Annotated in this window: 56 protein-coding genes and 1 pseudogene (1 of these 57 running past the window's edge); 19 read left to right on the top strand and 38 right to left on the bottom strand. The window is 73.7% G+C overall.

What is annotated here, in order from left to right:
* From HF577_RS10040 to HF577_RS10010, 7 genes are all read right to left on the bottom strand, one after another.
* On the bottom strand, window positions 1-728 hold the 5' portion of the coding sequence (locus tag HF577_RS10040) for a S8 family peptidase (protein ID WP_312859045.1). The gene continues 445 nt to the left of window position 1, outside the view; the window shows 728 of its 1,173 coding nt (coding positions 1-728); its start codon is at window positions 726-728; the stop codon falls past the left edge of the window.
* A gap of 103 nt (window positions 729-831) precedes the next feature.
* Entirely contained in the window at window positions 832-1,194 is a 363-nt protein-coding gene (locus tag HF577_RS10035; protein WP_169395488.1) for a GntR family transcriptional regulator, read from the bottom strand.
* Window positions 1,188-2,177 carry a hypothetical protein gene (locus HF577_RS10030; RefSeq protein ID WP_169395487.1) on the bottom strand — a complete coding sequence of 330 codons (990 nt, stop codon included), beginning with the start codon at window positions 2,175-2,177 and terminating at the stop codon, window positions 1,188-1,190. The genes HF577_RS10035 and HF577_RS10030 overlap by 7 nt, the downstream gene beginning before the upstream one ends.
* 83 nt (window positions 2,178-2,260) lie before the next feature.
* The gene (locus HF577_RS10025; protein ID WP_169395486.1) at window positions 2,261-3,376 is read right to left on the bottom strand and encodes a sulfate/molybdate ABC transporter ATP-binding protein; all 1,116 of its coding nucleotides are present in this window, start codon (window positions 3,374-3,376) and stop codon (window positions 2,261-2,263) included.
* Window positions 3,377-3,386: 10 nt separating this feature from the next.
* Window positions 3,387-4,163, bottom strand: coding sequence for an ABC transporter permease (locus HF577_RS10020; RefSeq protein ID WP_169395501.1), 777 nt, complete (start codon window positions 4,161-4,163; stop codon window positions 3,387-3,389).
* A gap of 62 nt (window positions 4,164-4,225) precedes the next feature.
* Window positions 4,226-5,008, bottom strand: a complete 783-nt coding sequence (gene modA, locus HF577_RS10015) for a molybdate ABC transporter substrate-binding protein (protein WP_169395485.1) — start codon at window positions 5,006-5,008, stop codon at window positions 4,226-4,228.
* Window positions 5,005-5,409 carry a TOBE domain-containing protein gene (locus HF577_RS10010; RefSeq protein ID WP_169395484.1) on the bottom strand — a complete coding sequence of 135 codons (405 nt, stop codon included), beginning with the start codon at window positions 5,407-5,409 and terminating at the stop codon, window positions 5,005-5,007. The genes modA and HF577_RS10010 overlap by 4 nt, the downstream gene beginning before the upstream one ends.
* Before the next feature lie 69 nt (window positions 5,410-5,478).
* On the opposite strand from HF577_RS10010, the gene HF577_RS10005 reads away from it, so the two are divergent.
* From HF577_RS10005 to HF577_RS09990, 4 genes are all read left to right on the top strand, one after another.
* Window positions 5,479-6,684 carry an acyl-CoA dehydrogenase family protein gene (locus HF577_RS10005; protein WP_169395483.1) on the top strand — a complete coding sequence of 402 codons (1,206 nt, stop codon included), beginning with the start codon at window positions 5,479-5,481 and terminating at the stop codon, window positions 6,682-6,684.
* A 164-nt stretch (window positions 6,685-6,848) separates the two neighbouring features.
* Window positions 6,849-7,910 (top strand): GTP 3',8-cyclase MoaA, encoded by a 1,062-nt coding sequence (gene moaA / locus HF577_RS10000; RefSeq protein ID WP_169395482.1) that lies wholly within the window; start codon window positions 6,849-6,851, stop codon window positions 7,908-7,910.
* A 5-nt stretch (window positions 7,911-7,915) separates the two neighbouring features.
* Window positions 7,916-8,200, top strand: coding sequence for a MoaD/ThiS family protein (locus HF577_RS09995; protein WP_169395481.1), 285 nt, complete (start codon window positions 7,916-7,918; stop codon window positions 8,198-8,200).
* A 116-nt stretch (window positions 8,201-8,316) separates the two neighbouring features.
* Entirely contained in the window at window positions 8,317-8,865 is a 549-nt protein-coding gene (locus HF577_RS09990; RefSeq protein WP_169395480.1) for a L,D-transpeptidase, read from the top strand.
* A gap of 21 nt (window positions 8,866-8,886) precedes the next feature.
* Here HF577_RS09990 and HF577_RS09985 read toward each other — a convergent pair whose 3' ends face one another.
* Together HF577_RS09985 and HF577_RS09980 are read right to left on the bottom strand one after the other, a co-directional pair.
* The gene (locus HF577_RS09985) at window positions 8,887-9,936 is read right to left on the bottom strand and encodes a zinc-binding dehydrogenase (RefSeq protein WP_169395479.1); all 1,050 of its coding nucleotides are present in this window, start codon (window positions 9,934-9,936) and stop codon (window positions 8,887-8,889) included.
* Between the two features lie 84 nt (window positions 9,937-10,020).
* Entirely contained in the window at window positions 10,021-10,983 is a 963-nt protein-coding gene (locus tag HF577_RS09980; protein ID WP_169395478.1) for a P1 family peptidase, read from the bottom strand.
* Window positions 10,984-11,053: 70 nt separating this feature from the next.
* Between HF577_RS09980 and HF577_RS09975 the strand changes: the two genes are divergently transcribed.
* Window positions 11,054-11,776, top strand: coding sequence for a 2OG-Fe(II) oxygenase (locus HF577_RS09975; RefSeq protein ID WP_169395477.1), 723 nt, complete (start codon window positions 11,054-11,056; stop codon window positions 11,774-11,776).
* 22 nt (window positions 11,777-11,798) lie between these two features.
* Entirely contained in the window at window positions 11,799-12,470 is a 672-nt protein-coding gene (locus tag HF577_RS09970; protein WP_312859044.1) for an alpha-ketoglutarate-dependent dioxygenase AlkB family protein, read from the top strand.
* Window positions 12,471-12,473: 3 nt separating this feature from the next.
* Here HF577_RS09970 and HF577_RS09965 read toward each other — a convergent pair whose 3' ends face one another.
* A complete protein-coding gene (locus tag HF577_RS09965) occupies window positions 12,474-13,232 on the bottom strand; it encodes a phytanoyl-CoA dioxygenase family protein (protein ID WP_312859043.1) in 759 nt (252 codons plus the stop codon).
* A gap of 50 nt (window positions 13,233-13,282) precedes the next feature.
* The gene (locus HF577_RS09960) at window positions 13,283-13,777 is read right to left on the bottom strand and encodes a hypothetical protein (RefSeq protein ID WP_169395476.1); all 495 of its coding nucleotides are present in this window, start codon (window positions 13,775-13,777) and stop codon (window positions 13,283-13,285) included.
* 113 nt (window positions 13,778-13,890) lie between these two features.
* On the opposite strand from HF577_RS09960, the gene HF577_RS09955 reads away from it, so the two are divergent.
* The 3 genes from HF577_RS09955 to HF577_RS37400 all read left to right on the top strand — a co-directional run bounded on the left by HF577_RS09955 (window position 13,891) and on the right by HF577_RS37400 (window position 16,333).
* A complete protein-coding gene (locus HF577_RS09955) occupies window positions 13,891-14,574 on the top strand; it encodes a response regulator transcription factor (protein WP_169395475.1) in 684 nt (227 codons plus the stop codon).
* 5 nt (window positions 14,575-14,579) lie between these two features.
* Window positions 14,580-15,875, top strand: a complete 1,296-nt coding sequence (locus HF577_RS09950) for a sensor histidine kinase (RefSeq protein WP_169395474.1) — start codon at window positions 14,580-14,582, stop codon at window positions 15,873-15,875.
* 86 nt (window positions 15,876-15,961) lie between these two features.
* Complete coding sequence (locus HF577_RS37400) at window positions 15,962-16,333, top strand: hypothetical protein (protein WP_211174032.1); 372 nt, start codon at window positions 15,962-15,964, stop codon at window positions 16,331-16,333.
* A gap of 87 nt (window positions 16,334-16,420) precedes the next feature.
* Here the strand turns inward: HF577_RS37400 and HF577_RS09940 are convergent, their stop codons facing one another.
* The 12 genes from HF577_RS09940 to mftA all read right to left on the bottom strand — a co-directional run bounded on the left by HF577_RS09940 (window position 16,421) and on the right by mftA (window position 30,606).
* Window positions 16,421-17,185, bottom strand: a complete 765-nt coding sequence (locus tag HF577_RS09940; protein ID WP_169395473.1) for an SRPBCC family protein — start codon at window positions 17,183-17,185, stop codon at window positions 16,421-16,423.
* Between the two features lie 109 nt (window positions 17,186-17,294).
* Window positions 17,295-18,146: an FAD binding domain-containing protein gene (locus HF577_RS09935; RefSeq protein ID WP_169395472.1), complete on the bottom strand. Its 852-nt coding sequence runs from the start codon at window positions 18,144-18,146 to the stop codon at window positions 17,295-17,297.
* On the bottom strand, window positions 18,143-20,620 hold the full coding sequence (locus HF577_RS09930) for a xanthine dehydrogenase family protein molybdopterin-binding subunit (protein WP_169395471.1): 2,478 nt from the start codon (window positions 20,618-20,620) through the stop codon (window positions 18,143-18,145). The genes HF577_RS09935 and HF577_RS09930 overlap by 4 nt, the downstream gene beginning before the upstream one ends.
* Entirely contained in the window at window positions 20,621-21,139 is a 519-nt protein-coding gene (locus HF577_RS09925) for a (2Fe-2S)-binding protein (RefSeq protein WP_169395470.1), read from the bottom strand. It abuts the gene before it with no gap.
* Between the two features lie 356 nt (window positions 21,140-21,495).
* Window positions 21,496-22,947 (bottom strand): mycofactocin biosynthesis glycosyltransferase MftF, encoded by a 1,452-nt coding sequence (mftF, locus tag HF577_RS09920; protein WP_312859042.1) that lies wholly within the window; start codon window positions 22,945-22,947, stop codon window positions 21,496-21,498.
* 45 nt (window positions 22,948-22,992) lie between these two features.
* Window positions 22,993-24,159 (bottom strand): alkaline phosphatase family protein, encoded by a 1,167-nt coding sequence (locus HF577_RS09915; RefSeq protein WP_169395469.1) that lies wholly within the window; start codon window positions 24,157-24,159, stop codon window positions 22,993-22,995.
* Between the two features lie 101 nt (window positions 24,160-24,260).
* Complete coding sequence (gene mftE, locus HF577_RS09910) at window positions 24,261-24,965, bottom strand: mycofactocin biosynthesis peptidyl-dipeptidase MftE (RefSeq protein ID WP_312859040.1); 705 nt, start codon at window positions 24,963-24,965, stop codon at window positions 24,261-24,263.
* Entirely contained in the window at window positions 24,962-26,956 is a 1,995-nt protein-coding gene (locus HF577_RS09905) for a mycofactocin system FadH/OYE family oxidoreductase 2 (protein WP_169395468.1), read from the bottom strand. Before HF577_RS09905 ends, mftE begins: the two co-directional genes overlap by 4 nt.
* Entirely contained in the window at window positions 26,953-28,917 is a 1,965-nt protein-coding gene (locus HF577_RS09900) for a mycofactocin system FadH/OYE family oxidoreductase 1 (RefSeq protein WP_169395467.1), read from the bottom strand. Before HF577_RS09900 ends, HF577_RS09905 begins: the two co-directional genes overlap by 4 nt.
* 29 nt (window positions 28,918-28,946) lie before the next feature.
* Window positions 28,947-30,206 carry a mycofactocin radical SAM maturase gene (gene mftC / locus HF577_RS09895; RefSeq protein ID WP_169395466.1) on the bottom strand — a complete coding sequence of 420 codons (1,260 nt, stop codon included), beginning with the start codon at window positions 30,204-30,206 and terminating at the stop codon, window positions 28,947-28,949.
* Between the two features lie 15 nt (window positions 30,207-30,221).
* Entirely contained in the window at window positions 30,222-30,515 is a 294-nt protein-coding gene (gene mftB / locus HF577_RS09890; protein ID WP_169395465.1) for a mycofactocin biosynthesis chaperone MftB, read from the bottom strand.
* Window positions 30,505-30,606, bottom strand: coding sequence for a mycofactocin precursor MftA (gene mftA / locus HF577_RS09885; RefSeq protein ID WP_169395464.1), 102 nt, complete (start codon window positions 30,604-30,606; stop codon window positions 30,505-30,507). Before mftA ends, mftB begins: the two co-directional genes overlap by 11 nt.
* Before the next feature lie 142 nt (window positions 30,607-30,748).
* Between mftA and HF577_RS09880 the strand changes: the two genes are divergently transcribed.
* Window positions 30,749-31,846, top strand: coding sequence for a GNAT family N-acetyltransferase (locus HF577_RS09880; protein ID WP_312859039.1), 1,098 nt, complete (start codon window positions 30,749-30,751; stop codon window positions 31,844-31,846).
* Between the two features lie 24 nt (window positions 31,847-31,870).
* On the opposite strand, the gene HF577_RS09875 is transcribed toward HF577_RS09880, so the two are convergent.
* Together HF577_RS09875 and HF577_RS09870 are read right to left on the bottom strand one after the other, a co-directional pair.
* The gene (locus HF577_RS09875; RefSeq protein ID WP_169395462.1) at window positions 31,871-33,388 is read right to left on the bottom strand and encodes a GMC family oxidoreductase; all 1,518 of its coding nucleotides are present in this window, start codon (window positions 33,386-33,388) and stop codon (window positions 31,871-31,873) included.
* A gap of 97 nt (window positions 33,389-33,485) precedes the next feature.
* On the bottom strand, window positions 33,486-34,154 hold the full coding sequence (locus tag HF577_RS09870) for a helix-turn-helix domain-containing protein (RefSeq protein WP_169395461.1): 669 nt from the start codon (window positions 34,152-34,154) through the stop codon (window positions 33,486-33,488).
* A 240-nt stretch (window positions 34,155-34,394) separates the two neighbouring features.
* Here HF577_RS09870 and HF577_RS39185 point away from each other — a divergent pair, with 240 nt between their 5' ends.
* Window positions 34,395-35,714: a DUF4232 domain-containing protein gene (locus HF577_RS39185; RefSeq protein WP_169395460.1), complete on the top strand. Its 1,320-nt coding sequence runs from the start codon at window positions 34,395-34,397 to the stop codon at window positions 35,712-35,714.
* A 10-nt stretch (window positions 35,715-35,724) separates the two neighbouring features.
* Here HF577_RS39185 and HF577_RS09860 read toward each other — a convergent pair whose 3' ends face one another.
* A complete protein-coding gene (locus HF577_RS09860) occupies window positions 35,725-36,894 on the bottom strand; it encodes a DUF418 domain-containing protein (protein WP_169395459.1) in 1,170 nt (389 codons plus the stop codon).
* A complete protein-coding gene (locus tag HF577_RS09855; protein WP_169395458.1) occupies window positions 36,881-37,480 on the bottom strand; it encodes a hypothetical protein in 600 nt (199 codons plus the stop codon). Before HF577_RS09855 ends, HF577_RS09860 begins: the two co-directional genes overlap by 14 nt.
* A 121-nt stretch (window positions 37,481-37,601) precedes the next feature.
* Between HF577_RS09855 and HF577_RS09850 the strand changes: the two genes are divergently transcribed.
* From HF577_RS09850 to HF577_RS09840, 3 genes are all read left to right on the top strand, one after another.
* Window positions 37,602-38,801 (top strand): sensor histidine kinase, encoded by a 1,200-nt coding sequence (locus HF577_RS09850; protein ID WP_169395457.1) that lies wholly within the window; start codon window positions 37,602-37,604, stop codon window positions 38,799-38,801.
* Entirely contained in the window at window positions 38,798-39,457 is a 660-nt protein-coding gene (locus tag HF577_RS09845; RefSeq protein ID WP_169395456.1) for a response regulator transcription factor, read from the top strand. Before HF577_RS09850 ends, HF577_RS09845 begins: the two co-directional genes overlap by 4 nt.
* 136 nt (window positions 39,458-39,593) lie before the next feature.
* A complete protein-coding gene (locus HF577_RS09840) occupies window positions 39,594-41,108 on the top strand; it encodes a GMC family oxidoreductase (protein ID WP_169395455.1) in 1,515 nt (504 codons plus the stop codon).
* 10 nt (window positions 41,109-41,118) lie between these two features.
* On the opposite strand, the gene HF577_RS09835 is transcribed toward HF577_RS09840, so the two are convergent.
* The 6 genes from HF577_RS09835 to thiD form a co-directional block, all read right to left on the bottom strand.
* On the bottom strand, window positions 41,119-42,237 hold the full coding sequence (locus HF577_RS09835; protein WP_169395454.1) for a serine/threonine-protein kinase: 1,119 nt from the start codon (window positions 42,235-42,237) through the stop codon (window positions 41,119-41,121).
* Window positions 42,238-42,267: 30 nt separating this feature from the next.
* Window positions 42,268-43,080, bottom strand: a complete 813-nt coding sequence (locus HF577_RS09830; protein ID WP_169395453.1) for an FAD binding domain-containing protein — start codon at window positions 43,078-43,080, stop codon at window positions 42,268-42,270.
* Window positions 43,077-43,649: a (2Fe-2S)-binding protein gene (locus HF577_RS09825; protein ID WP_312859049.1), complete on the bottom strand. Its 573-nt coding sequence runs from the start codon at window positions 43,647-43,649 to the stop codon at window positions 43,077-43,079. The genes HF577_RS09830 and HF577_RS09825 overlap by 4 nt, the downstream gene beginning before the upstream one ends.
* An 8-nt stretch (window positions 43,650-43,657) precedes the next feature.
* Window positions 43,658-45,952 carry a xanthine dehydrogenase family protein molybdopterin-binding subunit gene (locus HF577_RS09820; protein WP_169395452.1) on the bottom strand — a complete coding sequence of 765 codons (2,295 nt, stop codon included), beginning with the start codon at window positions 45,950-45,952 and terminating at the stop codon, window positions 43,658-43,660.
* Window positions 45,953-46,030: 78 nt separating this feature from the next.
* Complete coding sequence (thiC, locus tag HF577_RS09815) at window positions 46,031-47,683, bottom strand: phosphomethylpyrimidine synthase ThiC (protein WP_169395451.1); 1,653 nt, start codon at window positions 47,681-47,683, stop codon at window positions 46,031-46,033.
* Between the two features lie 139 nt (window positions 47,684-47,822).
* The gene (thiD, locus tag HF577_RS09810; protein WP_169395450.1) at window positions 47,823-48,680 is read right to left on the bottom strand and encodes a bifunctional hydroxymethylpyrimidine kinase/phosphomethylpyrimidine kinase; all 858 of its coding nucleotides are present in this window, start codon (window positions 48,678-48,680) and stop codon (window positions 47,823-47,825) included.
* A 172-nt stretch (window positions 48,681-48,852) separates the two neighbouring features.
* On the opposite strand from thiD, the gene HF577_RS09805 reads away from it, so the two are divergent.
* Window positions 48,853-49,293, top strand: a complete 441-nt coding sequence (locus HF577_RS09805; RefSeq protein WP_169395449.1) for a nitroreductase family deazaflavin-dependent oxidoreductase — start codon at window positions 48,853-48,855, stop codon at window positions 49,291-49,293.
* Between the two features lie 96 nt (window positions 49,294-49,389).
* Here HF577_RS09805 and HF577_RS09800 read toward each other — a convergent pair whose 3' ends face one another.
* Genes HF577_RS09800 through HF577_RS39180 form a run of 3 tightly spaced genes read right to left on the bottom strand, consistent with a single transcriptional unit; the run spans window position 49,390 to window position 52,480 of the window.
* A complete protein-coding gene (locus HF577_RS09800) occupies window positions 49,390-51,570 on the bottom strand; it encodes an FtsX-like permease family protein (protein ID WP_169395448.1) in 2,181 nt (726 codons plus the stop codon).
* The gene (locus HF577_RS09795) at window positions 51,570-52,361 is read right to left on the bottom strand and encodes an ABC transporter ATP-binding protein (protein ID WP_407692197.1); all 792 of its coding nucleotides are present in this window, start codon (window positions 52,359-52,361) and stop codon (window positions 51,570-51,572) included. The genes HF577_RS09800 and HF577_RS09795 overlap by 1 nt, the downstream gene beginning before the upstream one ends.
* Window positions 52,358-52,480 (bottom strand): hypothetical protein, encoded by a 123-nt coding sequence (locus HF577_RS39180; protein WP_281359713.1) that lies wholly within the window; start codon window positions 52,478-52,480, stop codon window positions 52,358-52,360. Before HF577_RS39180 ends, HF577_RS09795 begins: the two co-directional genes overlap by 4 nt.
* A gap of 118 nt (window positions 52,481-52,598) precedes the next feature.
* On the opposite strand from HF577_RS39180, the gene HF577_RS09790 reads away from it, so the two are divergent.
* Window positions 52,599-53,777 (top strand): sensor histidine kinase, encoded by a 1,179-nt coding sequence (locus tag HF577_RS09790; RefSeq protein ID WP_169395446.1) that lies wholly within the window; start codon window positions 52,599-52,601, stop codon window positions 53,775-53,777.
* A complete protein-coding gene (locus HF577_RS09785; RefSeq protein WP_312859038.1) occupies window positions 53,774-54,412 on the top strand; it encodes a response regulator transcription factor in 639 nt (212 codons plus the stop codon). The genes HF577_RS09790 and HF577_RS09785 overlap by 4 nt, the downstream gene beginning before the upstream one ends.
* A gap of 30 nt (window positions 54,413-54,442) precedes the next feature.
* Here HF577_RS09785 and HF577_RS09780 read toward each other — a convergent pair whose 3' ends face one another.
* Window positions 54,443-55,354 (bottom strand): S1C family serine protease, encoded by a 912-nt coding sequence (locus HF577_RS09780; RefSeq protein WP_169395445.1) that lies wholly within the window; start codon window positions 55,352-55,354, stop codon window positions 54,443-54,445.
* Between the two features lie 71 nt (window positions 55,355-55,425).
* Window positions 55,426-55,998, bottom strand: a complete 573-nt coding sequence (locus tag HF577_RS09775; RefSeq protein ID WP_169395444.1) for a peptide deformylase — start codon at window positions 55,996-55,998, stop codon at window positions 55,426-55,428.
* Window positions 55,999-56,152: 154 nt separating this feature from the next.
* On the opposite strand from HF577_RS09775, the gene HF577_RS09770 reads away from it, so the two are divergent.
* On the top strand, window positions 56,153-56,458 hold the full coding sequence (locus tag HF577_RS09770; protein WP_169395443.1) for a DUF3263 domain-containing protein: 306 nt from the start codon (window positions 56,153-56,155) through the stop codon (window positions 56,456-56,458).
* Window positions 56,459-56,514: 56 nt separating this feature from the next.
* A pseudogene (locus tag HF577_RS09765) lies at window positions 56,515-56,735 on the top strand (LytR C-terminal domain-containing protein); the annotation flags it as partial.

Below are 56,735 nucleotides of genomic sequence, written 5' to 3'. Positions count from 1 at the left end.
CACGACATCACCGCGACGGACGGGCCCCGCTGGTCCCTGGCCACGTAGTCGATCCCGGCGAGCAGCGACGACAGGGTGCCCGCACCGCCGCAGTCGAGCACCTTGACCGAGCGCAGGAACGCCTGCTTGGCCACCCCGTGGTCCCGGGAACCGGCGATCCCGGCCACCACGGTGCCGTGCCCGTCGCAGTCACCGCCCACGTTGTCGACCGTGTTCACCCCGTCGGTCGCCCGGCCGCCGAACTCGGGGTGGGTGGTGTCGATGCCGGTGTCGAGCACGTAGATGGTCACGCCCGCGCCCGTGGCCCGTGTGGTGTATCGGCCGTCGAGCGGGAGGGATCGCTGGTCGATGCGGTCGAGCCCCCAGTTCGGCGGGTCGGCCTGGCTGCCTTCGGTCAGGTCCCGGTAGGGGATGGCCCGCGGCTCGAGCGCGCTCACCCGCCGGTCCTCCTCGATGCCGATCACTCCGGGCAGCCTGCGCAACCGGTCGACCTGCACCGGGTCGAGGCGGGCGGCGAAACCGGCGAACGCACGATCGAAGGTGATGGTGGGCCGGACGGCGAGCTCCTTGGCGGCCGCCCCCGCATCGGCACTGCTGCGGGTGTGCACCACGTAGTCGATCGCCCGGGCCGGCACGGGATGGGCGGCCGCGCTGCCCGGGATCGCAACGGCGGCGAGGGGCTGGACGGCGGCCACCAAGACGGCGATCCACCAGGGGAGGCGTGTCACGTGGAGCGACGGTACGGGCCTGAAACGCATGATGACAGAGACACGATTGGGGCAGATGTGACAGTTGGGGCGCACGCAGGGAGACGTGCGAGCCCCACCGCGCTCACTGACCGGGCTGGAACGCTGCGCTGACCAGGCCCAGGACGTCCTGCTCACCGAGGCCCATGCTGCGCGCCAGCGCCACCAGCTCCGCGACCCGTTCCGAGACGGCGGCCTGACCGCGGGTGGCCGCGTCGGTGAGCACCGCGCCGCGGCCCCGGCGCAGGTCCACCAGGCCCTCGTCACGAAGCCGCTGGTAGCCACGGAGCACCGTATGCAGGTTGATCCCCAGCGACTCGGCGACCTCCCGGGCCGGTGGCAGCTTCTCCCCCGCCGCCACCTGACCCTCCGCGATCGCCCGCCGCACCGAGGCGGCCACCTGGTCGCCCAGCGGCACGGGGGACGTCGCATCGATGCGGATCAGCAACGGTCGTCGCCCGCCGTGGCGCGCCGCCGGTCCAGCTGGGTGTTCACCAGCGCCGCGGCCGTGGCCGCCCCCGGGACGGTGATGAGGATCCGATGCCCGTTCGACGTCCTCAGCCGCAGCACGTCCCCGCCGGCGGTCGCGCGGTAGCCGGATTGCGCGGGTGTGTGGAACACGCCGTAGACCGCCCGCGGCAGAGTGGAAGGGTCGAATGCGCCTGCTGTCGCCTCGACGACGTGCCGGAGCTCCACACCGACGAGCGCCTGCCGGAGCAGCGGCTGGACGACCTGGACCCTCTGCTCGTCGATGCGGACCCGAGCCCACGACTGCGCGGCCGCCACCACCGCCACGAACACATCGAACGCAACGACCAGGTAGTTGTACGCGGTGACGGCGGACCCGGCCGCCAGCACGGCCCAGAAGAGTGCCCAGACGAGCTTGCGCCGGGAGAACACCGAGCTGGTCCACAGGGCGCGCTCGCCGGCCGCGAGACGCAGGCGTGGCGCGGTGGACCCGGGACCTTCCATCGCGTCGGGCTGCTCCGGGGCGGGCCCCATCGCCCACCACCCTGCGACCGCGACGACGGCCAGCACGGGCAGGACGACCGGCGCGGACGTCCACCACAGATCGGGCCGGACCGGCGGCCCGGCGAGATCCAGGTGGCGCAGGACGAGCTGGACCTCGTAGCCCGCGATCAGGACCGACCCGGCCCAGGTGCTCGCGCCGATCCAGCGTTGGGCCGTCGGGATCCGGCGACGCGCGTACAGCCAGCCTGCGCCCCAGATCAGCGCGACCACCGACCAGCCGATCCCCAGCCCGACCACCCCGGCCCAGGACATCGAGTCGCCGAACCCGCCCGTCCCGTACGCCTGGCCGGGCAGCCGGTGGGCGAGCGCGGCGTACATCCCCACCGTCACCGCGCCGGCCACGACGGGCGGCACGAGCGTGACCACCGCGCGGCGCATGCTTCCGAGCTGATCGGTCATGATGACCCCTCCCCGCAACTTGTTTGCAAACAACTATAACAAGTAACGGATCACGGGACGAGCCGGTTCACCGCATCCGGAGATCAGTCGGCGGCGTGGATCGCGACCTCGGCGGCCTTGACCGCGAACCACAGCTCGGCACCCGGCTCGACGGCGAGATCCGCCACCGCCGCAGGGGTCACGTCGGCGGCGAGCCCGTCCACCCAGTGCGGGCCACCGGGCAGGGCCGCGGCGCGCAGGCGCACCATGTCGCCGCGCGGCTCGATCGCCGCCAGCCGCACCGGCACCACGTTGCGCGGGCTGCCGTGGGGTCGCTCCGCGAAGACGGCCACGGCCGATGGCGGGAACACGGCGACCACGGGCTCGCCGGGTGTGGGCAGGGCTGCGCCGTCGCCGGAGCGGCCCGTGACGACCACCCCGTCGGCCGTCCGCAACCCCTCGGGGCACGCCGTGCCCGGCACGAGGTCCAGCCCGGCGATCCGCGCGGTGAACGGGCTGCGCGGACGGGCGAGCACCTCGCGGGCGGGGCCCTGCTCCACGACCCGGCCGCCGGTCAGGACCACGACCCGATCGGCCAGCACGAGCGCGTCGAGCGCGGAGTGGGTGACCAGGACGGCGGTCTGCTTCGGCCGGTCGAAGCGCTCCCCGCGCAGCATCTGACGCAGCAGCGAACGCATCGCCGGGGTCGCGTCGACGTCGAGCGCTGCCAGCGGCTCGTCCAGCAGCAGCAGGTGGGGGTCGGGGGCCAGCGCGCGGGCCAGCGCGACGCGCTGTTGCTGGCCGCCGGACATCCTCGCCGGTCGCCGGTCGGCCAGCTCCGCCACGCCGACGGCGGCGAGCAGCTCGCGGGCCCGCTGCTCCGCCTCCCGGCGCGGCACGCCGTGGGCCCGCGGACCGAAGGCGACGTTCCCGACGGCCGAGAGATGCGGGAAGAGCAGAGCCTGCTGCGCCAGCAGCCCCACCCCGCGCCGGTGGGGCGGCACGAGGACGCGCGCGGCGGCGTCGGTGACCAGTTCGTCGCCGACCCGGACGTGGCCCTCGTCCGGGCGCAGGAGCCCGGCGAGCACGCCGAGCAGAGTCGACTTGCCCGAGCCGTTCGGCCCGAGCACGGCCAGTACCTCACCCGGGTCGGCCGCGAGCGTCACGTCGAGGGTGAACGCGGGGCGCCGCACCACCACCCGCGCGTCGAGCCCGGTCACCGGCGCCCGCTCACAGCCGGCCGTCGGCAGTGGTCCGCGGGGCTGCCACGGCGATCACCGCGACGGCCACCACGACCAGCAGCAGCGAGAGCGCCACCGCAGCTTCCACGTCGGTCTCCCGCAGCTGGTAGACCAGCAGCGGCAGCGTCTGCGTGGTGCCCTGGAGGCTGCCGGCGAACGCGACCGTCGCCCCGAACTCACCCAGGCACCGGGCGAACGCCAGCACCGCGCCCGAGGCGAGACCGGGCAGCACCAGCGGCACCGTCACCCGGCGGAAGGCCAGCGCGGGCGACGCACCGAGGGTCGCCGCCACCGCCTCGTACCGCCGCCCGGCGGTGCGCAGCGCCCCCTCCAGGCTGACCACGAGGAACGGCAGCGCGACGAACGTCTGTGCCAGCACCACCGCGGCCGTGGTGAACGGGATCGTCACGCCGAACGCCACGTCCAGCCCGCGCCCCACGAGCCCGGTGCGCCCGAGGAGGTACAGCAGCGCCAGGCCGCCCACGACGGGGGGCAGCACCAGCGGCAGCAGCACCACCGAGCGCAGCAGCCGCAGGCCGCGCAGCCTGCCACGGGCCAGCACCACCGCGAGCGGGCCACCGAACACGATGCACAGCACCGTCGAGATGGACGCCGTGAGCAGCGAGAGCCGCAACGCGTCGAGAGCCGCGGCACTGACCAGCTGCTCCGGCAGCCTCGGCCAGTCGGCCTTGAGCGCGAGCCCGAGCACGGGCAGCGCGATGAGCGCGAAGGCCAGCCCGGCAGGCACCCACAGCAGGCGGGGCACCCCGACGCCGGTCTCGTGGTCGTCGGGGCGACGCCTGGCCGGCGCTTCGCCGGGCGTTGTGCTCACGGCGTCCCGAAGCCTGCCGCCTGCAGCACCTTCTGGCCCTGCTCACCGGTCACCGCGCTCACGAACGACCGGGCGAGCTCGGCCTGCGGCGCGTTCCTGATCACGGCGATCGGGTAGGCGGTGGTGGCCTTCGCAGCCTCCGGGAAGGTCACACCCTCGACGGCGGACCCGGCGGACGCGACGTCGGTGACGTAGACGAGGCCGGCGTCGGCGTTGCCGGTGGTGACCTTGCCGAGGACGTTCTTGACGTCGGTCTCCTCACTGACCGGCTTGATGTCCACGCCGGTCGCGGTCTCCACCTTCCGGGCGGCGGCGCCACAGGGCACCTGAGGGGCGCAGACAACGACCTTGAGGTCGGGCTTCGCGAGGTCGGCGAACGACGTGATGCCCTTCGGGTTCCCCGCCGCGGTGGCGATCACCAGCACGTTGGTGGCGAAGACCGCGGGCGCTCCGTCGGCGAGCCCGGCGTCGGTGACCGTCGTCATCGTGGCGTCACTCGCCGAGGCGAACACGTCGGCAGGCGCCCCGTTGACGATCTGCTGCGCCAGGTCGGACGAGCCGCCGTAGCTCGGTACGACGTCCACCCCGGGGTTGTCGGTCTCGAACTGCTTCTCGATCTCGCCGAACGACTCGGTCAGCGACGCCGCGGCGAAGACGGTGAGGGTGCGCTGCTCCGGGGTGCCGGGCGCCCTGGCGTCCGTACCGCTCGGCGTGCCTCCGCACCCGGCCAGCAGCACCAGTCCCGCTGCCGCCGCGGCGACCGGCAGCCGCGTTCTCATGAGCTCCCTCCGGGAGTCTCGATGACGACGGTCGTCGACTTGATCACGGCCACGGCCAGGGCCCCCGGCTCGAGGCCCAGCTCCCGCACCGCCTCCGTGGACATCAGGGACACGACCCGGTGCGGCCCGCACTGCATCTCCACCTGGGCCATCACCCGGTCCGTGACCACCGCCGTCACCAGCCCGACGAACCGGTTGCGCGCCGAGCTCTGCACACCCGACGGGTCGGGCGGGGTGTGCGCGTGGTCGCGGGCGAACGCGGCGAGCGCCGCCCCGTCGATCACCTTGCGGTTGGACGCGTCCGGCTGGACGGGGAGGGTCCCTGCATCGACCCAGCGACGAACCGTGTCGTCACTGACCCCCAGCAGACGGGCAGCGTCGGAGATCCTGAACTGCGGCACGCGGCCGATCCTAGAGCCGCGAATGCGACATTGCCCACCGCGGGGTGATGCTGTGGTTGGCTCCAGGCCGTGGACTTCGAACCCAGCGCCGTCGCTGCCGACCTCACGAAGCGCATGCGCGCGTTCCTCGACGAGAAGGTGCTGCCGGCCGAGGCGGGGTACGAGGCGTTCCGCGCCGAGCGCCGTGGCACCCCGCAGGAGTGGGACCTGCCGCCCGTGGTCGAGGAGCTGAAGGCTGAGGCCCGCGCCCGCGGGCTGTGGAACCTCTTCCTGCCGAGCGTCTCCGGCCTGTCCAACGTCGACTACGCCGCGGTGGCCGAGGTCTCCGGCTGGTCACCGGTGATCGCGCCCGAGGCGATCAACTGCCAGGCCCCCGACACCGGCAACATGGAGACCCTGCACCTGTTCGGCACGCCGGAGCAGCAGGAGCAGTGGCTCGCTCCGCTGCTGGAGGGCGAGATCCGCTCGGCGTTCGCGATGACCGAGCCCGACGTCGCCTCCTCGGACGCGAGGAACGTGCAGACCAGCATCCGGCGCGACGGCGACGAGTACGTGATCTCCGGCCGGAAGTGGTGGATCTCCGGGTCCGCCGACGAGCGCTGCCGGATCTTCATCGTGATGGGCAAGACCGACCCGGACGCCGCCGCCCACCGGCAGCAGTCGATGGTGCTGGTGCCCCGCGACACCCCGGGCCTGGAGATCGTCCGGCACCTGCCGACGTTCGGCTACCAGGACCAGCACGGCCACTCCGAACTGCTGCTCCGCGACGTGCGGGTGCCGGTCACGAACCTGCTCGGGGAGGAGGGCGGCGGCTTCGCGATCGCCCAGGCACGGCTGGGACCGGGCCGGATCCACCACTGCATGCGCCTGATCGGGATGGCCGAGCGCGCCATCGACCTCATGGTGCGCCGCGCCCGCTCCCGTGTCGCCTTCGGGCGGCCGCTGGCCGACCAGGGCGTCGTGCGTGAGCAGATCGCGCGGTCGCGGATCGAGGTGGAGCAGGCCCGACTGCTCGTGCTCAAGACCGCCTGGCTGATCGACAGGTACGGCTCCAAGGGCGCGGCCACCGAGATCGCCGCGATCAAGGTGGTGTGCCCGCAGATCGCGTGCGACGTGATCGACCGCGCGATCCAGATCCACGGCGGGGCCGGGATGAGCGACGATCTCCCGCTCGCCTACTTCTACACGTGGGCACGGGCACTACGGCTCGCCGACGGCCCCGACGAGGTGCACATGCGCACCGTCGCCCGCCAGGAGCTCGGACGGCACGACTGACCCCGGCGGGAGCACCGGACGAGGCTCACCTTTCAGGCAGTGACCGGGCCTGCGGCACCAGCAGGTACGGCGCTGATCGCTGATCCGTTCCGCAACTGCGGATTCCCGCAAAAGCCCAGATCACGGCCCCGTTTCCGCCCGTCTGGGACGGTTACGCTTGCGGTGTGACGGCATCCGAGCTAGGCCTCCCCGCAGTGCGGCGGCCCGTCTCCCGAGACCCGGCCCGCCCTGCCGACCCGCGCCTCGTCGACACGTTCGGCAGAGTCGCCACCGACCTGCGGATCTCGCTGACCGACCGCTGCAACCTCCGCTGCTCCTACTGCATGCCCGCAGAGGGCCTGGACTGGATGCCGCGCGACGAACAGCTCACCGACGACGAGCTGATGCGGCTGATCACCATCGCGGTGCGCGACCTCGGCGTCGAGGAGCTGCGGTTCACCGGCGGCGAGCCGCTGCTGCGCCGGGGGCTCGAGGGCCTCATCGCGGCATCGGCTGCGCTGGAACCGCGCCCGGACATCTCGCTCACCACCAACGGCATCGGCCTGGCGCGCCGGGCGGAGTCGCTGGCTGCGGCCGGGGTCAACCGGTTGAACGTCTCGATGGACACGCTGCAGCAGGAGCGGTTCGCCACGATCACGCGGCGCGACCGGCTCTCCGACGTCCTCGACGGCCTCGCCGCCGCCCGCGCGGCCGGCCTCGGCCCCGTCAAGATCAACACGGTGCTGCTGCGCGGCATGAACGACGACGAGGCGGTCCCGCTCCTGCGCTTCGCCGTCGACCACGGCTACGAGCTCCGGTTCATCGAGCAGATGCCGCTCGACGCCCAGCACGGCTGGACGCGCACGGAGATGGTCACGGCCGGCGAGATCATGGAGCGCCTCCGCGAGGGCTTCGAGCTCACCCCCGACCCCACCGAGCGCGGCGGTGCGCCCGCCGAGCGCTGGCTGGTGGACGGCGGACCGGCCGTGGTCGGCGTCATCGCCTCCGTCACGCGCCCGTTCTGCGGGGCCTGCGACCGCACCCGGCTCACCGCCGACGGCCAGATCCGGTCGTGCCTGTTCGCGCGCACCGAGACCGACCTGCGGGCGATGCTCCGCAGCGGCACCACGGACGCCGAGATCGCCGACGTCTGGCGCCAGGCCATGTGGGGCAAGCTCGCCGGACACGGCATCGACGACCCCGGCTTCCTGCAGCCGGACCGCCCCATGAGCGCGATCGGCGGGTGAGGAGGATGGCCGGGGTGTACGCCACCACCACGACGACCACGCGCGTCACCGTCCGCTACTTCGCCGCGGCCCGCGCGGCCGCCGGCACGGAGACCGAACCGCTGGAGCTGCCGGGCACGCCCACCGTCGACGACGTGGTCACCGCCCTCCGGGACCGGCACGGGGCGGAGCTCGCCCGGGTACTCGACCGCTGCAGCTTCCTGCTCGACGAGCTCGCTGTGCGCGACCGGTCCACACCGCTGTCCGACGGCGCCACGTTCGACGTCCTGCCCCCGTTCGCCGGGGGCTGAGCCCGCCGCGGTTGCCCACCGCGCACTGTCATGTTGATCACGTTTATCGGCCGTCACCTCGTCCCGAGATCCGCAGTTGAGCGGGTGATATCGGGGAGAGGCAGGCGTCGTCGTACATGGGTAGACACAGCAGGCAGAAGGTTCGCCCGTGGACGGGCGTCGGCCGGGTCGCGGTACTGACCGGAGCGGTGGGCGTGGGGGTGCTCGGACTCGCGTCCTCGCCCATGGCCGGCCTCGCCACGGCCGCCACCCCCGGCTCTCCCGCAGCCACCGAGGGGGCCACCCCGACCGGCGACGCGGCGGAGCTCGTGGACGGCACGCCCTGCACCGTCACGGCCGAGGCGTGCGTCGACCTGGCCCACAACCAGGCATGGCTCATCCAGGACGGCCACGTCGTGCGCGGGCCGGTGCAGATCACCCACGGCGCCCCGGGACAGGAGACCCCTCCCGGCACGTTCACGGTGCAGCGCAAGGACCAGGACCACCGCAGCGCGGAGTACAACAACGCCCCGATGCCGTACTCCGTGTTCTTCGCCCCCGGCGGGATCGCGTTCCACGAGGGCAGCTTGACGAAGCAGTCGGCCGGCTGCGTGCACCTGTCGCACGACGATGCGGTGGCGTGGTTCGACACCCTGCAGGTCGGCGACGAGGTGCAGATCCGCTGAGGCCCGTCGGGTCTGCGGCGGCTACCTCCTGATCACCACCTTGAGCGCGTTGTTCGCGCCCGCGTCCGCGAAGGTGTCGTAGGCCGACAGCATGTCGCCCAGCGCGAACTCGTGGGTGCCGAACAGCTCGCCGGCGATCTTCCCGGACTGCACGAGCTTCATGAGCATCGGCACGGTGGTGCCGTCGACCAGTCCGGTCGTGATCGTGATGTTCTTGATCCACAGATCCTCGAGGTGCAGCGTCGTGGGTGCGCCGTGCACACCCACGTTGGCGACCACGCCGCCGGGCCGGACCACGCGGGTACAGAGGTCGAAGGTCTCCGGGATGCCGACGGCCTCGATCGCGACGTCGGCGCCGAGCCCGTCGTCGGTGAGGGAGCCGATCAGCGCCTCGACGTCGGCGCCGCGCGAGTTGAGGACGTGGTCGGCACCGAACCGGGTCGCATGCTCCAGCCGGGAGTCGGCGACGTCCACGGCGACCACCGTGGCGGCGCCCGCGAGCTGCGCGGTCTGGATCGCAGCCAGGCCGACCGGCCCCGCTCCGACGACCACCACCACGTCTCCCGGCTTCACCCGGCCGTTGCGGACGCCCACCTCGTAGCCGGTGGGCAGGATGTCGGTGAGGAACAGCACCTGCTCGTCGGTCACGCCGTCGGGCACCTTGTGCACGCTCGTCTCGGCGAAGGGCACCCGCGCGTACTCGGCCTGCGTGCCGTCGATCAGGTGGCCGAAGATCCACCCGATGCCGCCGGTGGCCTGGCAGTGGCTCGGTGTCCCGCGCTTGCAGTAGGCGCAGCGCCCGCAGGACGTGATGGCGGGGACGATCACCCGGTCGTCGACCTTGAGGCCGGTCACCGCCGTGCCGACGGCCACGATCGTGCCGACCGCCTCGTGGCCGAGGATGCGGCCCTGCTCCACGGTGGGCACGTCACCCTTGAGGATGTGCAGGTCCGTCCCGCAGATCGTCGTCGTGTCGATCTGCACGACGACGTCGGTCGGGTCCACCGGCTTCGGATCGGCGACGGTGTCCCAGGACTTCTGACCCGGACCGTGGTAGACGAGCGCCTTCATCGGCTTCTCCTCGCGACGGAGCGCCGCCACGGCTGTGACGGACGGCGCTCACCGACGCTAGGCCGCTCGCGTCGGCTCATCGTCTCAATCTGACACTGCGCCGCCGACCGCCGGGACGGTGTGTGCGGCGAGCAGCGCGTGGGCGACCGCACGGGAGACCACGTCGGCCGCGGCGGCGTGCAGCGTGCCGAACGCGAGTGGCGCGGGGGCCGGCCGGGTGGCGACGGAGAGCCCGAAGACCACGGCATCGTCGGAGGCGGTCTCCGACGGGGCCAGCGCGCGGGTGAGCCCGTCGTGGCCCATCGTGGCGAGCCGCGCGCAGCCCGCTTTGTCGAGGGTGACGTCGGTGGCCACCACCGCAAGCGTCGTCGCCGGACCCGCCGCCGGTGGTGGTGGCTCGGGCTGATCGATGACAGGGTCCGCGAACTCGCCCGGCAGCCCGGCGCGCGCGCCGTGGAGCGTCCGCGACACCGGGTCGACGGCCGACCCGACGGAGTCGACGACGACGAGCGCGGCCACCACGGACCCGTCGTCGAGTATCGCGCTCGCGGTGCCCACACCGCCCGGCAGGCCGCCGGCGACCGCGCCCGTCCCCGCTCCGACGGATCCCTGGGCGACCGCCCCGTCGGCGGCGGCGTCGAACGCGGCGGCGCCGGTGGGGCCGTCCAACCGGGACCCGGGACCACCACCGCGGCCCAGGTCGGGCACGGTGGCGGCCGGCACGATCGGCACCACACCGCCGGGCACCGCGAACCCCGCCGCCGCCTCCTCCAGCCGTTGCATCACGCCGTCCACCGCGGCCAGCCCGTACGCGCCGCCACCGGTGAGCACGACGGCGTGCACCCGCTGCACGGTCCGGACCGGGTCGAGCAGATCGGTCTCGCGGGTGCCCTGTGGGGCGCCGCGGACGTCCACCCCGCCGACGGCCCCGTCCGGCGGGGCGACCACGACAGTGACGCCGCTGCGCGCTCCCGCCCCGGGTGCGGATGCGTGTCCGACCCGGAGGCCCGGCACGTCGGTCAGTGCGTTGTGCGGTCCGGTGCGCATGAGCGGTCATCCTGATCCCCGTGGCCGTTTCCCGCCAGCACGGGGCCCGCGGACCGGCGACAGTGGAACCATGAGTACCGCAGCACCGGAAGGCACCCGGGATCGGCTGGACGGCCTGGACTGGGCGGCGCTGCAGGAGCGCCTCGACGTCGACGGCGTCGCCACCACCCCGCCGCTGCTCTCACCCGGGCAGTGCGCCGAGGTGGTTGCGATGTTCGACGAGGACGAGCGGTTCCGCAGCACGGTCGTGATGGCCCGGCACGCGTTCGGCGAGGGCAGCTACCGCTACTTCGCCGACCCGCTCCCGCCGCTGGTCCAGACGCTGCGCGAGCAGCTCTACCCGCCGCTGGCCACCGTCGCCAACCGGTGGGCCGGGCTGCTCGGCGAGCGCACGTTCCCCACCACGCTCGACGACCTGCTGGCCGAGTGTGCGGCGCTGGGTCAGCACCGGCCCACCCCGCTGGTGCTGCGCTACGGCCCGGGCGGTTACAACTGCCTGCACCAGGACGTCTACGGCGACCTGACGTTCCCGCTGCAGTTCCTGGTGATGCTGAGCCGTCCCGACGAGGACTTCACCGGCGGCGAGAGCGTGTTCGTCGAGCAGCGCCCCCGCCAGCAGTCCCGCCCGGTGGTGCTGCGGCCCCGGCAGGGCGAGGCGGTGATCTTCCCGGTGCGCAACCGGCCGAAGCTCGGCTCGCGCGGCCACCACCGGGTGCAGATGCGCCACGGCGTGAGCGCCGTGCACAGCGGGAACCGGCACGTGCTGGGCATCATCTTCCACAACGCGCGTTGACGGCGGGCACACTGGAGGGCGTGTGGGAGTCGTCGTGTCCGCCGCGCTGATCCCCCGGGAGCGACGGGTGCTCGCCCCGGGCGCGGTGCACGTGCCCGACTGGCTCGACCTCGACCGGCAGCGCGAGCTGGTCCGCGCGTGCCGGGAGTGGGCGAGCGAGGGGCCGGGCATCCGCGCGGCGGTCATGCCGAACGGCGGCCAGATGTCGGTGCGCAGCGTCTGCCTCGGGTGGCACTGGTACCCCTACCGCTACTCCCGCACCCGCGACGACCAGGACGGCTCGCCCGTGACGCCGTTCCCCGAATGGCTCGGCGACCTCGGCCGCGACGCCGTCGCCGACGCGTACGGCGATCCCGACCGCGCCCGCGGCTACCGGCCCGACATCGCGTTGATCAACCACTACGACGACGGCGCGAGGATGGGGCTGCACCGCGACGGCGACGAGCAGTCACCCGAGCCCGTCGTCTCGTTGAGCATCGGCGCGCCGTGCCTGTTCCGCTTCGGCAACACCGAGAACCGCGGCCGCCCGTGGACCGACGTGGAGCTGCACTCCGGCGACCTGGTCGTCTTCGGCGACGAGAGCAGGCTGGCCTACCACGGCGTGCCGAAGCTGCTCCCCGCGTCCGACCTGCCCGACACCGGACTTGCCGCAGGACGGCTCAACATCACGCTCCGGGTCTCGGGGCTGGCCTGACGGTCACGCCAGCGCGTCGTGCACGGCCCGTTCCACCGGTGACACGGGGTGCTCGAGATCGAGCTCGCCCCTCGGCAGGAGGGGCGGCTGGGCCATGAACCGCGGCCTCGTGCCGCGGTGGGGCTGCGCGGAGTGCACGAGGAACGGGTGGCACAGGTAGACGTCACCCGCTGCCCCGGTGGCCACGACCTCCGGCCGGTGCTCGGTGGTCGGCACCACCTCGCGGGCGAACGCGAAGAACTCCGCACCGTCGTCGCCGTGCGGCGCGAGCAACCGGGCGGCGTCGAGGTGCGAACCGGTCCGCACCCGGGTGGGCGCGTCGTCGGGGCCGACGTCGGAGAACAGGAACAGCATCAGCAACGCGCGCCCGCGCGACCGGACGTTCAGCCGGTAGCCGCCTGCCGGGTCGGCGAAGCTCCCCTCCACGTGCCAGCCGTCGTCGCCGGGCGGGTCGGGGTGCGGGAACCGGACGGGGAAGGTGCCGAGGCCCCCCTGCGGAAGCCAGCGCGCGGTGCCCACCAGCTGGTCGAACGCGGCGTGCAGCAGCGGCGTGTTGGCGGCGGCGCGGAACGGCTCCTGGGTGAAGTGGTCGAGCCGGATCACCGGACGTGTCCACGTGGTGGCGTCCTCCGGATCGCAGCCCGTGGCCTTCCACAGCACGGCCCGGCCCGCATCGGCCAGCTCCCGCGGAAACGCGCCCTCGACGTGCACGAGGCCGTCGTGCACGAAGCGGTCGATCTGTTCGTCGGTCAGCCCACGCACGGCGTCACTGTGCAGGAGCGGGGCCGCCCCGGCCACCCGAATTCCGAGGCTCAGTCGTCATCGTCATCGTCATCGCCCTGGACCTCCACCGCACCGACCGGCCGGCCGCCCTGGCAGCTCAGCTGCACCGCGACCGTCGTGTCCTCGGACTCGAACTGCATCCGCGATCCCTCGCGCTCGTCGTCGAGGCGGAAGCCCTGGGCCGGACTGGCCGAGACGATCTCGACGGCGCTGCCCGTGCACCGGGCGACGATCGTGCCACCGGGACTCGTGACGACGTCGGCGACGGCGGCGGCGGCGGCCGAGTCGGACGGCGGGGACGGCGGGTCTGTCGGGGACGGCGGGGCAACCGGCGCCGAGGCCGGCACCGCCCGGGCGGCCGCGAGCGCCTGGTCCACCTGGGACGGCGTGAGCGCCTGCTGCCCGCGCCCGAGGATGCCGGTGCCGATCGCGCCGACCGCGCTCATCCCCACCAGCGTCGCGACGACCACGGCCGCCGTCCACGCGAGCGCGACCAGTGCTGTTCGCGTGCGCGGGGAGCTCATGCGATCAGCCTGCCGGGTCGTGGGTTAAGACGCTCCTAAGACCGCACTAGGAGTGAGCTGCCGGGGCGCCCGACCGTGGTGCGGTGATCGTCGGCTGTTCTACGGTTCAGCCGGTGGCCCAGGTACTTCTCATCGAGGACGATCCGGCGATTCGCGGCGCGCTGATCCGCGGCCTGACCGAGCGCGGGCACGCGGTCGACTCGGCCGCCGCCGCGCTGCCCGGTCTCGAGTCGGCCGTGACGAACCGGCCCGACCTGGTCGTGCTCGATCTCGGGCTGCCCGACCTCGACGGCACGACCGTGCTCCGGATGCTGCGTGGTGTGAGCGCGGTGCCGGTGATCGTGGCGACCGCACGCGACGACGAGTCCGAGATCGTGGCCGTACTCGACGCCGGCGCCGACGACTACCTGGTCAAGCCGTTCAGCGCCGCGCAGCTCGACGCCCGCATCCGAGCCGTGCTGCGCCGCACCGGGGACGCCGTGGCCGATCCGGCGGTCGTGGTGGGCGGGCTGCGGGTGGACCCGCGGGCGCGCGAGGCGAGCCTCGACGGCGTCGCGCTCGACCTCACGCCCCGCGAGTTCTCGCTCCTGCACTACCTCGCGGCCCGCTCCGGCCAGGTCGTCAGCAAACGTGAGCTGCTCACCGAGGTATGGCAGCTGCCCTACGGCGGCGCCGACAAGACCGTCGACGTCCACCTGTCCTGGCTGCGCCGCAAGCTCGGGGAGACCGCCCAGGAGCCGCGCTACCTGCACGCCGTGCGCGGCGTCGGCGTGCGGATCTCCGCACCGCAGGGCTGAGCGACATGCGCCGCCGCATCCTCACCCTCGTCGGGGCGACGACGTCGCTGGTACTGATCGCCTTCCTCGTGCCGCTCGCCCTGCTGCTGCGCACCGTCGCCGCCGACCGGGCGGTGCAGGCCGCCACCGTCGAGGCGCAGTCACTCAGCTCGCTCGTGGGCACGGCCGACCGCACCTCCCTCGCCCTCACCGTCCAGCAGCTCGACGCCCCGTCACCCGACGCCATCACCGTGTTCCTGGCCGACGGCACCGTCCTCGGCACCCCGGCCGAGCGGACCCCGTTGGTCGAGCTCGGAGCGCTCGGCACCAGCAGGTCCGCGGTGGTGGACGGGGGCCGGGAGATCGTCGTCGCGGTCCGCGACCAGGCGGGCGAAGCCGGGGTGATCCGCTCGTTCGTGCCCGACGCCGAGCTCAGCCGAGGCGTGCCGGGGGCGTGGCTGCTGCTCGGAGCGCTCGGGGTGGGTCTGCTGGGCCTCAGCCTCGCCGTCGCCGACCGGCTGGCCCGCTCCCTGGTCCGGTCCACCACCGACCTCGCCGCGGTCTCCCACCGCCTCGCCTGCGGCGACCTGGCCGCGCGCGCCGACCCCACCGCACCCGGCGAGCTCGGCGTGGTCGCCGAGGCACTGAACGGCCTTGCCGGCCGCATCGCGGAGCTGCTGCGGGAGGAGCGCGAGACCGTGGCCGACCTCGCCCACCGCGTCCGCACCCCGCTCACCGCGTTGCGCCTGGACGCCGAAGCCCTCCCGGGACAGCAGGACGCGGCCCGGATCGGCGCCGGGGTCGACGCGGTGCAGCGCGCGGTCACACAGGCGATCGAGCAGGCCAGGCGGCGCGGCAGCGGGCCAGGCGCGGGACGCATCGGCAGCGACGCCGCCGCCGTGGTGCGGGAGCGGGTGGCGTTCTGGGCGGTGCTGGCCGAGGACACCGATCGGGAGACGACGGTCGAGATCACCCCGGGCCCGCTGCCGGTGGCGCTGGGCGCGGCCGACCTCGGCGCCTGTGTCGACGCGCTGCTGGGCAACATCTTCGCCCACACCCCGGACGGCACGTCCTTCGCGGTACGGCTCGCGCCCCGTCCCGGAGGCGGCGCCGTCTTCGTGGTCTCCGACGCCGGACCGGGGCTCCCGGACGGGGCGACCGTACGGCGCGGCGCCAGCGGTGGCCGTTCCACGGGTCTCGGGCTCGACATCGCCCGCCGCAGTGCGGAGCAGGCAGGTGGCCGGCTCGTGCTGGGCCGCTCCGCCCGTGGCGGGCTGGAGGTCGTGCTCGAGCTCGGAGGACTTCAGGGCCCACCGGCCTAACGCGGTGTTAGGGCTGTGGCAGCGCGCCTCTAGGCCGGTGATCGACACCGTGATGTCGGCAAGCACCACGACCCTGAGGAGCAGAAATGTCCACGCCCCGCATCGTCATCGGTACGGCCGCCGCCGTCGCCACCCTGCTGATCGGTGGTACCGCGTTCGCTGTCGCGAGCACGGACTCCCCCACACCCGTGCGGACCGCCACCGCCGACTCCGGGATCGGCGGCCCGGCGATCCCGACGCCGACCCCGACCAGCCCCGCACCTGCTCAGCCCACCGTCCCGGGCGAGCTCTCCCGCACGGACGTCGACGACGACAGGTGGGACGACGACCGCTGGGACGACGACCGGCGGGACGACCTGTGGGACGACGACCGGCGCGACGACCACCGGGACGACGACATTCGGGACGACGACCGGCGGGACGACGACGGCCGGGACGACGACCGTTGGGACGACTGACCGGGAGGTGAACCGGCCGGCCACGGCCTGTGCTGCACGCTGACGAGGGCAGGCGACCTGGTCGCCTGCCCTCCGTCGGGAACGCGCTCAGCTGGAGCGGCTGCGCCGGATCAGGAAGATGATCAGCAGCAGCAGGAGGCCGCCGGCCACCGGGGCCACCCGCTTCAGCACCGGGGCACCCGCCGTGTCGAGCAGGTCGATCGCGTCGACCTCGCTGCGCAGGGACGGCGCAGGGGTCTTCGGCGCCGGGGTGGACTGCGCGGGAGTGGTGGGCGCGGTCGCCAGCACCGGGCCCGTGGCCGCCGTGGCGGTGGCCGTGGCAGGCGCCGCGGAGCCGTTGGTGCTGCCACCGCCGGCGGCTGCGGCCTCGGCACCGGCGGACGCCGGCGCGGACGACCCCTCGACCTCGGGCGCGAGCTTGCTGGCCACGCACGCCGAGAACTGACCGATGATCTTGTCGGCCACATCGGAGATGACGCCGCGTCCGAACTGCGCCGGGCGGCCGGTGATCGTCATGTCGGTAGCCATCGTGACCGCGGTCCGGGTGGGTCCGTCGGCCGTCATCGTGCCGGTGACGGTGGCCTTCGCCGTGCCGTTGCCGCGCGAGTCACGCCCGTTGGCCTCGATGACGACGACGTGGTTCTCGTCGTCGCGGCTGATGTAGGTGCCCTTGCCCTTGTAGGTCAGCGAGATGGGCCCGAGCTTCACCTTGACGGTGCCGGTGAACGAGTCGCCCTCGTACTCCTGGAGCGTGGCACCCGGGAAACATGGAGCCACCGTCTCGGGTGTGTTCAGCGCCTCCCACGCCTTCTCGATCGGCGCTTCGATCGTGAACTTGTTCTCCAACTGCATGAGTCGTCTCCTTCTCGGACCCCTGGCCGGCGAACCGCCGAGGGGCGTAAAGCCGTGGACGCCCGCTCCCGGGTGCTCGGAGCAGGCGTCCACGGTGGAACGATGAACGTCAGCCCACGGCCGCCAGCACCGCCCGGCCGGTGAGCACCTTGGCCAGGTGTTCACGGTAGTCGGCGGCCGCATCCGCGTCACTTGGAGCGGATGTGCCTTCCGTGACGTGGTCGGCGGCGGCGCGCACAGCGTCGGCGGTGGCAGGCTGACCGACGAGCGCCTGCTCGACGCCGGTGGCGCGGATCGGCGTGGTGCCCATGTTGGTCAGCCCGACCCGGGCCTCCGCGATGGTCCCACCCTCGACCCGGATGGCCGCCGCGATGGCGACCATCGACCAGGCCTGCGCGGTCCGGTTGAACTTCTCGTAGTGGCTCCCCCAGCCCGTGTGCTTCGGGAACCGGATCTCGGTGAGGATCTCGCCCTCGCCGATCGCCGTGGTGAAGTAGTCCACGAAGAACTCGCTCGCCGGCACCGTGCGCGTGCCGTCCGCACCGGCGATCACCAGCTCGGCGTCCAGCGCCAGCGCCACGGCACCCAGGTCACCGGCGGGGTCGGCGTGGGCCAGCGAGCCGCCGAGGGTGCCCCGGTGGCGCACCTGGCCGTCGGCCACCGTCTCCGTGGCCTGGGCGAGCAGCCTGACGTGCTGCTTCACCAGGTCGTCCCGGATGACGTCGTAGTAGGCCGTCATCGCACCGATCGCGATGCGGTCGCCGTCCTCGCGGATGCCCCGCAGCTCCGGGATCCCCCCGAGGTCGATCAGCACCGACGGCGTCGCGAGCCGCAGCCGCAGCACCGGGATCAGGCTCTGGCCACCGGCCAGGATCTTGGCGTCGTCGCCGCCGTCGCGCAGCGCCGTGATGGCCTCGGCCACCGACGACGGCTTGACGTAGTCGAACTTGGACGGGATCACTGGACCTCTCCCTGAGGGTTGTTCGGGTCGATCGAGCCCAGACCGGCACCCGGCGAGTGGGTGTCGACCGGGGTCTCCTGGGTGGAACGCCCCTGTGCGTCCTGGAGTGCCCGCCACACGCGCTGCGACGTGCACGGCATCTCGACGTCGCGGACGCCGAGGTGGCGCAGCGCGTCGAGCACGCCGTTCACGATCGCGGGCGTCGAGGCAATCGTGCCCGCCTCGCCGACGCCCTTGACGCCGAGCGGGTTCGACGTGGCCGGGGTGCTCACCGTGCGGGTGTCGAAGCTCGGCAGGTCGGCCGCCGAGGGCAGCGTGTAGTCGACGAACGTGCCGTTGACCAGCGTGCCCTGGTCGTCGTAGTTGGCCTCTTCGAACAGCGCCTGCGCGATGCCCTGGGCGAGGCCGCCGTGCACCTGGCCCTCGACGATGAGCGGGTTGACCACGTTGCCGATGTCGTCAACGCAGACGTACTTGCGCAGGTCGACGTGCCCGGTCTCGGTGTCGATCTCGATGGCCGCCAGGTGCGTGCCGTGCGGGAACGAGAAGTTCTCCGGGTCGTACACGGCGTCGGAGTCGAGCGAGGGCTCCATGTCCTCCGGGTAGTCGTGCGCCATGAACGCGGCGAACGCGATCTCCTGGATCGACCTGCCCTTGTCCGTGCCGCGGACGGTGAAGTTGCCACCCGCGAACTCGATGTCGTCCTCGGACGCCTCGAGCAGGTGCGCCGCGATCTTCTTGGCCTTCGCGATGACCTTGTCGGCGGCCTTCACGATCGCGATGCCACCGACCACGAGCGAGCGCGAGCCGTAGGTGTCGAGGCCCTTCGGTGAGATCTGCGTGTCGCCGTGCAGGACCTCGACGTCCTCGAACGGCACGCCCAGCTGGTCGGCGACGATCTGGCTGAACGCCGTCTCGTGGCCCTGGCCGTGCGCCGATGCGCCCGTGATCACCTCGACCTTGCCGGTGGCGAGCATCCGGATGCTCGCGGCCTCCCAGCCGCCCGCGCCGTAGGACAGCGAACCCAGCACCCGCGAGGGCGCGAGACCGCACATCTCGGTGAACGTCGAGATGCCGATCCCGAGCTGTACCGGGTCGTTGTTGCGCCGCCGCTCCTCCTGCTCGCGGCGCAGCCCGGCGTAGTCGAACAGCTCCATCGCCTGCTGCGTGGCCTGCTCGTAGTTGCCCGAGTCGTAGGTCAGCCCGCACACCGTGGTGAACGGGAACTCCTCGTGCTTGATCCAGTTCTGCTCGCGCAGCTCCATCGGGTCGCGGCCGAGCTCGACGGCGAGCTCGTCCATGATCCGCTCGACGGCGAACGTGGCCTCCGGCCGCCCGGCGCCGCGGTAGGCGTCGGTCAGTGTCTTCGTGGTGAAGACGTTGGTGCACGTGAACCTGTAGGCCGGGAACTTGTAGATCGCGTTGAACATGAACGCGCCGAGGATCGGCACGCCCGGACCGACCAGGCCGAGGTAGGCACCCATGTCGGCCAGTAGCTTGACGTCCAGGCCGGTGACCGTGCCGTCCTTCTTCGCCGTGATCGTGATGTCCTGGATCTGGTCGCGGCCGTGGTGGGCGGCGAGCAGCGACTCCGAGCGCGTCTCGCTCCACTTGACGGGCTTGCCCAGCTTCTGCGCGAGTGCGACGACGAGCATCTCCTCGGGCAGCACACCGATCTTGCCGCCGAAGCCGCCACCCACGTCCGGGGCGATGACCCGCAGCTTGCTCTCGGGCACCCCCAGCGTGACCGTCGTCATCGTCCGGAGGATGTGCGGCACCTGGGTGGCCGCGTAGAGGGTGATCTGCTCGCCGGTCGGGTCGCACACCGCGGACCGCGGCTCCATGAACGCCGGGATCAGGCGCTGCTGGCGGAACCGGCGCCGCACGACCACCTGGTCGGGGTCGGCCTCGGCAGCCGAGATCGCGTCGCTGACACTCGTGCCGGTGCCGGCCTCGCCCGAGTCGAACACCCAGGTGGCGTTCTCGTTCGTCCCCAGGTCGGGGTGGACGAGGGTGGCGCCGTCGGCGAGTGCGGCCTCCATGTCGAGCACGGGGTCGAGCGGCTCGTAGTCGATCTCGACGAGGTCGGCGGCGTCGCGGGCCTCGGCGGGGCTCCGGGCGACGATGACGGCCACGCCCTCACCGGCGAAGTGCACGGTGCCGGTGGCGAGCACGGGACGCTGCGGCGCCTTCATGTCCGGGGTGACCGGCCACGCGCAAGGTAGGCCGACCCCCTCGAGGCCCAGGTCGGCGGCCGTGTAGACGCCGACGACACCCGGAGCCTGCTCGGCCTCGGACTTGTCGACGCCCGTGATCGTCGCGTGCGCGAGCGGTGAGCGGACAACGGCGATGTGCAAGGTGCCCGACGGCGTGATGGCGTCGGTGTAGCGGCTGCGGCCCGTGATGAGACGGGCGTCCTCCTTGCGGGGTCGGGCCTTTCCGAACTCGACGGTGGGTTCGGCGGTCGCGGTCATCTAGTCGCCCCCTCCGGCCACGGACACCGGCGACTGCACGTCGGCCTGGGCGCCCGGCTTCATCTTCTCCGCGGCGCTCTGGACGGCGCGGACGATGTTCTGGTACCCGGTGCAGCGACAGAGGTTGCCCTCGATGCCCTCGCGCACCTCCTGCTCGTTGGGGTCGGGGTTGTCCCCGAGCAGGTCGATGGACTGCATGATCATCCCCGGCGTGCAGTAGCCGCACTGCAGCGCGTGGCACTCGTTGAAGGCTTCCTGCACGGGGTGCAGCTTGCCGTCACGCGCGATGCCCTCGATCGTCGTGACCTCGGCACCATCGACCTGGACGGCCAGCACGGAACAGGACTTCACACTCTGCCCGTTCAGGTGGACGGTGCAGGCTCCACAGTTGCTGGTGTCGCACCCGACCAGGGTGCCCGTCTTGCCGAGGCGTTCCCGCAGATAGTGGACCAGCAACGTGCGGGGCTCGACGTCGTCGGCGTACACCACGCCGTCGACCGTGACCCGGACCTGTGCCATGAGATCTCTCCTCAACCGCGACCACGGTGTCGTATCGCGCCAGCATGTCTTCCGGAGGGCCGGCCGAGGTGGTCGCACCACCATCCGGGCCGCCACGCCGTTGTGGCGGCGACCACATCACACCCCTGTTGATCCGGCGGCGCAACGGGTCCCCTTCCGACCGGTATACCCACCCGCAGGTGACCTCGGGGCGAACAAATCACTCACCAGGCCTTCCCTCCGCGGATGCGGCGCAATATCGCACCCCGGAAACGCATCGGCAGACCCAGTGAGCGGTCGGTCTCACCCATCCGGATTACTCCCGACGGACGGCTGCATCCACCGGCAACGGTGGTCCGTCGTGGTCCGAAGATCCGCTACGACCCCGTACCGACCGGCCGGAGCGGTTCCGTCGTGCGGTGCCGCAGTGCGCCCCACCACAGGCCGGTGCCGTACGCCAGGTCGTCGAGCCGGTGCGCCACCAGGTGCCCGAGCAGCCCTGGTCGCACGGACGCGTCCCGGCCGCGGTGGCGCCACCAGTCGACGATGCCCTCCGCCACCGCCACGGCCGCCACCGTGCGCCGCGCCCGCCGCGACAGCAGGCACGCGGCGAGCGACACGGGCCAGTAGTGCCGCGTCACGCCGTCGGCCGTCTGTGCCACCGTGCCCACCGCACCCATCGCGATCAGCCGGGCCGCCGTGGCGCGCGGACGGCGCACCGGCAGCTTCCGCGCCAGCCGCTGCGCCGCCGCAGCGCTCACCGCCACCGCAGCAGCCGCTGACCACGGGGTGCCAACCAGCACCAGCGCCCCGACTGCCGCCGACCACGGGCTGAGCACCATCGGCGGCACGGAACCGGGGTGCGCCACGGCGAGCGGCGCCGCACCCGTGCCGTAGTAGGCCTTGCGCAGCCACCACGCCGCCGGCGTGGTCCGGTGGTCGTGCTCCACCCGAGCGGCCGGCTCGTAGCGCAGCCGCCAGCCGGCCTCGTGCATGCGCAGCACCAGGTCGACGTCCTCGGCCACCCGCATCCCGTCGTCGAAACCGGGCCCGACCGCGGTGCGGCGCACGAGCACGGCGGCGCTCGGCACGTACGCGACGCGCGAGCGCGGCACCACCAGCGCCGGGTCCGGACCCAGGTCCAACGATGACCGGACGGCCTCGTACCGGGCCAGCAGCCCGTCGATCCGCGACAGGGGTCCCGGGGGCAGGGCGACGATCCGCGGCGCCGCGAGCCCGACAGCGGGATCGGCGAAGAGCGCCAGCAGCGGCTCCAGCCAGCCGGGCAGGGGCACCACATCGGAGTCGAGGAACGCCACCAGCGCAGTGGTCGCCGCGGCGAGCCCCGCGTTGCGGGCTGCGGCCGGGCCGAGCGGCCGCTCGTGACGGAGCACCCGCGCACCGGCGGCGTCGGCGACCCCGCCGACCCCGTCCGCGTCCACCGACCCGTCGTCCACGACGATCACGCCACCCAGGCCGCCGGGCAGAGCGGCGAGGAGCCGGCGCAGGCCGTCGGCGCGGTCCTTCACCGGCACCACCACGGTGACGTCGCAGGCGGACGGCACGTCACCGTCGGGAACGGCCACCGGGTGGGCCATCCCGGCGTCCACCAGAGCCCGGGCCAGCCGTGCCGAGGCCTCGTCGGCGACGGTGCAGGTGCCGTCCGCGGCGAGCAGGTCCCGGGCCGCCCGGGCGAGGCGCAGCATGCGCGGCGGCGCGCCCCCGAACATGACCTCGCCGTCGTCGACCGTCCACACCCTCCGGTCGAGGGCGATCCGGAACCCCGCGGGAAGGCGCGTCCGGGCCGGGCCGGCGGGTACCTCGATCACGGCGCCGATCGTGTCACGGCCAGGGGCACCGCCGCGGTGAGGCGGTCAGGCCGGGCGCGCGACCAGCAGCGGCACGACCTGCTCGGCCACGGTGAGGGAGCCGTGCTGGCCCGGCAGGCCCGCGAGCACGGGCTCGGCCACCGAGCGGACCACGGCCGTGCCGCCGCGGGCGGCGACCACGACGTCCCCGATCCGGTTGCGCATGCGCTGGTCGACCCGCCCGAACCAGCCTTCGGCGACGGCCTGCTCGCCCGGTACGACCCAGGCGCCGTCGCCGAGGACCGCTCGCCACACGGCCAGCACGTCGTCCTGGGCGCCGGGCTGCACGTAGACGTGCCGCGACCGGGGGTCGCCGCCCAGCAGGTCGACGCCGGAGCGCAGCGCCGGGTCGGTGTCGGCGTCGACGACCCGGTCGACCCGGACCATCCCGTGGTCGCCGGTCACCACCAGCATCCCGTCGGGCGGGAGATGCTCGGCGACCAGCGCGGCCAGCCGGTCGACCTGGCTCAGCTGCAGCCGCCACGGCAGCGTCCCCGGTCCGTACAGGTGACCCAGGGCGTCGAGGTCGGCGTGGTAGCCGTAGACCAGCCGCCTGCCTTGGCCCGCGAGCGCGCCGATCATCTCGGCGGCGAGGTCACCGAGCGCGTACGTGCCCGCGTACCGCCCGCCGCGCAGCGCCGCGCGGGTGAGGCCCGAACCGCCGAACTCCGCCTTCGACACCACCGTGACCTCGACGCCCGCGGCCGCCGCCCGCTCGAACACCGTGGTGCTCGGCTGGATCTCCTCGGGCGGCCGCCGCTCCCGCAGGTCGACGGGCTCCGGCGTCCCGACCGACCGCCACTGGAGGGTGTCGAGCAGCTCGTCGGGAGCAGTGCGGAAGGAGATGCCGAGCATGCCGTGCGCGCCCGGTGGCAGGCCGGTGCCCAGCGAGGTGAGGCTGATCGACGTGCTGGACGGGAAGCCGACCGTGAGCGGGCCGGCGTCGGACAGGCTCGCGAGGAACGGCGCGTCGGCGGCGTGCGTGCGGAGGAGTTCGCTGCCGAGCCCGTCGACCAGCAACAACGCGACGGCCGGGGCCGGGGCGAGCTCCAGGCCCGGCTGCCCGGGTGCCTCGCCGGGCACACCGAGCGCGGTGAGCAGAGCGGGCAGCACTTCGGCGAGCGAACGGTGCCCGTACACGGGCAGGACGGGATCGGTCACGACCTCCAGCATCGCACCGCGGGGGCGCCCCGGACCCCGGCCGCCCGTTGCAGCAAAGCCACTTTCATGCAGCCACGTCGCGTCAAAGTGGCTTTGCTGCAACCCGGGGGAGGTCAGCTCAGCGCGCCTCGGGAGGTCAGGGTCCAGTTCTCGACGGCGCTGCGGAGGCGGGCGGCCATCTCCGTCAGCAGCCGCCCGCCCTCCTGCGCGGTGGCGCCGGCCGGGTCGCCCAGCACGCCGTTCGGGCTCACGGCGGCGACGCCGCCGCTGCGCAGGTCGGTGAGCAGGTCGGTGAGCGGGGCGGTGTTGCCCGCCGCCGCCTCGTCGAGACGGACGAGCCCGGGGGCCAGTGCGAGCAGCAGCGACGTCTCGGTGCGGCCGGCGTGGGCGTCGCCGCCCGCCACGCCGCAGCCGAACCACGCCGCGTCCCGACCTTCGGCGCGCAACTGCACCACGGCGTCGGCGACGGTGGGGAGGTTGCCGCCGTGGCCGTTGACGAACACCAGCCGAGCGGCCCAGCGGCCGGCCGAGCGGCCCAGCTCGACCAGCACCGCGCGCAGCGCCTCGTGCCCGATGGAGAGCGTCCCGGGGAACGCCTCGTGCTCGCCCGACGCGCCGAAGGCCAGCACGGGCGCCACCAGCACACCCGGCGCTGCGTCGGCAGCGCGGCGGGCGACGGCGGCGGCGACGCGGGCGTCGGTGTCCAGCGGCAGGTGCGGGCCGTGCTGCTCCAGCGACCCGACGGGGACGAGAAGCGTGGGCCGCCCCTCCAGCTCGGTCCAGGTGCGGCTGCCCAGCGAGCCGGCGGAAGGGTTCACAGCGCGACTCCGATGCGGTGGCCCTCACGGACGGCGGCGGCGGCCCGGCGCGGGGCGAGGCAGTCGCCGATCCGGTGCACCGGAACGTCCTGCCCGCGCAGCGCCCGCCACAGCGCGTCCTCCGGTTCCGGTGGTACGGCGGTCACGACCCAGGCGTACCCGATCTCGCTGACGGCATCGACGGCGTGGTCGAGCACGGTGAGCATCACGCCGGACCGGGCGGGCGCCGCGGCGAGCACGACCCGGTCGGTGGTCATCGTGATCCCGGCGGCGTGCGCACGGCGGTGGAACAGCTCCATGTCGAGTGTCAGGCCGAGGTCCTGGCCGACCACCATCGCCGGAGTGGCGATCTCCACCGCGCAGCCGGCCGCCGCGAGGTGCTCGGCCACGGAGGTGGCCGGGTGGAAGCCCAGCTCGTCGTACACGAGCACGGAGCCCGTCGGCACCACGCGGCCGGTCAGCACGTCCCGCACGTCGGCGACGCGCGCAAGCGACCCGGCCCACGCCGGACGGGCCGGGCGGGCGCCGGTCGCGAGCACCACGGCGTCGGGCCGCTCGCGCTCGACGAACGCGGCGTCCACGGTGACGCCGGTGCGGATGTCGACCCCGTCGCACTCGGCGAGCAGGTCACTCACCACCGCCCCGAACCCGGCTCGCCCCGGCGTCGATGCGGCCACCGCCACCTGCCCGCCTGTCCGCTGTTCGCGCTCGCACAACGTCACCCGGTGCCCCCGCGCCGCCGCGGTGGCCGCGGCGCTGAGCCCGGCGGGGCCCCCGCCGACGACGAGGACGGCCCGGCCGCGCCGCAACGGGCGACTCGCCCACGGAATTTCGGCGACTCGCGCGCCGGAAACGGGCGACTCGCGGGGGATGCGGGGCGGGGGCAGCGCCACCGCCTCCTGCCCCGCCCGCGGGTTCACCAGGCACCCCAGCGGCTGGTTGAGCCCCACCCGCCCGGCGCACTCCTGGTTGCACCCCACGCACGTGCGGCCCGGCCGTCCGCTGCGGGCGTGCGCGGCGAACTCCGGGTCGGCGATCTGTCCCCGGACGACCCCCACCAGGTCGCAGTGGCCCTCGGCCAGCGCGCGGGCGGCGTCGGCGGGATCGGTGAACCGGCCGACCCCCACCACCGGCAGCGCGACGGCCGCCCGGATCGCGGCCGCGACGGGCAGCGCGTACCCGGCACGCACCGGCATCGGCGGCTCGACCAGGTGCAGCGTGGCGGTCGCGACGCCGACCGAGGTGTTCAGGTAGTCGACCCGGCCGTCCGCGGCCAGCAGCCGGGCCGTGGCCACGGCCTCGGCGAGCGTCGTGCCGCCGGGGATCCCCTCGTCACCGCAGAGCCGCACCCCGAGCGCGCGCCGCGGGCCGATCGCCTCGCGCACCGCGGCGAGCACCTCCAGGACGATCCGGGCCCGCCCGGCCAGGTCACCGCCGTAGCGGTCGGTGCGCCGGTTCGTGAGCGGGGAGAGGAACTGCCGCAGCAGCGACGCCTGCGAGCACTGGATCTCGACCCCGTCGAAGCCGCCGGCGGCGCAGTGGCCCGCGGTGCGCGCGTATCCGGCCACGACCTCGCGGATCTCCGCTGCCGTGATCTCCTTCGGGACCTCGCGGAACAGCGGGTCGGCCACCGGCGACGGCGCCAACAGCGGCCGTCGCGAGTACATCCCCGACGACTGCGCGCCGTTGTGGTTGAGCTGCGCGAGCACCGGGACGCCGTGGGCGTGCACGGCCGCGGTGAGCCGCCGGTAGCCGGGCACGGCGGCCGGATCGTGCCCGCGCAGCAGCTTCTCGTAGGGCCGGTCGTCCGGGTGCACCGAGTGCTCCTCGGTGACGATCAACCCGGCCCCGCCCGCGGCACGTGCCGCGTAGTAGGCGGCGTGCTGCTCGGTGGGCAGCCCGTCGAGCGCGCTGCCCGTCAGATGCGCGCAGAACACGATCCGGGTGGGCAGCGTCAACGGCCCCACCCGCAGTGGCGAGAAGAGCGTCATCCTGATGCGCCGACCATGAACGCGGCACGGCGGCCCTCGAGCACGGCCTCGTGCACCGTGCGGGGCGCGACGCAGTCCCCGGCCCGCCGCAGCTGCGGCCGGGCCCGCCACAGCTCGTCGGCGGGCAGCCGGTGGCCGCAGTCGATGACCACCGCGCAGCCGATCTCGCGGCACGCGCCGGTCCAGACGTGCTCCAGCACCGCCCGCCCGTCGCGCACGTCGAGCAGCCGCGTGCGCAGCTCCCGCACCACCCCCGCGCGCTGCAACCGGATGTTCGCCGGGACGAGGTCGCCGGTGCGGGCCAGCTGGACCCCGGCCACCTGGTCCGGGGTGACGAGGACGGCGGCCCGTCCCGCGGCCGCGACCTGCTCGGCGATCCCGACGCCGGTCGAGTCCCCGACCGGGTCGTGCACCACCACCGTCCCGGCGGGCCGGCGCGCCAGCACCGCCGCCGTCGACCCGGCCGCCAGCACCGCGGACTCGAAGGCGGCGGCGTCGAGGAAGACGGCGTCGAGGACGGCCGGCCCCCCGATCGGCGACTGCGCCGGGCGCGAACCGGTGGCGAGCAGCACCGCCTCTCCCGCGCGCCCGGCCGCGTCGAGCAGCGCCGGATCGGCCTCGGCGCCCAGCTCCACGGCGACCCCCAGGCGCGCCAGCTCGCGCTCCCACCACGGCACGAGCAGACCCATCCGGGCCCGGCCGGGCACCGCGGCGGCGAGCCGCAGCGCGCCGCCGAGCCGGCCGTCCCGCTCGAGGAGGCGCACCCGGTGCCCGCGCAGCGCCAGCACGCGCGCCGCCTCCATCCCGGCCGGTCCCCCACCGACCACGACGGCGGCGCGGCTCACGGCGTCGGTGCCCTCGACGGGCGGGTCCTCGGTCTCGTGCCCGGCACGGGGCTCGGCGTCGTCGGAGACGACCGGGTTGCGCGGGTCGCGGACCGCGCTGCGCGCGTTCGACAGCGTGCACGGTCGGATCCGCTCCGCCGTCCCGGCCCGGACGTGCCTCACCAGGTCCGGTTCGGCGATCTGCGCTCTCGTCATCTCGACGAGATCGGCGACGCCCTGGTCGAGGGCCTGCTGCGCGAACGCCGGGTCCACCACGCTGCCCTGCAGGACGACGGGGACGGCCACGGCGGTGCGCACCCGCGCGCAGAGCCCGCGGTTGAAGCCGGGCTCCTCGTGCATGTCGGGGCGGGTCGCCCAGACCGACAGGCCCGACCCACGAACCGGCACCAGGTAGTCGGCGGTCCCGGCGACCGCACCGGCCACCGCGGTCCCCTGCTCCGGTGTGATCCCGGCCCATGGGGCCAGCTCGTCGCAGCACAGCCGCAGCCCCAGCACGCCGTCCGCGCCGAGGCCGGCCCGCACCGCCGCCAGCACCTCCCGGAGCAGGCGGACGCGGTCGGCGCCGTAGGTGTCGCGGCGGCGGTTGGTGAGCCCGGACAGGAACTGGCGCAGGATCGAGTGCTGGCCGGCGGCGACCTCCACGCCGTCCAGTCCCGCGGACACGGCGGAGGTTGCCGCCGCGCCGTAGCCGGCGACCAGCGCGTCGATCTCGGGCTGCTCGACCACCATCGGCACCTCGCGGGTGCCGGGGTCGGCCACCCCGGACGGCGCCCAGAGCGCCTGCTGCCCGTACGCGGAGCTGCCCTGCCCGCCCGCGTGCCCGAGCCCGGCGAGCACGAGCGAGCCGTACGGGCGACACGCCTGCGCGACCGCGGCCCAGCCGGGCCCGGCGTCGGCGGCGAGCGGCGCCCGCTCGTAGGGCCAGTCCGACCCGTGCACGCTCGCCACCTCGGTGACGATCACCCCGGCCCCACCGGCGGCCCGCCGGGCGTAGTAGGCGGCGTGCCGCTCGGAGATCTCCCGGCGCCACGCCAGGTTCGTCTCGTGCGGTCCGAACAGCACCCGGCTGGGCGCCGTGCGTCCGCGCAGCACGACCGGTCCGGCCAGCCGTGGCACGGATGCCCGCGACGTGGGCCGGATCGAGGTCAGCTCCCGGCCACCGGGACCCGCAGGCGCGAGTCGGAGGCGTCGCCGGGCATCCCCGCCAGCGGGCTCGTCTCGCAGGCCCGGTCCGGCTGGGCCACGGGCCCGGTGGCGGCACCGGCCCGGCTCGGCATGCCGATCTGCACCGGCACCGGACCGCGGATGTTGCGCGGCGCCGATCGGGAGTGGTCGACGTCCGACCGCGGGACCGGAGCGCTCCCGTCGCGCGCGGCGAGCGCCTCCTCGCCGAACCCGCGCACGCACTCCGGATCCGGACCGTCCAGCGGCAGGCCGGTGAAGAACTTGGCCGCCATGCAGCCGCCCTGGCAGGAGTCGTAGAAGCCGCAGCTGCGGCACGCGCCGCCGGTCTGCGGCTGACGCAGCTGCGCGAACAGCTCCGAGTGCTGCCAGACCTGCTGGAACCCGCCCGGCGACCGGACGTTGCCCGCGAGGAAGTTCTCGTGGATGGCGAACGGGCACGCGTAGACGTCCCCGACCGGGTCGATCAGGCAGACCACGCGCCCGGCGCCGCACAGGTTGAGCCCGGGGAGGGACTCGCCGTACGCGGAGAGGTGGAAGAAGGAGTCGCCGGTCAGCACACCCTCGCCGTGCGCGACGAGCCAGTCGTAGAGCTGACGCTGCTGCCCCGCGGTGGGGTGCAGCTCGTCCCAGACGTCGGCGCCACGCCCGGACGGCCGCAGCCGGGTGATGCGCAGCTGCGCTCCGAACCTGTCCGCGATGGCCTTGAACTCGTCGAGCTGGGCGACGTTCTGCCGCGTCATGACGACACTGATCTTCGGCTGGGCGAACCCGGCCGTCGCGAGGTTCTCCAGAGCCCGGATCGCCGTGGCGTACGAGCCGGGGCCCCGCACGTGGTCGTTGACGTCGGCGGTGGCGCCGTCGAGGGAGATCTGGACGTCGACGTAGTCGGTGGCCGCCAGCTGCCGGGCCCGCTTCTCGTCGAGCTTGATCCCGTTGGTCGAGAACTTCACACCGACGTCGTGGCCGACCGCGTAGTCGAGCAGCTCCCAGAAGTCGGAGCGCACGGTCGGCTCGCCACCGCCGATGTTGACGTAGAAGACCTGCATCCGCTGCAGCTCGTCGATCACGCCCTTGGCCTCTGCGGTGGTCAGCTCCCGCGGATCCCGGCGTCCCGACGACGACAGGCAGTGCACGCACGCCAGGTTGCAGGCGTAGGTGAGCTCCCAGGTGAGGCAGATCGGTGAGTTCAGGCCGTACTGGAAGTGCTCGACCAGTTTCACTGCGACTCCGTGTCTCTACGACCGCTGCTCGATGGTGCCGTTGGCGGCCAGGCCGGCCAGGGCGCGCAGGTACGCCGGGCGCTGCGTGTCCTCCACGTCGGCCGCGTCGATCGCGGCGTGCACGGAGTGGTGCTGCTCCAGGCCGGACACGACCGCGACCAGCTGCGGCGTCTTCAGGAACGACAGCCTGCGGGTGCCGAAGTGGTAGACGAGCGCCCCGAACGGCTCGGGGCGCAGCGCCACCCGCGGACTGCAGCGGTAGGCGCGGTCCGGGTCGAACGGTTCGCTCGGGGCGGGGTCAGTAGACACCGCACATGCCGTCGATCGAGACCTCCTCGACGAGCATCTCCTCGACGACGGGCTCCTCGGTCGCGGACTCGGACTGCTCGATCGGGGGCATGGAAGGCCTCCTGCCGTCGACGGGGTTGTCCGTCGCACGTTAATTGGCACCCGGTGCCAATGACAAGGCTCGGCGGCATCCCGTCCCGGTTTCCGGCACGGCGGTCCCGCTCCCGAGCCGCGCAGGCGGCATGCTGCCTACCGTGCCCGGTCCCCTCCTGCACCTGACCACGCCCGCCGAGTGGCGGTCCGCCCTCGCCGCCGGCGCGATCGCGCCGGCCTCCCTCGCCGACCTCGGGTTCGTCCACCTGTCCACGCCGGAGCAGGTGGCGCTGCCGGCCGGGCGACTCTTCCGTGGCCGCACCGACCTCGTGCTGCTCGTGCTCGACCCCGACCGCATCGTCGTCCCGGTCCGCTTCGAGCCCGGTCTGCCGACCGATCCGCCCTCGATGCGCTTCCCGCACGCCTACGGTCCCGTGCCCACTGCGGCCGTGCTCGCCGTGCTGCCGTACCGCCCGCGACCGGACGGCGGGTTCGACGCTCCCGAGCTCGGGCCCGTCGGCCCCGGTTGGCGCCACGGCGTCCTCGAACCGTCGGTGCTGCGGAGAACGGCCACCGCCGAGGTGCCCGTCACGGGCGGGGTCGCCGTCCGCACCGCGGCGGCCCCCGCGTCACCGGCACACAACCAGCTGCTGGTGAACGGCCGGGTGGACGCGGCTCAGGTGGACGCCGACGCCGACCGCGTCCTCAACGGCACGGCACAGCGCTGGGCCCTGCTCTCCGGAGCGCACCTGGCGGACACGGCAGCCGGGCTCGCCGGCCGCGGCTGGGAGGTGCAGGAGATGGTCGGGATGGCGGCGCCCGCGGGCGGGGAACCGGTCGCGCGCGTCGAGCAGGTCGACGCCGAGGCGTTGCGCCCGTTGATCAACGCCTCCTGGCGGCGCGACCTGCCCGGCATCCGCGACGAGGAGATCGCCCAGGCCGTCGACGGACGGCGACTCGAGGAAGCCGTCGTCGACGTCCGCTACCTCGCCGTCCCCGCCGGTGGGGAGCTCGTCGCCTCGGCCGTCCTCGCGATCGACGGCGGCACCGCCCTGCTCGACGCCGTGAGCACGGAGCCGGAGCATCGCAGGCGCGGACACGGCGACGCCCTGCTCCGCACGGCGATGGCCATGGCGGCACAGGCCGGCTGCGACCTGGTCGTCCTGAACGCGGCCGTCGACGACTGGACGAGGCACTGGTACACGCGTCGCGGCTTCGCCGAGGTCGGGCGCTCCTGGTCGGCCCGGCTCACCACGTGACGGCGGCGGCCACGGCCTGCCCCGTCACCCGGTGAGCAGGACGGCGCCGCGCTCGGCGATGGCGTAGACGGTGGCATGGGTGTTGGCGGAGACGATCGAGGGCATCACGGACGCATCGGCCACGCGGAGCCCGTCGATCCCGTGCACCCGCAGGTCGCTGTCCACGACCGCCGCGTCGTCGGAGCCGATCCGGCAGGTGCCCACCCCGTGGAAGTACGGCAGCAGGCTCCTCCGCAGGTAGTCCTGTGTCCGGTCGGCGCCGAACACGTCGAGGCCGGGCAGCGCCTCGGCGTCACGCCAGGGGTCCAGCGCAGGCGCGTCGCCGATCTCCCGCGCCGTACGCAGCCCGAGGGCCATCACCTGCAGGTCCCGCTCGTCGGTGAGGTAGGCGGGGTCGAGCAGGGGCGCCGCGGCCGGGTCGGCCGTGGCCAGCCGCACCGTTCCGCGGCTGCGCGGGTTCATCAGCGAGACCGCGATCGTGTAGCCCTCCTGGGGGCCCGGGAGCGTCATGACGTCGTAGTAGGGCATGGCGACGAACAGGATCTGCAGGTCAGGGCCGTCGGTGCCGGGACCGCTGCGCACGAGACCGATCGCCTCGCCGTAGTTGATCGCGCTGGCGGCCATCGGCTGCCTCGAGGTGTAGACGACGGTCGTCATGGGGTGGTCGTGCATGTTCGCGCCGACACCGGGGAGGTCCAGTGTCAGGTCGACACCGACCTCGCGCAGGTGTGCCCGGGGACCGATGCCGGACAGCAGGAGCAGTTGCGCCGACCCGACGACACCCGCGGTCAAAACCACCTCCCTCGTGCACGCCGCCGTGACCACCTCGGTGCCCACGCGGTACTCCACGCCCGTGCAGCGGCCGCCCTCGACGAGGACCCGGTGGACCGGCGCATCGGTCACCACATCGAGGTTGGGTCGCCGCAGCGCCGGCCGGAGGTAGGCGTCCGCGGCACTCTGCCTCGCCCCGTCGACGATGTTGAGGTCGGGCAGACCGAACCCCTCCTCCCGGCCGCCGCTGATGTCGGTGGCCACCGGATGACCCGCCTCGGCCGCCGCGTCCAGCAGCGCCCGCACCGCCGGGTTCGGCTCCGCCGGCCGGACGGTCAGCGGACCGCCGACGCCGCGCAGGGCCGGGTCGCGACCCTCGACGTTCTCGGTGCGCCGGAAGTACGGCAGCAGGTCGGCGAACCCCCATCCCTTCGCCCCCGCCTCGGTCCACGCGTCGTAGCTCGAGGAATGCCCGCGGGCGAAGACCATGCCGTTCAGTGCAGAGCAGCCGCCGAGTCCGCGCCCCCGCGGCCAGGGCATCGGCGACCCGGTGGCAGCCAACTCGACGGTGCTCGTGCACCAGTCCATCGACGAGCCCAGGAGCGTGGGCCACGCCGGCGGTACCGCCGAGGCCTCCAACGGCTGACCGGCCCCGGCCTCCAGCAGGAGGACGCGAACGTTCTCGTCCTCCGAGAGGCGGGCGGCCAGCACACAGCCGGCACTACCTCCGCCGACGACGATGAAATCGTGAACAGATGCCGGGCAAGCCATTTCCCACGCCCTTCCGATGAGCCGAAACTACTCCCGACCCCAGCGTGCGCACCTTTTCCCCGGCACTCCTGCGCTGTGCCGCCCAGCGGCACAGCGATCACCAGCCGCCGTCCCGCCCGACATTGTCGACGTCGATGCCGATGCTCTCGCTCATGCGATGCAGCGCTTTCACGAACTGCTCGACACCCCGGCCACGGGGCAGCGTGAGGGTGAGAGCACCGACCTCACCGGTGGCGAGCGGGAACAGATCCGCGATGCATTCGTACCCGGGCCCGACCGAGCCACGTTCGATCGCCGGGCCGCCGGCCGCCATGGCGAGCGCCGCGGCCGAGGCCGGGTGCGCGGCCATGCTCATCTGCTGCTCCGGAGAGATCCGCGGATCGATCAGTGCGCCGCTGACCTGGTCCAAGGTCACCGGACCCGCGGCGTCGCCCACGGAGAGAAAAGTGGAGGCACCGGTGGCCAGCGCAATCCTGCGCAGGCGTGGCCTGGTGACATATCTCAATCCGGACACCGATCGCGAATCCAGTCCGACCTGTCTCATCGCGAGGCCGATGGTCCAGGCCCGTCCCACGCGTTCGACGGCGCCTTCGGCGGCCATCTGCACCAGCAGCCGTTGAACGGTCGACTTGGGTAGCCCGACGCGTCGCGACAAAGTGCTGACGCCCAACGGCGCGGTCTCTTCCCGCAACTCACGCAAAACCGCGAATACCCCACGGACCACACTGCGGCCAGCGCTGTCGTCCGCCGCCGACTCCCTCGTCACCCCACAAACATACCGAGGCAGGCAGGTTGCCCAATCGCCGATCATCGGCTGTGCCACTTACCGAATTGTTACGCGTCACCAGTGGGTGGAAATACCGGGAGAACGACCATCGGCGACATACTCCGCAGCGGCTCGGCACCCGGCTGGTGGGCACGGTGCGGACCCAGCCCTCGGCACCGCACTAGAGTCCGGGCCCGGCGGACGGCCCCCGCTCCGCGTGAGACGAGGGAGCGCCGTTCCGTGTGGCCCGCTGACGGCGTCCCGCCTGCCCGCCCACCCTGGACGGGCCGGGTGATCGCCGCGGCGGGCGTGCTCGTGATGGTCGGCGCCGTCGCTGTGGCCCAGCGGTACACGCTCTTCTGGTTCGACCCCGACGAGGGATGTGCGCTCCACGGTCGATGTGCCACCCCGGAATCGGCGAACATGCTGCGTGCCATGTGGTGGGTGGCGGGCGCCGGGTTCCTGCTGGTGCTGGCCGGCCGCGCCCTGACGTGGCGCCGGCTCCCCCTGGGTCCGCGCTCCGCCGCGAGGTTCCCGCTGCCTCCGTGGGGCCAGGCCGGGTCCGTCGCGCTGGTCGGGCTGGCGTTCTGCGTGGTGGCCTGGCCCGTCCTGCTGGCGGGCGCCTTCGTCCCCGAGCCGGGCATCCCGACCGCCCTCTGCATCTTCTGGCTCCTCCAGGCGCGCCTGGTGACCGAGGTCGACCGCGCGACCGGTTCCCCACGCCGCCCGGCGCGCGTCGAGTGGCTGATCGGGCTGGTCGGCAGCGCCGTGGCCCTCGCCGTGACGGTGGGGGTGGGGCTGTGGCTGATCGACGGCGGCCCTGATGCGGTCGGGCCGCTCCTGATCGCCGACGCCGGAACGCTCGCCGCAGTCGTCCTCCTGGGCCGCGTCCTGCCCGCACGAGGCGAGCAGTCGACCGGGACAGGGCCGGTGCGGAACGTCGCCGGAGCCGTCATCGCTGTCCTCGGCGTCGCGGCCCTCGTCGCACTGGCAGTGCCGTGGCCGGACTCCGCCGAGGAACCCGGCACTGCCGGGCCGCCGCCGGCTGCCGTGCTCCCGACGCTCCCTCCCGAGCCGGCGCGACGCACCACGGCGCCCGCTCCGCCGCCGGCTCCGGTCGATGCGGCGAACCCGTGCCTGCCCGGCGACCTCACGTGGAGCGTCGCCGGCTGGGACGCCACCATGGGCTCCCGGGCCGTCACCGTGGTGGCCACCCAGCACGGCCCCCACCCCTGCTACCTCGACGGGTTCGCCGGCGTCACGCTGGCGCAGGGCGGCCTGCCGCTGCGCCTCGACATCGTCCCGGGGTCGATGAGCGGATCCGGTAAGGCACCGACCGCCCAGCGGGTCGGCGTCGCCCCCGGCGGCACGGCGTCCTTCACCCTGTTCTGGAAGGGGTACGGCGCCGCGGCGGACCACGACACCCCGCAGGCCCTGAGCGTCACGCTGCCGGGAACCGCGGCCCCCGGCGACGTCCCGCTCGGGGAGGGCCCCGCCCCGTTCGACGTCGTCGACGGGGCGACGATGCAGGTGAGCGGGTGGAAGCCGGGCAGCCCGTGACAGATCTCCGTCATTCCCTTCCGGACTGGACCGGCACCCGGCCGATGCCCTGCACGCGGTGCGCGAGCAGTTCCAACGGCCCGCGGTCGAAGCGCCGCAGCCACAGCGACGCGGCCACCATCAGGACCGCGCAGACGCCGGCCCAGAGCCCGACCACCCACCACGGCCGCGCATCGGCCAGCCGGACGGCCAGGCCGAGCCCCCACCCGTAGCAGAGGACGCTACCCAGCACGTTCTGCAGCACGTAGCTGGACAGGGCCGTCCGGCCGACGGCGGCGAGGCCTCGACGCAGCGGACCGGGTGCTTCCCGCGACCGCAGCACGATGCTCGTCACGAGGCCGAGCAGACCGAGCGCGACGAGCGGCGGCAGCAGGTAGCGGTCGACCAGGAACCAGTCCTCCCCGCCGAACGCCGTGAGCGCGTTGAGCGGGAGAGCCACCCCGAACCCCCAGACCATCAACCGGCGCCGGATCCGCGCACCGGCCGGGGAGCCGGCGAAGGCGCCGGATCGCAGCAGCCGCGCTCCGAGCAGGAACAGCACGGTGGCCGACGGGACGATCAGCAGGATCTCGATGCGGAACAGCGGGAGGTACTGCAGGCGGTCGGACACCTGGGCGGTCCAGCTCGCGGTGGCCGCCGGATCCGCCACCGGCGGTGTGGCCAGTGCGTCGTCGGGCACGGCGAGCAGCAGCGCGGTCAGGCCGAGCAGCACGACCACGTAGATGCCGCCGACCGCCACCGTCCACACCAGCACGGCACGGTCGCTGCGCCCCACCAGGTAGGCCACCAGCAGCGCGGCGACTGCGTAGCCCATGAGCACGTCGAACTCGAAGACGAGCACGTAGTGCAGCACGCCCTCCACGAACAGGACCAGCGCCCGCACCGGGTACCGGCGGCCCGGCCACCGCGTGCCCCGGCGCAGCGCGGCCCGGTACTGCAGCTCGATCCCGACGCCGAACAGCAGCGTCAGCAGCGCGAGGAACTTGCCGTTGGACAGCAGCCGCAGCCCGGCCTCCACCGGGTCGTTCGCCAGCAGCCCTCCCGACAGCCACACCGTGGCACCCCCCGGGACGGCGAACAGCCACGCGTTGGACGCGAAGGTGCCGAGGATCGCGACGCCCCGCAGGACGTCGAGCGACGCGATCCGGCCGGTGGCCGGCGTCTGCTCAGCCACGGACATCGGTGGTCTCCGGTGCGCGGGGCGGGGAGAGCGTGGTCCACAGCGGCCAGCCGACGAACCAGATGAGCACGACGGGCACGAGCCGGGCTCCCCAGCTCCACATCGGGTCGGCGGACCAGTCGGACGGCGCGGGCACACCGGTGCCGGCGACGGTCGCCGTCAGCAGCATCACGGCGAGCGCGATCCCCCACGCCAGCACGATCTTGCCCCACTCCCGCCACTCGTACGCCACCTTGGCGGCGCCGTAGCGGGGTGGTCGGGGCGGTGGCGGCCCTCCGGCGAAGCGATGCGCGAACCGCGCGTCCGCCCAGCGAATCAGCGAGTGCCCGAACGCGACCGTGCCACCGAGATAGACCGCGGCCAGCCCGTGCGTGGCGTCCGGCGGCGAGCCCCCGGCCACGTCGACGAGTGCCGCCGACACCAGCACCACGTCGAGGACGGGCACGAGCAGCAGCAGCAGCGTGCTCAGCCGGCGGGCTCGCAGCAGGTAGCGCGCGGCGAGGCCGGCGGCGAGCAGCACCCAGAAGCCCACCTCGCTGGCGCCGATGAGCAGCACCAGCGGGTTCTCGGACAGGAAATCCCCCATGCCGGGAGACTCTGGCCGCCGGGACCGCCCCGGTCGTCCGTCGTGGGATCGATCTCCGCCGCCCCGGACGTACCTCCTTCGACCGACGCGCCGCACCGGGCGGCCGTGCTGGGATGGGCGCGTGCGGCTGTCGGGACGGGAGCGGGGCGAGGACGCGTTCCAGGCCATCGGCTACTTCGCGGTCGGCGCGCTCCTGCTGCTGGTCCTGCCCGAGGTCACGGTGTCAGCGCGCCCCGGCGCGGGAGAACCGCCGCTCTGGGCCGGGCTCGTCGTGATCGCCGTGGCGTGCCTCGGCGAGACGCAACGGCGGGGACGGCCCGTGCTCGGTCTGGCCGTGGCCTGTGCCGCGGTGGTCGGCGGGATGCTGGCCACCGGGAGCAGCCCGCTGGGAGCGGTCCTGGTCTTCGGCGACATGCTCTACTGCGCCATCCTGTTCACCTCGCGGCGCGCGAGCCGGGCGGTGGCGGCCACCGCCGCGCTGGTCGCGGGCGGCCTCGGGCTGGCCAGCCTCGTCTCCGACGGCGGCCGGGCTGCCCTGCTCACCGTGCTCAACCTCGGCCTGCTGCTCGCGATACCCGTGCTGTGGGCCCAGGAGGTCCGACGGCATCGCGAGGCGGCCGACTCCGAGCGCGAGCGCACCGAGCAGACCCGCCGGATGGCCGAGCTGGACCGGGTCGCGGCGATCACCGCGGAGCGCACCCGGATGGCCCGGGACCTGCACGACGTGATCGCGGGCCAGCTGTCGGCCATCGCGATCCAGTCCGAGGCCGCGCTCACCCTGCCCGACGCCGACCCGGCCACCCTGCGCCGGGTACTGGCGGCGGTGCGCCGCGACAGCGTGGCGTCGCTCGCGGAGATGCGCACCATGATCGGCCTGCTACGGGCCGACGACTCGGCCGACGCGGAGCCGCGCACCTCCCCGGCCGGGCTCGGCCGCCTCGACGACCTGCTCGCCGCCGGGCGGTCCAACGGGCTGCGGATCGACGTGGACGACCGCCGCTGCGGGCCCGGTCCGGTCGCGGCCGCCGTGGATCTCGCCGCCTACCGGATCGTGCAGGAGTCGTTGACGAACGCGGCCAAGCACGCCCCCGGCTGCGCGGTGCACCTGACGCTGCAGCACCGGGACGGTGAGCTGGTGATCGAGGTGGACAACGACCTCGTTCCGGACGCCCCGGCGGCCCCGGGCACCGGTACCGGACTGGTGGGGCTCGCCGAGCGGGCGGGTGCGGTGGGCGGCACGGTCGAGGCGGGCCGGCAGGGGCTGACCTGGAGTGTCCGCGCCGCGCTGCCCGTGCCCGTGCCGGACGGGGTGTCGCGATGACGGTTCGCGTGGTGGTGGCCGACGACCAGGCGGCGATCCGCACCGGCCTGACGATGATCCTCGACTCCGCGCCGGACATCACGGTGGTCGGCGAGGCGGCCGACGGGCTCGCGGCCGTCGCGCTGGCGCGGGAGACCGCCCCGGACGTCGTGCTGATGGACATCCGGATGCCCGGCATCGACGGGATCGAGGCCACCCGCAGGCTCGTGGGGGATCCCGGCACGCGGGACCGGGTGTGCGAGGTGCTCGTGCTCACGACCTTCGACCTCGACGACTACGTCGACTCCGCCCTCGCCGCCGGGGCGGCCGGGTTCCTGCTCAAGTCCGTCGACGCCCCGTCGCTGCTCGCGGCCGTGCGGGCGGTGGCCCGTGGTGACGGGGTGCTCGCCCCGGAGATCACCCGACGGGTGATCTCCCGCCTCGCGCCACCGGCCCGCCGTCCGCAGCCGCCGTCGGGTCTCGCCGACCTGACGCCCCGGGAGACCGACGTGCTCACCTGCCTGGGGCGTGGCCTGTCCAACGCCGAGATCGCCGCGGAGCTGGTGATCACGGAGGCGACCACGAAGACGCACGTGTCCCGGGTGCTCACGAAACTCGGGCTGCGGTCCCGGGTGCAGGCGGCCATCGCCGCGCAGGACGCCGGCCTCGTCGGCTGACGGTCGGCGGACGGCCCCATGCACGGCGAGCTGTGACGTCCGACGTCGGCCTGCCCTCCGGCCGGGTGCGCGGAACTAGCGTCGGACCCGTTGCCGCGCTCGGCGTACGAGGCGGCGGTGCGGTGGGGGGTTCGGCATGGAGACCTACGACCACGTCGTGGTCGGTGGTGGGAGCGCGGGGTGCGTGCTGGCGGCGCGTCTCTCCGAGAACCCCGGCACGCGGGTACTGCTCCTGGAGGCGGGGCCTGCGACCGGGCCGCCCGCCATGAGCGTCCCGGCCCGCTGGCAGGAACTGCTCGGCAGCACGGTCGACTGGGCCTACGAGACGGTGCCGCAACGTGGCACGAACGGCACGGTCCACGCGTGGCCCCGAGGGCGGGTCCTCGGTGGCTCCGGAGCGATCAACGGCATGGCCTTTCCCCGCGGCGACCGCTCCGTGTTCGACGGATGGCAGGCAGCGGGGGCGCACGGCTGGTCGTATCAGGACCTGCTCCCCTACTTCCGGCGCACCGAGCACACCCAGGGGCGGGACCCGGCCTACCGCGGCACCGGGGGTCCGATGACGGTCGCTCCGGTGACCCGGCGGCACCCGCTGTCGGAGGCGTTCTCCGACGCCGTCCTCGCTGCGGGGCACCCCGGCACGCAGGACATCAGCGGCGCCGACCAGTACGGCGTGGGGTGGTACGACGTCACCGTCGTCGGCGGCGTCCGCCAGACCTCGGCCGACGCCTACCTGCGGCCCCATCTGGGCCGGCCGAACCTGACGGTCACCTGCGACGCGTCCGTCCGCAGGCTGGTCATCGCCGGGGACCGGTGCGAGGGCGTCGACTACGAGATCGACGGGGAGACCCGCAGCGTCCGCACGGACGGGGAGGTCGTGCTCTGCGCGGGCACCATCGGATCCCCGCAGCTGTTGATGCTCTCCGGCATCGGTCCGGCGCCGCACCTGCGCGAGCTCGGCATCGGCGTCGCGGCCGATGTGCCGGGGGTGGGGGCGAACCTCCACGACCACGTCCAGAGCGGAGTCGTCTACGCCACGGACGAGGACATCCCGCTGGGCGTCAACAACCACACCGAGCTCACCGCCCTGCTGCGCACCGCCGCGGCCGGGCCCGACCCGAACGTGCAGCTGTACCCCATCCACGCGCCGTACTCGCCGGCTCTGACACCACTGCCGCCGCACGGCTACACGATCGCGGCCGCCCTCTCGACGCCCCACAGCCGGGGGACGGTGCGGCTGGCCGGGGCCGATCCCCGCCAGGCCCCGCTGATCGACCCCCGCTACCTCGACGACGAGCGCGACGTGGACACGCTGGTGGCGGGCCTGCAGATGGCGCGGCAGGTCGGTGCGGCGGCGGCGTTCTCCTCCTGGCAGCCCACCGAGGTCGCGCCCGGCCCCGGCACACGTGACCGAGCCGCCTGGCGGGAGTTCGTCCGGCGCAGCGCGAGCACGCAGTTCCACCCGGTGGGGACCTGTCGGATCGGCGTGGACGATCTCGCCGCCGTCGACCCGCACCTGCGGGTCCACGGGGTGCGGGGGTTGCTGGTCGCGGACGCCTCCGTCATACCGTCGGTGCCCTCGATGAACCCCAACGCCACAGTGCTCGCCATCGCCGAGCGCGGCGCCGACCTGATCATCGACGCGCACTGACGCTGCCGCATTACTCGTTCAGCAGACCGGCGGACACGGTGCCGTGCGACGCCCCCGGGATCCCGGGCACCACGGCGCCCTGATCGACGTCCGGCACGGAGACGGGAGCGGGTGGGTCCGACGGCGAGGCCCCGGCGAGTACCGCGACCACCCCGGTGAGCAGCATGAGCGTGAGGCGGGACGCCGCAGGCCTGCGCTGCCCACGGCAGGGCAGCCGGTGCCGCCCGTGTCGCAACCCGGCAGGTGCCCGTCGCGTCCGGCGAGCCGGATCCGCGGCGAGGACGGCGGCGACCTGGGCGGCGGTGGGCCGTTGCCGAGGGTCGCTCCTCGTCATCGCGTCGAGGAGCTCGCCGAGGCCACCGGGCAGTCCGCGCGGCACCGCGGGACAGCGGTGCAGCCGCGCGGTCGCCGACTCCACCGCGAGGCCGGGATACTCGCGGCGTCCGGTGAGGGCCTCCAGCAGCACGAGGCCCAGCGCGTAGACGTCGACCGGAGGTCCGACCGCCTCCCCGCGCACCTGCTCGGGAGCGAGGTAGGCGGCCGTGCCGACGACGCACCCGGTCGCGGTGGCAGCGGTCCCGTCGAGCGCGCGGGCGATGCCGAAGTCGGCGAGCCGCGGGCGGACGCCGTCGAGCAGCACGTTCGCGGGTTTCACGTCCCGGTGCACGATCCCACCGCTGTGCACGTGGGCGAGCGCCTCGGCCAGCTGCCTGCCGAGCGTCCGCACCGCTCCGGGCGCGATCGGGCCCGCGCTGATCCGCTGGGCCAGCGTCGGACCTTCGACGAGGTCGGTGACCACGAACGGCCTCCCGTCCTCGGTGCCCCCGTCGTGCAGCCCGACCAGGCCGGGGTGGTCGAGCCGCGCGAGCACCGTCATCTCCCGGCGCTGCTGGCGCAGGTCGTGCGGCGACGACCCGGAGTGGAACCGCTTGACCGCCACCTCGTCGCCGCTGCGCAGGTCACGAGCCCGGTGGACGACCGCAGACGACCCGGTGCCGAGCACCCGGCCGAGCGCGTACCGACCGGCGATGAGCCGGCGCCCGTCCCGGGGCTCAGCAGCGCGATCCCTGGACGGCATGGACTCGTCGAGGGCCATGCCGTCCTCGTTCCCCCATTGCGCCGCATCCATGCGCAAATGGCGGAATCATCCCCAGGAGTGTCAGCCGGCGGCGGTCGTGAGGGCGCGGCGGGTGAGGAGCCGGGCGAGGTGCCGCCGGTACTCCGCCGTGGCCGACACGTCGGTCTGCGGGTCCGTGCCCTGGTCAGCCAGCGCCGCAGCCTCGTCGATCGACGCCCCGTCGGCCAGCGCGGCCTCCGTGGCCGACGCCCGCAACGGGCTCGCTCCCATGTTGACCAGGCCCACGCGGCCGTCGACGACCGCGACCCCGACGATCGCCCAGTCGTTGGCCCGACGGGTGAACTTCTCGTACGCCCACCCGGCCGAGCCCGTGCGCGGCACCCGGATCTCGACGATCAGCTCGTCGGGCTCCTTCACCGAGGAGAACATCCCGGTGTAGAAGCCGGTGGCGGGGACCTGACGCTCCCCGCGCGGGCTGCGCAGCACGATGGTGGCGTCGAGCGCGAGGACAGCGGCCGGGAGGTCGGACGCCGGGTCGGCGTGCGCCAGGGACCCGCCGATGGTTCCGCGGTGGCGCACCTGCGGGTCACCGACGGTGCGGGCCACCGCGGCGAGCAGTGGCACGTCGGATCCGAGCACGTCGGAGGCCTCCAGGTCGCGGTGCCGGGTGCCGGCGCCGATCGCGACCTCGTCGCCCTGGACCCGGATGTAGCGCAGCTCCGGCAGCCGCCCGATGTCGATGACCACCTCGGGCGCACCGAGCCGGAGCTTCATCACCGGCAGCAGCGAGTGGCCACCCGCGAGGATCGTGGCGTCCTCCCCGTGCTCCGCGAGCAGCGCCAGCGCACCGTCGACGGAGTCCGGACGCGCGTAGGAGAAAGCGACGGGGATCATGCACCACTCCCGGTGGAGAAGCCCGGCGCGGACTCGACGCCGCCGGCCGGTGACTGGTCGGCGTCCGCGTCGACGGAGGTGGTCTGCACGGCGTCGGGGTTCTGGCCGCTGGCGGAGAGCACCGCGCGCACGATGTTGTGGTAGCCCGTGCACCGGCAGAGGTTGCCCTCGAGACCCTCGCGCACCTCGCGCTCGGTGGGGGTGGGGTTCTCCTCCAGCAGGCTCACCGCGGCCATCACCATGCCGGGCGTGCAGAACCCGCACTGCAGGCCGTGCTCGGCGCGGAACGCCGCCGCCATCGGGTGCAGCTCGGTGGAGTTCGGGGAGAGCCCCTCCATCGTGGTGACCGACTGCCCGTCGGCCTGCACCGCGAGCACGGTGCACGACTTCACCGACTCGCCGTCCACGAGCACCGTGCAGGCGCCGCAGGAGGTGGTGTCGCAGCCGACGTTCGTGGCCTTGAGCCCGAGCACGTCCCGCAGGTAGTGCACGAGCAGCAGGCGCGGCTCGACGTCGGCGGTGGTCTCCTCGCCGTTGACGGTGATCCCGACCTTGACGGATGTGTTCACTGAGATCGTCACTGCTGCGCTCCCTCGGAGCTGTCGCTGCCGGCTCCGCTTTCGACGCGGGCGGCGTTGATGGCCTCCCACACCCGCAGCGGGCTGGTGGGCATGTCGATGTGGCGGACGCCGAGGTAGGACACGGCGTCGATCACCGCGCTCTGCACCGCGGGCGTGGCACCGATGGTGCCCGCCTCGCCGATGCCCTTGGCGCCGAGCGGGTTGAGGTTGGTGGGTGTGGCCATGTCCAGCAGCGTGAAGCTGGGCAGCTCGGCCGCCGACGGGAACGCGTAGTCGGCGAAGGTGGCCGTGAGCGGGTTGCCCTCGGAGTCGTAGACGACCTCCTCGAGCAGCGCCTGGGAGATGCCCTGGGCGATACCGCCGTGACGCTGGCCCTCGGCGAGCAGCGGGTTCACGATCGGCCCGGCGTCGTCGAGTGTGACGATCCGGTCGACCACGGCCTTGCCCGACTCGATGTCGACCTCCACGACCGCGACGTGCGCGCCGAACGGGAACGTCGGGGCGCCGCTGTCGAACACGGTGTCGACCTTCAGCTGCTCCTTCTCCGCGAGCTGGGCGAGCGTGACGCTCGTGTCCGTGCCCTTGACCGTGACCGCGCCCTCGGCGACCTCCAGGTCGTCGACGCTCGCCTCCAGGACGTCGGCCGCGCGCCGCTTCGCCAGCTCGACGAGCTCGCCCGCCGCCTGGTGGACGGCCACACCGCCGGTCTGCAGGCTGCGCGAGCCCATGGTGCCGGAACCCCGCGGGATGAGGTCGGTGTCGCCGTGCTTCACCGTGATCTTCTCGATGGGGATGCCCAGGTGCTCGCTGGCGAGCATCGACCACGCCGTGGCGTGACCCTGGCCGTGTGGTGAGGTACCGGTCAGCACCGTGACCGTGCCGTCGGCGTGCACCTCGACCGACGCGTCCTCGCTGAACGCGCCGCCGCCGGTGATCTCGACGTAGGCCGAGACGCCGATCCCGAGCTGGACGACGTCGCCACGCTCGCGGCGGGCGGCCTGCTCGGCGCGCAGCTCGGCGTAGCCCGCGCCCTCCAGCACCCGGTCGATGGCCTTCGCGTACTCGCCGCTGTCGTAGACGGCGCCGCCCTTGGTCTCGAACGGGAACGCGTCCGGCGGCACGACGTTGCGCTTGCGGACCTCGGCCGGGTCCTTGCCGATCTCGGCGGCGAACAGGTCCATGGCCCGCTCGATCGCCGCGGTGGCCTCCGGACGCCCGGCGCCGCGGTAGGCGCCCGTCGACGTCGTGGTGGTGACGACGGTGCGCGCCCGCGACTCGACCTTGGGGATGTCGTAGACACCAGGGGCCATCTGCCGGGTGAAGAACGGCAGGAACACGCCGAGACGCGGGTAGGCACCGGCGTCGGCCAGGATGTCGAGGCGGTAGGCGAGCACGTCGCCGTCGCGGTTGCCGCCGATCGTGATGGTCTGCAGCTGCGCCCGGCCCTGCAGCATCCCGGTGAGGTTCTCCGAGCGGGTCTCCGCCCAGCGCACGGGGCGGCCGACGGCCTTGGCGAGCCACACCACCAGCGCGAACTCGGGGTCGGCCCCGATCTTCGCACCGAAACCGCCGCCCACGTCGGGCGCGATCAGGTGGATCAGCGCGGCGTCGATGCCCAGCCACCCGGCGATCTCGTCCCGGGCGGACTGCGGGTTCTGGGTGGACGCCCAGAGGGTGACGCGCCCGTCGTCGCCCCAGACGGCGGCGGCGGCGCGCGTCTCCAGCGGAGAGGCGGCGAGGCGCTGGTTGACGATGTCCCGCGTGACGACGACGTCGCAGTCGTCGAAGAGGTGCTCGTCGAACTCCTTGTCGTGCCCGAAGCCGCCGGCGAGGTTGGTGCCGACCTCCTCGAACAGCAACACCTCGTCCGCGAGCGCGGCCCTGGGGTCGACCACCGCAGGCAGCGGGTCGTAGTCGACCTCGACCAGGTCGGCGGCGTCCTGGCCCTGGTAGACCTGCTCGGTCAGTACGGCGGCCACCGGCTCGCCGACGAACCGCACCTTGTCGGTGGCCAGCCAGGGTCGGACCATGCCGGGGTTGGCGCCCGCGAACAACAGCGCCGGCGCCAGGTCGACGTCGGCCCCGGTGAACACCGCGACGACGCCGGGCGCCTCGCGGGCGGCCTCGACGTCGACGGCGGTGATCCGCGCGTGCGCGAGCGGGGACCGCACGAGCGTGAGGTGCAAGGCACCGTTCAGCCGCTCGTCGGTCAGGTCATCGGTGTAGGTGGCGCCCCGGGAGAGGAACACCGGATCCTCTGTACGGACGACGCGCGTGCCCATGATGCTCATCGCCGTCGAGCCTAGTCCGGAGCTGCTCTGATCGCGTGGCGCAGCGCGTCACACGATCTCCCGGGACGCCACCGGGACTCACCCGTTCACGATGGGCAACTGGACCCGGCCGCCACTGCTGGTGAACTCCTCGGCCTTCTCCGACATACCGGCCTCGATCGCCTCCACGCTCGTCAGCCCGTGCGCCTCCGCGTACTCGCGGACGTCCTGCGTGATGCGCATCGAGCAGAACTTCGGCCCGCACATCGAGCAGAAGTGCGCGGTCTTGGCCGGCTCGGCCGGCAGCGTCTCGTCGTGGAAGGACAGCGCCGTGTCCGGATCGAGCGAGAGGTGGAACTGGTCGAGCCAGCGGAACTCGAACCGGGCGGCGGACAGCGCGTCGTCGCGGGCCTGGGCCCTGGGGTGCTCCTTCGCGAGGTCGGCGGCATGCGCGGCGATCTTGTAGGTGATCACGCCGGTCTTGACGTCGTCCCGGTCCGGCAGGCCGAGGTGCTCCTTCGGCGTGACGTAGCAGAGCATCGCGGTGCCGCGGGCCGCGATCGTGGCGGCGCCGATCGCGCTGGTGATGTGGTCGTAGCCGGGCGCGATGTCGGTGGCGAGCGGGCCGAGGGTGTAGAACGGCGCCTCGCCGCACCACTCCTCCTCCAGCCGCACGTTCTCCGCGATCTTGTGCAGCGGGACGTGGCCGGGCCCCTCGATCATCACCTGCACGTCCCGTGCCCTGGCGATGGCCGTGAGCTCTCCGAGGGTCCGCAGCTCGGCGAGCTGCGCCTCGTCGTTGGCGTCGGCGATCGAGCCGGGCCGCAGCCCGTCGCCGAGGGAGAACGTGACGTCGTAGGCGCGGAGGATCTCGCAGAGCTCCTCGAACCTCGTGTAGAGGAACGACTCGCGGTGGTGCGCGAGGCACCAGGCCGCCATGATCGACCCGCCACGCGACACGATGCCCGTGACGCGCTTCGCGGTGAGCGGCACGTAGCGCAGCAGGACGCCGGCGTGCACCGTCATGTAGTCGACGCCCTGCTCGCACTGCTCGATCACGGTGTCGCGGTAGACCTCCCACGACAGCTTCGCCGGGTCGCCGTCCACCTTCTCCAGCGCCTGGTAGATCGGCACCGTGCCGATCGGGACGGGGGAGTTCCGCAGGATCCACTCGCGCGTCTCGTGGATGTTCCTGCCGGTCGACAGGTCCATGACGGTGTCGGCGCCCCAGCGGGTGGCCCACACCATCTTCTCCACCTCCTCCTCGATCGAGGAGGTCACCGCCGAGTTGCCGAGGTTGGCGTTGATCTTCACCAGGAACGACTTGCCGATGATCATCGGCTCGGCCTCGGGGTGGCACCGGTTCGCCGGGATCACGGCCCGGCCGCGGGCGACCTCGGACCGCACCAGCTCCGCGTCCACCCCCTCCCGGATCGCGATGAACCGCATCTCCGGGGTGACCACCCCGGCCCGGGCCCAGGCCAGCTGCGTGGCGGCGCCGTCCACCGGCTCCCGGGCGGCGATCCACGGGGCACGCAGTGCCGGCAGGCCGGCGCGGACGTCGATCGTGGCGTCGGCGTCCGTGTACGGCCCTGATGTGTCGTAGACGTCGTGGTGTTCGCCGGTGCTGAGCTCCACCCGGCGGACCGGGACCCGCAGGTCGTCCGGGCCGTCCAGGTACACCTTGTGCGAGCCCCTGATGGGACCGGTGGTGACCTCGGGGCGGACCGAACGGTCCTCGAGTGCCGTCATGGCATCGTCCTTCCTACGCCGGCATTACCCGGACAGGTTCTGCGGTCGGCGGCGATGGTCAGCCGCCCTCTCAGCCCGTTCGATCACGAGCTCCCGCGTGTCATCTGGAGTTGTGCTCACCGGTCGAGCGACCGGGAGATCAGGGGGTGGGCTCCTCCCACCAGTGGCGCACCGCCCACAGCGGCGACACCGGCCCGTGGCCGGCACCGAGTGGGTAGGAGTGCCGGACGGCCTCCACGACGTAGCGCTTGCCGAACGCGACCGCCTCCGGCACGGCCAGGCCCCGGGCGAGCCCGGACGCGATGGCCGCGCCCATGCTGTCGCCGCCGCCGTGGGTGTTGCCGGTGTCGAAGCGGGGCCCGGGCAGCTCGGTGAAGGTGTGGCCGTCGTAGAGGAGGTCGACGCACCTGTCGACGTCCTCCTCCAGGTGGCCGCCCTTCACCAGCACGTACTGCGGCCCGAGGCCGTGCAGCACCTTCGCGGCGTCGTACTGCGCGCTGCGGTCGTGGACGTCGATCCCGACCAGTAACCGCACCTCGTCGAGGTTCGGGGTGATGACGGTGGCGCGCGGGAACAGCAGCGTGCGGTAGGCGTCCAGCGCCTCGTCGGCCAGCAGCGGGTCACCGTGCATCGACGCCGCGACCGGGTCGATCACGAACGGGATGGGGCCGGTGCCGCCGATCCCCACCCGGTCGCAGGCCGCCACGATGGCCTCGATGATCGGGCGGCTCGCGAGCATGCCGGTCTTCGCCGCGTCCAGCCCGATGTCGCCGGCCACGGTCTCGATCTGGGCGGCCACCGTCTCCGGCGGGATCGGGTGCACGCCCGTGACGCCCACGGAGTTCTGCACGGTGACCGCGGTGACCGCGATGCATCCGTGTACCCCGCAGCCGGTGAACGCGCGCAGGTCGGCGGCGACTCCGGCGCCCCCACCCGAGTCCGTGCCCGCGATCGTGAGCACCCGCGGCGGTGTGACGCCCACCGTCGGCTCTCCCATGTTGCCTCCCTACGCCGGCATTACCCGGACAGGTTCCTGCGGTCGGCGGCGCCCAGCCGCCCTCTCAGCCCGCTGCTGCGAGCTCCCGTGGTACCCCGACCGTAACCTGGGCGACGCCCGGTGCGCCAGAGATCACGGAATGTTCAAGGTCGCCCCCGGGTTGCCCACGGATATGCCATTGACAGGTGAGTACGAGATCAGCCCCGTCGGCTGGGTCCGCGACCAGACCGAGAAGATCTTCGAGACCGGCACCACGGAGAGCGTCGACATCAAGGGCCGCAAGGTGATCCTGCTGACCACCCGCGGCGCGAAGTCCGGGAAGCTGCGCAAGGTGCCGCTCATGCGCGTCGAGCACGACGGCCGGTACGCGATCGTCGCCTCGCTCGGCGGCGCCCCGAAGAACCCGGTCTGGTACTACAACGTGAAGGCCGACCCGCACGTCGAGCTGCAGGACGGCACCGTCTCCAAGGACTACGTCGCCCGCGAGGTCACCGGCGACGAGAAGGCCACCTGGTGGGAGCGGGCCGTCGAGGCGTACCCCGACTACGCCGACTACCAGAAGAAGACCGACCGCCAGATCCCCGTCTTCCTGCTGGAGCCGGCCGAGGCCTGAGCCTCCGGTGCGACCGCGGCGCCGGCCGCCGGGCAGCCGGGTCTCGGCGCCCCTCCGGCCGGTGCCGTGTGTGTCGGACCCCGCCGTAGCCCGCCCTCACGCCTCCTGGAGCGCGCGGATCGGCGGCACGCGACCGGCACGGACGGCCGGTGCCATCGCAGCCAATGCCGCCACGACGACGACCCCGACAACGAGCCCGGTGAGCGTCAGAATGGGCAGCGAGAGGCTTGTGGCGAGGCCGAGCACCTGCATGCCGAGCGCGCCGTAGACCGCACCGAGCACGGCCCCGACCACGGCGGCACCCGCGCCGGTCAGAGCGGCCTCCCAGGCCACCATCGAACGGACGCCGCGCCGGGACAGCCCCACCGCGCGCAGCAGCCCGGTCTCCCTGGTCCGTTCCGTCACCGACAGCGTCAGCGTGACGCCCACCCCCACCACGGCGACGAGCGCGGTCATCCCGACGAGCCCGAACCCGATGAGCTGCGCGATGGCGAGCGTCTCCTCCACCTGGTCCCGCACGTCCCCGGCGTACTGCACCAGCGCGCCCGGCGCCCCGCTCGCCCCCTGCTCGACAGCCTCGCGGGCCTCGTCCTCCGCGACCCCCGGCGCGGGGTCGACGAACACGGCAGGCCCGTCGGCCCGCACCGTCAGCCGGGGATCGGCAGCCAGCCGGGCCGCCAGTGCCGCGGCGCCTTCGGCGTCCCCCGTCGCGACGACGACGTCGGTCGGGAACATCTCGGCGATGTTCTGCTCGGCTCCTGCGCGGACCGACGACACCCCGACCAGCAGGGCCGACGTCAGGCCGACGCCGAGAGCCAACACCGAGATCGTCGCCGCGGTGCGTCGGGGCACCTGGGCGGCGTTGGCCACCGCGAGCCGCCCGGACGCGCCGCCGATCGCGGCGATGGGACGCCCGGCGACCGCCACCAGCCCCCGCACCAGCACGGGGCCGATGACGATGAGCGCGCCGAACGCGACGATCCCGGATCCCGCCACGACCAGCATCGCGAGCTCGTCGGAGGTCCGCGCGACGCCGAGTGCCAGTGCGGCGAGGCCGCCTGCGGCCACCGCCAGTACGGCGGCGACCGCGATCCGGCGTCCGGCGCGGGGTGTTCCGGCGTCCGAGGCGTCGGCGACACCCAGTGCGGCCACCGGGGGGATGCGCGCCGCCGCCAGCGCGGGTGCGAGCGCGGCCAGCACCGTCGCCAGCACGGCCACCACCAGCACCCCGGCGAGCCCCGCCCACCACACCACCAGGCCCGGCACGTCCTGCATGCCGCTCGCGCGCATCGCCGCGACCAGCCCGTACCCGGCGAGCAACGCCAACCCCACGCCCAAGGCTCCCGCGACGAGGCCGGTGACGACCGCCTCGGCGAGCACGGCCCGGACCACCTGCCCCCGCCGTGCCCCCACGCACCGCAGCAGGGCCATCTGCGTGCGCCGCTGGGTGAGCACGATGCGGAAGGTGGACGCGACGATCACGGAGGCCGCGACCAAGGCCAGCGCCGCGAACACGCCGACGCCGACGAGCACGGCGCTCACCGAGGCCGACCCGTCTGCGAGCTCGGCCGCTCGCTGCTCGCTGCCCGTCCGTGCGGCGTCGGGGGCTCCGAGGGCAGCGGAGATACGGGCAGCCAGCTCCGCGGGGTCGACCCCCGGATCCGCGGCGACGTCCACCTGTTCGAGAAAGCCGCCGAGTGCCGACATGGCGTCGGGAGTGGTGACGAGCGAGTTCAGCCCTCCGTCGTCCAGCGGCACCACGGCGGTGACCGTCACCGTCTGCGGGGCCCCCGCACCCGCGGACAGCGTGACCGTGTCGCCCGGCGCGAGGTCGGTGCGCTTCGCCGTGCCCTCGCCCACCGCCACCTCGTCGAGTCCCGCCGGCAACGTGCCCCGCACCGGAGGTGCGGAAAGGCGGGTGAGGGGCCCGGTCATCGGATCGGACGTCACCCGCCAGGTCGTGGCCGCGCCTGCGCCCCCGACGGTCGGGTAGAGCTCCCGCAGCTCCACGGCCTGCGCCACGCCGTCCACGGAGGACACCCGGCCGTCGAGGTCGGCACGGGCGTCCTCCGGCAGGCGGTCCGGCATGACGACAGCCGCGACCGTGTCGGGCGTCTCCACGCTGGTGGCGCCCAGGTACGAGCGCAGCGTCTCGCCGAACAGGAGCGTGCCGGCCGCGAAGACCGTGGCCACCGTGATGGCGAGCCCCGTGAGCAGCAGGCGTCCCGGACGGCGGCGGGTCTCGGCGAGCAGCGCCCCCGCCGCACCGGCGGCCATCAGATACCCGCCCGGGCGCCGGACAGCGCAGACAGTGCGGAGAGAACGGAGTCCGGGCGCGGGTCGGGCACCGAGCCGGCCACGCGACCGTCCCGCAGCAGGACCACCTCGTCGGCGAACGAGGCCGCGACCGGGTCGTGCGTCACCATCACGACGGTCTGGCCGAGCTCCCTGACCGACGTGCGCAGCAGGTGCAGCAGTTCGTGGCCACTGGCGGTGTCGAGGTTGCCGGTCGGCTCGTCCGCGAAGACCACCTCGGGCCGGCCCAGCAGCGCCCTGGCCACGGCGACCCGCTGCTGCTGGCCGCCCGACAGCTGGGTGGGGCGGTGCGTGAGCCGGTCGCCGATGCCGAGCAGGCCGACGAGGGTGTCGCGCCACGCCCGGTCGGGACGGCGCCCCGCCAGCCGTGCGGGCAGCTCGATGTTCTGCGCCGCGGTCAGCTGGGGCAGCAGGTTGAAGGCCTGGAACACAAACCCGATCCGGTCGCGACGCAGAGCGGTCAGCTGGGCGTCGCTGCACGCGCCCAGTTCGGTGTCGCCGAGGAGGACCTGGCCGGACGTGGCGTTGTCCAGCCCGGCGAGCAGGTGCAGCAGCGTGGACTTGCCGGAACCGGACGGCCCCATGATCGCGGTGAACCGGGCCGCGGGTACGGCGAGATCCACCCCGTCGAGCGCGCGGACGGCGGCATCGCCGCGACCGTGGACCTTCACGAGGTCGACGGCGCGGATGGCCGGACGGAGGTGGCGCGACGGCGCCCGCAGGTCGGCACCGGGCGGCAGCGGACCGGTCACCGCCGCGCACCCGGCGTGCCGAACCGCTCCAGGAGCGGCAGCGCCGCCATCAACGCCAGGACGAGCAGGCCCGTCGCCCATGCCGCGGTGCCCAACACCGCAGCGATCATGTCCGTCATGACCGGAACGATCTCAGTGCAGCTGCATGGCGCACCTCGTCCGGAGGACCGAACGGAACGCCCGGACCTCGTACTTCCGGCCGAGGGGGCACGAGCGGAGGCGCAATAGGCTCGTTGCATGATCCGCCCGCTCCGCTGGGTCCGGCGGCATGTCGACCTGGTGGTCGAGCTGGCCGCCTACGCGGTGTGGCTCCTGGCCGACGCCGTCATCTCCCACACCACCGGCAACTACCTCCCCGTCGTCGCCGGGATCGCCGTCGCCGGGATCGTCCTGCTGCGCAGGCGGCCGGGCGCGGACGCGGTCCTCGTCGCCGTGTTCGCGGTGGGCTCCTCGCTGACGATCTCGGTCCTCACCCTGACCCCGGCGGTCGGGCTGCTGGGCCGCCCGAACGGCCCCTACTTCCTCTCCTTCGCGGAGCTGCTCGCGCTCGCCGTGGCTGTCGTCACCGTGCTGCGCCGCTGCCGGCTGCGCCCCGCGCTGCTGCTCACCGCGGCCGCCGCGGTGGCGATCGTCGGGTCGCCGGTCATCCGATTCGCCCAGGACGACGCCCGCGGGCTCGCCCTGCCGTGCGCGCTCGGCTGGGGCGGCGCCGTCGCCGTCGGGCTCGTCCTGCGCGAGGTCGAGACGCGCAGGCGCGCGGCACTCGCGGACGTCCGGGCGGCGGAGCGGATGGAGCTCGCCCGCGAGCTGCACGACGTGGTCGCCCACCACGTCACCGGGATCGTCGTGGCTGCTCAGGCCGCGGCGGTGGTGGCCCGCACCTCCCCCGACGACGTCGACAGGGCGCTCGCCGCGATCGAGACAGCAGGAACGGACGCGCTGGCCGCGATGCGCCGGATGGTCGGGGTGCTGCGCGGCCAGGACGGGACGGAGGCCACGCGCACCCCGGGCGCGGAGCTGCGCGAGGTCCACACGCTCGTCCGCCGGTTCGACCCCGACGCCCGGCTCGTGCGGCTCGCGACCGCGCCCGGGCTGGAGCACGCCGTGCTGCCCGCGGGGATCGCCGCAACCGGGTACCGGGTCGTACAGGAAGCTCTGACCAACGTCCGCAGGCATGCTCCGGACGCCACAGCCGTGGAGGTGGACGTCCGGATGCGCGAGGAGGCACTGGTGGTGTCGGTCCGCAATGACGGGGTGTCCGCGGGGGGCGCCGGGCCACGCGCGGGGTCGAGCGGCTTCGGGCTCGCCGGGATGGCCGAGCGGGTGGGCGCGCTGGACGGCACGCTCACCGCCGGGCCGACGGGCCCCGGGGAGTGGACGGTGTCGGTGCGCCTGCCGCTGCGGGGCGCACGGTGATCCGGGTCCTGCTCGCCGACGACCAGGAGATGGTGCGCACCGGTTTCCGGCTGATCCTGTCGGCCGAGGACGGCATCGAGGTGGTCGGCGAGGCCGGCACCGGGGTCGACGCCATCGCCCGCGCCCGCGAGCTGCGGCCGGACGTCGTGCTCATGGACATCCGCATGCCCGAGCTGGACGGGCTGGAGGCCACGCGTCTGCTGATGGCCGACCGGGAGCCGCCGCGGATCGTCGTCGTCACGACGTTCGACCTCGACGAGTACGTGTACGGCGCACTGCGGGTGGGGGCGTGCGGGTTCCTGCTCAAGGACGCCGGGCCACGGCTGCTCGTCGAGGCGGTGCGGGCCGCGGCGGCGGGTGACGCGCTCGTCTCGCCGTCGGTCACCGTGCGGCTGCTGAAGCACCTGGCCACCCGGCCGGCCACGGGGTCCCCGCTGCCCGACCCGCTCTCCCCACGGGAGCTGGACGTCGTGCGGGCCGTCGCCCGGGGCCGCACGAACGCGGAGATCGCGGCCGAGCTGTTCGTCTCCCTGTCGACGGTGAAGACGCACCTCACCAACGTCCAGGCCAAGCTGTCGGCCCGGAACCGGGTGGAGATCGCCGCGTGGGCGTGGGAGCACGGCTACGTGCGCTGACCCAGGGTGGTGTCGGCACAGCTGGTGGTGTCAGCGCAGCTCGGTGGGCACCGCGACCACGTCGACCATCGCTCCGTTGCGCAGCACGGTGACCGGCAGCGGCACCCCGATCGCGTCGCCGAAGAGCTGGCGCTGCACGCCCTGCGCGTCCTGCACCGGGCGCCGGCCGACGTCGAGCACGAGGTCGCCGGCCCGCAGTCCGGCCTGGGCAGCCGGGCTGCCGCCGATCACCTCGGCGAGGCGCAGCCCGCTGCCTCGGCCGTAGCGCTCGGCGACCGTCGCCGGCACGGGCGCGGGGGCGCCGACGACCCCGAGGTAGGCGCGCCGCACCCGCCCGTCGGCGAGCAGGGCGGCCACGATCCGCCGCGTCGTCGCGTTGACCGGCACCGCCAGCCCGAGCCCGACCCCGGCGACGGCGGTGTTGATCCCGACCACGCGCCCGCGGCTGTCGGCGAGCGCTCCCCCCGAGTTGCCGGGGTTGAGCGCCGCGTCGGTCTGGATGACGTCCTCCACGACGCGGCCCGCGCTCCCGCTGCGGGTGGGCAGGGCCCGGCCGAGCGCGCTCACGACGCCTGCCGTCACCGAGCCGGCGAGGCCCAGCGGGTTGCCGACGGCCACCACGAGCTGGCCGACGACGAGCTCGTCGGCGTCGCCGAGCCGCGCAGGCGGCGGCAGGTCGCCCGGCCGTGCGGCCCGGAGCACCGCGAGATCGGAGAGAGGGTCGGTGCCCACCACGACGATGTCGGACTGGGTGCCGTCGACGAAGTCGGCGCGGCCCCGGGTGGCCTCGCCGACCACGTGGGCGTTGGTGACCAGTACGCCGTCGGCGTCGACGACCACGGCGGAGCCGCTGCCACGCCCGGTGCGGATCGCCGCCACCCGGCCGGTCAGCTCGGCCGCCACCGCACTGACGGTGCGGGAGTAGGAGTCGAGTTCGTCCATGGCGACCTCCTTCTGCTTACAGTGTTGCAGAAGTCGGAACGCCAGGCTCTCCGCTCGTGTTCCTGCCGCTCCTAGACGTCCTCTGCCTGCTGGGTGGCCGGATCCCACGACAGCCCCGGCACCCCCCACTCGAGCTGCTTGAGCATCCGGCGGGCGGCCCGCTGGTTGCGCCCGACGAGCCGGTCGAGGTAGATCACGCCGTCGAGGTGGTCGGTCTCGTGCTGCAGGCACCGGGCCAGGAACCCGCGGCCCTCCACCGCCACCGGCGTCCCGTCGATGTCCGAGCCCGTGACACGGGCCCACTCCGCACGGCCCGTCGGGAAGTGCTCGCCCGGCACCGAGAGGCAGCCCTCCTCGTCGTCCTCGGGGTCGGGCATCGTCTCGGGACGTTCCGAGGTCTCCAGCACGGGGTTGACGACGACGCCACGCACCCTCTCCCGCAGTTCCTCGTCGGGGCAGTCGTAGACGAACAGGCGCAGGTCGACACCGATCTGGTTCGCTGCGAGGCCGACGCCGTCAGCAGCAGCCATGGTGTCGAACATGTCCTCGACCAGCGCCTTCAGCTCGTCGTCGAAGACCTCGACGGGCCGGGTGGGCGTGTGCAGGACAGGGTCACCGACGATGCGGATGGGACGGACGGCCACGGTGATGACAGTAGTCGCCGCTGGGGTACCGACCGTCGATCCACTCCTCCGGGTGCTGCGTGCCTGACCGCTTTCCGTCGGTCCATCGTGGTTGAATGGCCGCCGCGAATGACAGGCATGTCATTCGCCGACGGCCAGGCCTGCAAGGAGCGTGATGGAGTCCGCCACCGGCCCCAGCGGGGGGTCTCCCGCCGGGAGCGCCAACCGCGAGCTGGACCGCAGGGAACGCGAGATCCTCGCATTCGAGGGTCAGTGGTGGAAGTACGCCGGCGCGAAGGAACAGGCGATCCGCGAGCTGTTCGACATGTCGGCCACCCGCTACTACCAGGTCCTCAACGCACTGATCGACAAGCCGGAGGCGCTCGCCGCCGACCCACTGCTCGTACGCAGGCTCCGACGGCTGCGCAGCAGCCGGCAGCGCACTCGTGCGGCGCGTCGCCTGGGCATCGAGCCGTGGTAGCGGCACCATGATCGCCCCGGCCGCTGAACGGAACTAACCCCCCACCGGAGGCATTCGTGACCGCACCCGCTTCGTCCGGGGGGCCGTCTCCGCTGCGAATCGGCGGTCTCGCACTGATCGGTATCGGGATCATCGCCGGCGTCGTCGGTCTCACCGCGCTCGCCACCGGCGGTGGCGGCGACAACGGCTCGCAGGCGGCTGCGCCACCCCCGTCCACCCAGGTCACCGACACCCCCGCTCCCAGCGCGAGCGCGGCCGTCCCGCCCACCAGCGGTAC

Origin of the sequence: Pseudonocardia xinjiangensis (assembly GCF_012911925.1) — a bacterium.
Classification (GTDB): Bacteria; Actinomycetota; Actinomycetes; order Mycobacteriales; family Pseudonocardiaceae; genus Pseudonocardia; species Pseudonocardia xinjiangensis.
The sequence above is the reverse complement of the archived record's forward strand: the minus strand, read 5'-3'. Positions and strand labels throughout refer to the sequence as shown.

Coding starts and splice junctions, on each gene's coding strand:
- HF577_RS09800 (WP_169395448.1), bottom strand. CDS start 51,570: ATGGCCGCCGGTGCGGCGGGGGCGCTGCTCGCCGAGACCCGCCGCCGT.
- HF577_RS09985 (WP_169395479.1), bottom strand. CDS start 9,936: ATGAAGGCGCTCGTCTACCACGGTCCGGGTCAGAAGTCCTGGGACACC.
- HF577_RS09915 (WP_169395469.1), bottom strand. CDS start 24,159: ATGCTGGAGGTCGTGACCGATCCCGTCCTGCCCGTGTACGGGCACCGT.
- HF577_RS09980 (WP_169395478.1), bottom strand. CDS start 10,983: ATGCGCACCGGACCGCACAACGCACTGACCGACGTGCCGGGCCTCCGG.
- HF577_RS09905 (WP_169395468.1), bottom strand. CDS start 26,956: ATGACGCTCTTCTCGCCACTGCGGGTGGGGCCGTTGACGCTGCCCACC.
- HF577_RS37400 (WP_211174032.1), top strand. CDS start 15,962: ATGTCCACGCCCCGCATCGTCATCGGTACGGCCGCCGCCGTCGCCACC.
- HF577_RS39180 (WP_281359713.1), bottom strand. CDS start 52,480: ATGACGGACATGATCGCTGCGGTGTTGGGCACCGCGGCATGGGCGACG.
- mftA (WP_169395464.1), bottom strand. CDS start 30,606: ATGCCCCCGATCGAGCAGTCCGAGTCCGCGACCGAGGAGCCCGTCGTC.
- HF577_RS10030 (WP_169395487.1), bottom strand. CDS start 2,177: ATGACCGATCAGCTCGGAAGCATGCGCCGCGCGGTGGTCACGCTCGTG.
- HF577_RS09950 (WP_169395474.1), top strand. CDS start 14,580: ATGCGCCGCCGCATCCTCACCCTCGTCGGGGCGACGACGTCGCTGGTA.
- HF577_RS09995 (WP_169395481.1), top strand. CDS start 7,916: ATGGCCGGGGTGTACGCCACCACCACGACGACCACGCGCGTCACCGTC.
- HF577_RS09770 (WP_169395443.1), top strand. CDS start 56,153: ATGGAGTCCGCCACCGGCCCCAGCGGGGGGTCTCCCGCCGGGAGCGCC.
- modA (WP_169395485.1), bottom strand. CDS start 5,008: ATGAGAACGCGGCTGCCGGTCGCCGCGGCGGCAGCGGGACTGGTGCTG.
- HF577_RS09930 (WP_169395471.1), bottom strand. CDS start 20,620: ATGACCGCGACCGCCGAACCCACCGTCGAGTTCGGAAAGGCCCGACCC.
- HF577_RS09960 (WP_169395476.1), bottom strand. CDS start 13,777: ATGAGCTCCCCGCGCACGCGAACAGCACTGGTCGCGCTCGCGTGGACG.
- HF577_RS09845 (WP_169395456.1), top strand. CDS start 38,798: ATGACGGTTCGCGTGGTGGTGGCCGACGACCAGGCGGCGATCCGCACC.
- thiC (WP_169395451.1), bottom strand. CDS start 47,683: ATGACGGCACTCGAGGACCGTTCGGTCCGCCCCGAGGTCACCACCGGT.
- HF577_RS09840 (WP_169395455.1), top strand. CDS start 39,594: ATGGAGACCTACGACCACGTCGTGGTCGGTGGTGGGAGCGCGGGGTGC.
- HF577_RS09830 (WP_169395453.1), bottom strand. CDS start 43,080: ATGATCCCCGTCGCTTTCTCCTACGCGCGTCCGGACTCCGTCGACGGT.
- HF577_RS09780 (WP_169395445.1), bottom strand. CDS start 55,354: ATGGACGAACTCGACTCCTACTCCCGCACCGTCAGTGCGGTGGCGGCC.
- HF577_RS09925 (WP_169395470.1), bottom strand. CDS start 21,139: ATGGCACAGGTCCGGGTCACGGTCGACGGCGTGGTGTACGCCGACGAC.
- HF577_RS09835 (WP_169395454.1), bottom strand. CDS start 42,237: ATGGATGCGGCGCAATGGGGGAACGAGGACGGCATGGCCCTCGACGAG.
- HF577_RS09855 (WP_169395458.1), bottom strand. CDS start 37,480: ATGGGGGATTTCCTGTCCGAGAACCCGCTGGTGCTGCTCATCGGCGCC.
- HF577_RS09975 (WP_169395477.1), top strand. CDS start 11,054: ATGAGTACCGCAGCACCGGAAGGCACCCGGGATCGGCTGGACGGCCTG.
- HF577_RS09860 (WP_169395459.1), bottom strand. CDS start 36,894: ATGTCCGTGGCTGAGCAGACGCCGGCCACCGGCCGGATCGCGTCGCTC.
- HF577_RS09820 (WP_169395452.1), bottom strand. CDS start 45,952: ATGAGCATCATGGGCACGCGCGTCGTCCGTACAGAGGATCCGGTGTTC.
- HF577_RS09990 (WP_169395480.1), top strand. CDS start 8,317: ATGGGTAGACACAGCAGGCAGAAGGTTCGCCCGTGGACGGGCGTCGGC.
- thiD (WP_169395450.1), bottom strand. CDS start 48,680: ATGGGAGAGCCGACGGTGGGCGTCACACCGCCGCGGGTGCTCACGATC.
- HF577_RS09805 (WP_169395449.1), top strand. CDS start 48,853: ATGCCATTGACAGGTGAGTACGAGATCAGCCCCGTCGGCTGGGTCCGC.
- HF577_RS09875 (WP_169395462.1), bottom strand. CDS start 33,388: ATGGCTTGCCCGGCATCTGTTCACGATTTCATCGTCGTCGGCGGAGGT.
- HF577_RS09940 (WP_169395473.1), bottom strand. CDS start 17,185: ATGCAGTTGGAGAACAAGTTCACGATCGAAGCGCCGATCGAGAAGGCG.
- HF577_RS09790 (WP_169395446.1), top strand. CDS start 52,599: ATGATCCGCCCGCTCCGCTGGGTCCGGCGGCATGTCGACCTGGTGGTC.